Raw genomic sequence first — 55,845 nt, 5'->3', positions numbered from 1 at the left:
AGCAACCGAACGGCCAGTCACATTGAGGAGCCCGGCGGGCTCCTCTTGCCGTGACCGGCCGTTCCGATGCGGGTGGGGGCGCCTTGCCGCTGTTAGCCGGTTATCGGCCGCAACCACCGCACGGGGATGGTCATCTCTTCCTCTCGATCACCTCGATCGCCAAGCTGCTGGGGTGTCCCCGGGCACGCTCTACAACCACGTCCCCGACCTGCGAGAGCTGCGGGAGCTGCGCGCGGGCGGAGCCGTCACGACGTCCCCGGGCGTGACGTCGTGACGGTCCCTCCGAAGGGCAAGAGCGGTGGTTGTTGGAGCCGCCGTGTTCGCTGGCAGGCGTGATTGGGCGTAGGTTGGTTGGTGAGTTTCAATCTGGCCTGGCCTTTGTGGCCGGGTGGCAGCCTGGTCGCCCCAGACCCCGGCGGCATCCGCAATCGATGTCCGATGCATGTCGTCTGGAAGCGCGACCAAGGAGCATGGCCCATGGACCGGTCAGCACGCCCACCCTCGGCCACACCGCCACCGCAGGCGCCGCCCGGCCCGCTGCCCTTGCTGGGGTTACTGGAGACGGTGGCGCTGGCCGGCAGCCCGGCCGTCATCGGCGACGCCGACGCCCGTCCCTCCTGCGACCGCGGCCCTGTCCCGGTCTTGTCCCGGCAGCCACCCGGCGCGGGGCCGGTCGGCTGAACAGCCGACCGCGCGGCTGGACGGCCCGGAGTACCGCCTGGTCGGTGAACTCTCCTTGCTCCGGCACAAGAGAGGTTGGTCTGCAAATGCCGAACTCACCGCCGGTTCATTCACGGCACGGTCCCAACACCTTCCCCAGCCCCACCACCGCCGATCTTGCCGGTAGCCTCCCGGCGACTCCGGACCTGCTGGCCGACGCCCTGGTCCGCCACATGTTCGCGCTCAGCATGGATCTGCACCGGGTCCTGGGCCGCATCAGCCCACCAACCGGCAGGACCGGCCGGTCAGGCACCCACCTGGCCGCCCACCCGGACGGCTTCGCTGCCGGTAACGGGAGCCTTCACCTGCATCCCGACAGCGAAGGGCTGCGCCAGATCCTGCGGCAGTCCATCGCTGAACTGGATCAGATGGTCCGCCAGACCCGGACGCTGGTCTTCGCGCACCGTAACGACACCACGCCGCCGCCGGGCACTGATTGACCACCCCGCCACCCCCGCACCACACAGGCCCCTCCGGGCCACATTCCCCCAGACCACCGGGCCGGGCACCCGGCGGACGAGGGCGACGGGGGCGGCGAGCGGGTCACCGTGCCCCTTTTGCCCGGGGGCGGCCGCAGGGGTCTGCATGCCCGCGGCCCACTGGGGACCCGCTCGCCACCCCTCACGATCCTGCAACCCCGGCCATCCCCGCCACCGACCAACGCCCCCCATCACCAGGACCAAGGACCCCGGCCACCCCAAATACCCCGAGGCGGTGACCGCGACCGTCTGCGGACCTGGCAGGGCGGTCCAACTCCACGTGTCGGGTCGGGGACGGGGCAAGCCCCGGTACCGCGGTGACCTTCGCGGCTGGCGTCCGGACTGGGACTCCAGAGCCGGACACGACCACCCCGTAACTCTTTATGGTGTAAATTGTTGTGCCGAGCGCCAACTGCCGACATCTCTTCACCACCTGAAGTGAGCGAGGAAGCCGCATGTCCCTCCCGACCACGACCGCACCGGCGACAGCAGGCCCGGGCGGGCGCACGGCCGCCGACGCCCACGACGTCATCGAGGTCCGCGGTGCGCGGGAGAACAACCTCGCCGGCATCGACGTGGACATCCCCAAGCGGCGCCTGACGGTCTTCACCGGGGTGTCCGGCTCGGGCAAGTCGTCGCTGGTGTTCGGCACCATCGCGGCCGAGTCGCGGCGGCTGATCAACGAGACCTACACCGCGTTCGTGCAGGGGTTCATGCCGAGCGCCGGCCGTCCCGACGTCGACACGCTGCGCAATCTCAGCGCCGCGATCATCGTCGACCAGGAGCCGATGGGCGCCAACTCCCGCTCCACCGTCGGGACCGCCACCGACGCCCACGCCATGCTGCGGATCATCTTCAGCCGGCTCGGCGAGCCGTACGCCGGCACCTCCTCGGCGTTCAGCTTCAACCACGCCGAGGGCATGTGCCCCGAATGCGAGGGCCTCGGCCGCGCCTCCCGGATCGACCTCGGCGAACTCGTCGACCGGGACCTGTCGCTGGACGAGGGCGCCATCACCGTGCCCGGCTTCGGAGTCGGGTCCTGGTACTGGAAGGTCATCGCCGAGTCCGGCCTGGTCGACCCCGCCGTCAAGCTGCGCGACTACACCGCCGCGCAGTGGGACGACCTGCTCCACAAACCCGCCACGAAGATCAAGAGCAGCGGGATCAACACCACCTACGAGGGGCTGCTGGTCAAGGTGCGGCGCCTCTACCTGGGCAAGGACACCGAGTCCCTGCAGCCGCACATCCGCGCGTTCGTCGACCGCGCCGTCGCCTTCAGCGCCTGCCGCGCCTGCGGCGGCGCCCGCCTCAACCCCGCCGCCCTCGCCAGCCGGATCGACGGACGCAACATCGCCGACTGCGCCGCCATGCAGATCGGCGACCTGGCGGAGTTCGTCCGCGGCATCGGCGACCCGTCGGTCGCGCCGCCGGCGGCCACCCTGCAGGGCACCCTCGACTCCCTGGTCGAGATCGGCCTGGGCTACCTCAGCCTGGACCGCGAGTCCACCACCCTGTCGGGCGGCGAGGCCCAGCGCGTGAAGATGGTCCGCCACCTGGGTTCCAGCCTCACCGACGTCACCTACGTCTTCGACGAGCCCACCGCCGGGCTGCACCCCCACGACATCGCCCGCATGAACGACCTGCTGCTGCGCCTGCGCGACAAGGGCAACACCGTCCTGGTCGTCGAGCACAAGCCCGAGACCATCGCGATCGCCGACCACATCGTCGACCTCGGCCCGGGCGCCGGCGCCGCCGGCGGGCGGGTCTGCTTCACCGGCGGCCTCGCCGGGCTGCGCGCCTCCGGCACCCCCACCGGACGCCACCTCGGCCACCGCGCCCGGCTGCGCGACACGCTCCGCCGGCCGTCCGGGCACATGGCGATCAAGGGCGCGGACCTGCACAACCTCAAGAACGTCGACGTCGAGATCCCCCTCGGCGTCCTCACCGTCGTCACCGGCGTCGCCGGCTCGGGCAAGAGCTCCCTCATCCACGGGTCCCTGCCCGGACGCGACGGCGTCGTCGTGGTCGACCAGTCCCCCATCCGCGGGTCCCGCCGCAGCAACCCCGCCACCTACACCGGCCTGCTGGACGCGATCCGCACCGCGTTCGCCAAAGCCAACGGCGTCAGGCCGGCCCTGTTCAGCGCCAACTCCGAAGGCGCCTGCCCCGCCTGCAAGGGCATCGGCCTGATCTACACCGACCTGGCGATGATGGCCGGCGTCGCCTCGGTGTGCGAGGAATGCGAGGGACGCCGCTACACCGCCGAGGTCCTCGGCCACACCCTGCGCGGCAAGGACATCAGCCAGGTCCTGGCCATGCCCGTCGCCGAGGCCCGCGAGTTCTTCACCACCGGGCAGGCCCGCGCCGTCCTGGACCGCCTCGCCGACGTCGGCCTGGGCTACCTCGGCCTCGGCCAGCCGCTCACCACCCTGTCCGGCGGCGAGCGCCAGCGCCTCAAGCTCGCCATCCACATGGCCGGCAAGGCCGCCGTCTACGTCCTGGACGAGCCCACCACCGGCCTGCACCTCGCCGACGTCGACCGGCTCCTGGCGCTGCTGGACCGGCTCGTCGACGACGGCGGCACCGCCATCGTCATCGAGCACCACCAGGCCGTCATGGCGCACGCCGACTGGATCATCGACCTCGGCCCCGGCGCGGGCGCCGACGGCGGCGAGATCGTGTTCACCGGCACCCCCGCCGACCTGGTCGCCGGCGCCGCCACCCGCACCGCCCGCCACCTGCGCGACTACACCGCCGGCGCCTGAGCGCCACGGTGGCCGTCCTCCTATCCCGGCGCCAGGCCCGCAGGCGGGCTGACGCGCCGGGGCCGCCCTGCGATGATCCCGGCCTGCGATGATCCCGGCCCGCGCCGAAATCGTGTTGACCGCCCTCGGCAGGCAGTGCTGGAGTCGGCACGTGGACGGCATCCCCGCCAACCGGCGGTTCTGGAACCAGATCAGCAGCGCCTACCAGCACGAGCACGACCCGCAGATCGGCGCCGCGCCCCGGCTGTGGGGCATGTACGCCATCCCCGACGCGCACCTGCACGCCCTGGGCGACGTCACCGGCAAGCGCGTCCTCGAACTCGGCTGCGGCGCCGGCCAGTGGTCCAGGTCACTCGCCGCCGAGGGCGCCACCGTGGTCGGGCTCGACCTGTCCGAAGCCCAGCTCGCCGCTGCGGCCCGCGCGATGGGAGCAGCCCGCTACCCGCTGGTGCAAGGCGCCGCCGAACTGCTCCCGTTCGCCGCCGACAGCTTCGACCTGGTGTTCTGCGACCACGGCGGGCTCAGCTGGGCGCCCCCGCGCCTGGCCGTCCCGCAGGCCGCACGCGTCCTGCGCCGCGGCGGGCGCCTGGTGTTCAACGCCGCCAGCCCATGGTTCGAAGCCTGCTACGACGACACCGCAAGCCGCGTGACCACCACGCTGCACCACGACTACTTCGGGCTGGACACCATCACCGAAGGCCACGACGCGACCAGCTATCAGCTCACCTACGGCGACTGGATCAAGACCCTTCGCGGCGCGGGCCTCATCATCGACGACCTCGTCGAACCGCGGCCCGAACCCGGAACACCCAACGGCTACAACAAAACCGACCCGCCCGACTGGGCACACCACTGGCCGGCAGAAATGCTCTGGGTAACCCACAAACCGTGAACGCGGCCCCTCTCCGGTGAGCCCCAGACCCCCCGGGCCCGGTTCGCCGGATCCTTCCGCCCCGGGTAGCCCGGGGCTTTCAGCCGGCGGACGGCGTCCAGGTAGACGCGCGCGGCGCGGTCAGCCGCGCGGACCGGCGGCCAGGACCTCCAGGTAGTGCGGGTTGGTCATCACGCCCAGGATGTTGCCGAACGGGTCGACGACCGACGCGGTGACGAACCCCGTCCCCTCGCCCCGCTCGGTGATCTTCTCGTGCGCGGTGGCGCCCATCGACAGCAGCCGCTCCACGGCCGCCTCCAGATCGTCGACGTGCCAGTACATCACCGCGCCGCCCGGGCGGGCGTCCGCGCCGCCGGGACGGAACCGGTTGTCGATCAGGCCCAGCTCGTGCTGGTAGTCCCCGATCCGGAACTCGTAGTACCCGGCGCGGCCGTCCGGCCCCGGGACGCTGAAGTACGGCTGCGTGCCCAGCAGCTCGGCGTACCAGTCCTTGGCGGCCTCCACATCGTCGGCCCAGAAGGAGATGGTGGCGAATCCTCGCAGCATGTCGTGCCTCCGTTCACGGGGGCCGGCGATCGTCCCCGGCCCTGCATTCACCACGGTAGGACCCCAATAGGTCAGCGAACGTCCTACTGCGGCGGCAGGATGGAGAACATGCGCGACCCCTCCGCACGACTCCTCCGCCTGCTGTCCCTGCTGCAGACGCCCCGCGAGTGGTCGGGCGCCGAACTCGGCGGCCGCCTCGGCGTCACCGCACGCACCATCCGCCGCGACGTCGACCGGCTCCGCGAGCTGGGCTACCCCGTCCACGCCACGCACGGCAGCACCGGCGGGTACCGGCTCACCGCCGGCGCCGCCATGCCGCCGCTCCTGCTGGACGACGACGAGGCGATCGCCATCGCGATCGGGCTGCGCACCGCCGCCGCCGGCGCCGTCACCGGCATCGAGGACACCTCCCTGCGCGCCCTGGCCAAGCTGGAGCAGGTCCTTCCGCACCGGCTGCGCAACCGCGTGGCCGCGCTGACCGAGGCGGCGGTGTCCCTCCCGCCGCAGGAGGGCGCCCCGCCGCCCGCCGACCCCGGCGTCCTGGCCCTGCTCGCCGGCGCCTGCGTCACCCGCGAGAAGGTCCGCTTCGCCTACACCGCCGCCGGCGGCCGGGAGACGCGGCGCCTCGCGCAGCCGCACCGCCTGGTCACCGTGGGCCGCCGCTGGTACCTGGTCGCCTACGACGAGGACCGCGGGGACTGGCGCACCTTCCGCGCCGACCGGATCACCGGTCCGCACCGCACCGGCATGCGCGGCCCCGAACGCGAACTGCCCGGCGGCGCCGACGCCGCCGCCTGGGCCATGGACGCCCTCGCCGGCGGGTCCGGGACGATCCGGGCGCGGCTGCTGCTGCACGTCCCGATCGAGGAGGCCGCCGAGCACGTCACCGCCTGGCAGGGCGTCCTGGAGCCGGTCGACGACCACACCTGCCGCCTGCACACCCGGTCCGACTCGCTGCGGTTCCTGGCCTACCGCATCACCCTGCTGACCGTCGACTACACCCTGCTCGACCCGCCCGAACTCGCCTCCCACCTGGCAGCCATCGCCGGCCGCGCCACCCGCGCCGTCCGGGCCTTCACCCCATGACCGGCGCGCCGCACCCTCAGCCGAGGGACGTGTCGCCCAGCGACTCCAGGAGGGTGCGCAGCGCACCGGCGAGACGCTCGCGTTCGGCCGGGCCCAGCGCGGCCAGCAGCCGCTCCTCGTTGGCGGCGTGCAGGCCCACCATCTCGTCCACGACGGCCAGGCCCCGCGAGGTCAGCCGGATCCGGACCGACCGCCGGTCCCCCGCGTCGCGGACCCGCTCGACCAGGCCCTTGGTTTCCAGCCGGTCGATCCGGTTGGTGATCGCCCCGGAGGTGACCATCGCGGCCTTCAGCAGCGCGCCGGCCGTCAGCTCGTAGGGGGCGCCGTGGCGGCGCAGCGTCGCCAGGACGTCGAACTCCCAGGTCTCCAGGCCCCGCTCGGCGAAGAACTCCTTCAGCTCCCGGCCCAGCAGCTGCTGCGCCCGCGAGATCCGCCCGACGACGCCCATCGGCGAGGCGTCCATGTCGGGACGCTCACGCGCCCACTGCGCCAGGATCGCGTCCACCGCATCCGCCATCGCCCCTCCAGGATCATCTCAACGTTGAGATTATCAATCAGAGGAACGCTCCGGGCGCCGGATACCCCGGCCGGCCTGTCGGCCTCGTGACCCGGCGCGGCGGTGCGGTTAGGGTGGCCGGTCTCGGCGTTCCACCGCGACGCGTTCTGCCTCGTCGCCGCAGACCGCGACGCCCGCATCGCCGGGTTCGTGAACGGCCGCGTCACCGCCGAGGACGGGCTGCTGCCCTGTGTGGACGGCGAGATCGACTCCCTCTACGTCGTCCCCGAAGAGCGCGGCAAGGGAATCAGCCACGCCCTCGCCGAAGCGGCCGTCGGGTGGCTGCGTACCCGCGGCGCCCGCAGCATCCGGTACCTGTCGTGCGCCGACGCCCACGACGACCACCGGTTCTGGCAGACCCTGGGTTTCGAACCCGACATGGTGTGCCTGTCGCTCTACCAGAGGTGAGCCCGGGGCCGGCGGACCCTTCCGGGCGTCCGCCGGCCCCCCGCCGCACGCGGCGCAAGGCGGGCCCGTCCGGGCGGCGACCCGGCGCGGTCAGCCGGTGGCGGCGCCGAACCATCTGGACAGCCCGCCGAGGAGATCTTGCTGATCTTCACCGGCCCAGGCCACGTGGCCGTCCGGCCGCAGCAGCACGGCGGGTGCGTCCAGCCCCTCGCCGACGTCGGCGACGTGGTCGACCCGGTCGGCCCAGCCCGCCACCGAGAGCCCGCCGGTCTGGTCGAGGAGCAGCCCGCGGCCGGTGCGCATCAGCTCGTAGAGGCGGCCCTGCTTCAGCTCCACGTCCCGCATCCGCCGGCCGAGCAGTTCGTGGCCCTCACCGAAGTCGTAGCGGACGCCGATCGCAGTGATCTTCTCGATCAGGTGCCGGTTCACCTCCTCGAAGTCCATCAGTTCCGACACCAGCCGGCGCACCGCCCGCGGACCCGGCTCGGGCGTCATCAGCTGCATCTGCGCGCGGGTGTTGTCCAGGACGTCGGCGGCCACCGGGCGCCGTTCGGCGTGGTAGCTGTCCAGCAGCCCCTCCGGCGCCCAGCCGCCGACCTCGGCTGCCAGTTTCCAGCCGAGGTTGAACGCGTCCTGGATCCCGAGGTTGAGCCCCTGCCCGCCGGTCGGCGGGTGGATGTGCGCCGCGTCGCCCGCCAGCAGCGCCCGGCCGGCCCGGTACCGCTCGGCCAGCCGGGTGGCGTCGCCGAACCGCGACAGCCAGCGCGGTGAGTGCACGCCGAAGTCGGTGCCGGCGAACCGCCGCAGCTGCCGCTTGAACTCCTCCAGGGTCGGCGGGGCCGCACGGTCCTCGGCGACCCCCTCGGCGGGAACGACGACGCGGTACACCCCGTCCTGGAAGGGCCCGACGCCGAACCGCAGCTGGGTCTTGCGGACCTCGGCGACGACCGCGGCGACCGTCGCCGGGTCCTCGGGCACCTCCATCTCGCCCAGCAGCGTCTCGACCCTGGAGGGCTCGCCGGGGAAGCCGACGCCGAGCAGCTTGCGCACCGTGCTGCGGCCGCCGTCGCAGCCGACGAGGTAGCGCGAGCGCAGCCGCGCGCCGCCCGCCAGCTCAACGGTCACGCCGTCCTCGTCCTGGTTCAGCCCGACCACCTCGCAGCCGCGCCGGATCTCGGCGCCGAGCTCGGCGGCGCGCTCGGCCAGCAGGCGATCGGTGGTGGTCTGCGGGATGCCGAGGACGTAGGAATGCGCGGTGTCCAGCCGGTCGGGCGCGGGCTTGGCGATGGCGGCGAAGAAGCCGGCGACCGGGTGCCGCTCGCCGTGCGCGAGGAACCGCTCCAGCAGGCCGCGCTGGTCCATCACCTCGATGCTGCGCACGTGCAGGCCGAGCGAACGGACATACCTGGCCGGCTCCGCCTCCTTCTCCAGCACGAGCACCCGCACGCCGTGCAGCCGCAACTCGCAGGCCAGCATCATGCCGGTCGGTCCACCGCCGGCCACGATCACGTCGATCATGAGATCCCCCTTCGTCCTGATGGCGCTTCGCCCGGCCCCCACGCGGTCCGGCGGCGCGCCTCCCGCGCCTCCGCGGCGGCGCATGCGTCGCCGCGTCCCGCATTTCCGCAGGTTCTGGCCTCGGCGGACGATTCTGCGGCACGACCGGGGTCTTGCCGCAAGCCCCCCGGTGCGCTATACGTTGAGAGTGGCAAGGGGTGGGTTCTCCTCCTTGCCTCTCCTCTCCCCCGCCCCCACTCCCGTCCGCTGTGGACGTACCGTCACGCCAGTGGTGGATCCGCCGCAGGATCAGGTGCGGGTGAGAAGCGGCTCGGCGCCGTAGGCGTCCTGCGCCGCCCTGCTCGGGGCCGCGCGGTGTTCATCGGGACGGCGAGATCGGGTCCCTCTGCCTTGTCCCCGAAGAGCGCTGCGAGGGAATCAGCCCCTTCCGGGCGGCAGCGCCCGCCGAGTCCGAATGAGCAGCGGCCGGAGATATGGAACGCCGCTTGCCGTTGCTTTCATTTTACACAGGATTCGGGACCCTCATGAGGCTCGGATTCATGTTCCATAATCGCCTGTCGCAACCCGGAACCAATCGGAATGGAGCCGCGGGAATGGGCTACGTGTTGGGACTCGACGAGGTCGGCCGGACGCATGTCGCCGCCGTCGGCGGCAAAGGGGCTCACCTGGGGGAGCTCTCGCGGATCGAAGGCGTCCGGGTGCCGGACGGCTTCTGCGTGACGACGGACGCCTTCCGGCGGATCATGGCCGGAGCGCCGGCGATCGATGATCTGCTCGATCGGCTGGCGCGCCTCGAGCCCGACGACCGCGAAGCGATCGGCACGGTGAGCGCGGAGATCCGCCGGATGATCGAGGCGATCCCGCTCCCCCGCGACCTGGTGGCGGCGATCGGCGGCCCGCTCGCCCGGCTCGGCGAGCACGCCGCCTACGCGGTCCGATCCAGCGCGACGGCGGAGGACCTGCCGACCGCGTCCTTCGCGGGCCAGCAGGACTCGTACCTGAACATCGTCGGCGAGGCTGCGGTCCTCCAGCACGTCAGGCGGTGCTGGGCCTCGCTGTTCACCGAGCGGGCGGTGACCTACCGCCTGCGCAACGGCTTCGACCACAGAAGGGTCCACATGGCCGTGGTCGTGCAGCAGATGGTGTTCCCGCAGGCGGCCGGGATCCTGTTCACGGCGGACCCGGTGACCTCGAACCGGAGGACCGCCACCGTGGACGCCGCCTGGGGCCTCGGCGAAGCCCTGGCGTCCGGCCTGGTCAACGGGGACCTCTACACCGTGCGCGACGACGAGGTCGTCGCCAGGACGGTCGCCACCAAGCAGCGTGCCGTCCACGCGGCGGCCGAGGGCGGGACACGGGAGCGGACGGTCGAGCCGGAACGGCGGGAACAGCCGGTGCTGACGGACGCGCAGGCCGTGCGGCTGGTGCGCCTCGGCCGGAGGATCGAGGCGCACGCCGGTCACCCCCAGGACATCGAATGGTGCCTGGCCGGCGACGACTTCCACATCGTCCAGAGCCGGCCGATCACCACGCTGTTCCCCGTCCCGGAGACCGCCGACCGGGACGACCACGTCTACATCTCCGTCGGTCACCAGCAGATGATGACCGACGCGATGAAACCCCTCGGCCTTTCCCTGTGGCAGCTGACGACCCCCCGGCCGATGGCCGAGGCCGGCGGGAGGCTGTTCGTCGACGTCGCCCGGGCGCTGGCCTCGCCGGCCGGCCGCGCGGGCATCATGGAGGGCGCCGGCAGGTCCGATCCGCTGATCAAGGACGCGCTGCAGACCGTTCTCGAACGCGGCGACTTCGTCCGCACACTGCCCGACGACGCCGCCCGCGGCGGTACCCCGGCGGCGCCCTCGCCGGGCGGCGCGACGGCCGCGATCGAGATCGACCCGGCCGTCGTCACCGAGATCATCGAGCGCGGCGAGGCCTCCCTCGCCGCCTTGGAGCACGACATCCGCACCAAGTCCGGACCGGCGCTGTTCGACTTCATCCTGGCCGACATCGGCGAGCTGAGGAGGACCCTGTTCGACCCCCGGGGCCTTCAGGTGATCACCGCGGCGATGGAGGCGGCCTGGTGGCTCAACGACCACCTCCGGCAGTGGCTGGGCGTGAAGAACGCGGCCGACACGCTCACGCAGTCCGTTCCTCACAACGTCACCTCGGAGATGGGGCTGGCGCTGCTCGACGTCGCGGACGTGATGCGCCCGCACCGTGACGTGGTGGCGTTCCTGCAGCACGTCGAGGACGCGGGCGGCACGGACGACGGTTTCCTGGACGACGGTTTCCTGGACGACCTCGCGAAGGTCGCGGGCGGCCGAGAGGCACGAGACGCCCTGCGGGCCTTCCTCGGCAAGTACGGCATGCGCTGCGCCGGCGAGATCGACATCACCAGGCCGCGCTGGAGCGAGCGCCCCGCCATGCTCGTGCCCACGATCCTCAGCAACATCAAGAACTTCGAGGCGGGCGCCGGCGAGCGGCGCTTCGAGCAAGGACGGCGGCAGGCCCGGGCGAAGGAGAAGGAGCTGCTGACGCGCCTGCGGGCCCTGCCGGACGGGCGGCGCAAGGCCGATGAGACCAAGCGGATGATCGACGGCGTCCGCACCTTCTCCGGGTACCGGGAATACCCCAAGTACCGCATGGTCAGCCGCTACTTCGAGTACAAGCAGGCCCTGCTCGCAGAAGCCGAACGCCTCGTGCGGGCCCGCGTCCTGCGCGAGACCGAGGACATCTTCTACCTCAGGTTCGACGAGCTCCACGACGTCGCGCGCACGCACCGCGTGGACGACGGACTCATCCGCGAGAGAAAGGAGGCGTTCAGGTCCTATCAGGCGCTGACGCCGCCTCGGGTGCTCACCTCGGACGGGGAGGTCGTCCAGGGTGCCTACCGGCGCGACGGCATCCCGTCCGGGGCGCTGGCCGGCCTGCCGGTCTCCGCCGGGACCGTCGAGGGACGGGCCCGCGTCATCGCGGACATGGCGCGGGCCGATCTCGGCACCGACGACATCCTGGTCACCGCCTACACCGACCCCAGCTGGACCCCCCTGTTCGTCGGGATCAAGGGCCTGGTGACGGAGGTGGGCGGCCTGATGACCCACGGCGCGGTGATCGCACGGGAGTACGGCCTGCCGGCCGTCGTGGGAGTGGAGAACGCCACCCGGCTGATCCGGGACGGGCAGCGCATCCGCGTGCACGGGACGGAGGGGTACATCGAGATCCTGCCCTGACCGGCCCGAGAGGTGTCAGGGACTCCTCCCGGGCGCGGCACGGCCCCGCCCCGTCCGGGCACGGCGGGGCGGCACTACCCTCTGACCGCCTTCTCCAGCCGGGGCGAGTTCTCGTCGGCGGCGTCGGTGGCGTCGGCGTCGTCCAGGTGCCCGGGGCGCGGGGTGTTCATCAGAACGGCGATGATCAGCGCGCCGGCCAGCAGGATCCCCGCGGCCCAGGTGCCGGCCACGCCGAAGCCCTCCACCACCGCCTGCTTGGCGACGGCGGGGCTCCCGACCTGGGAGGCGTGCGAGGCCAGGTAGTCCGCGGTCGCGCCGGTGGCGATGGTGTTGAGCAGCGCCGTGCCGATCGAGCCGCCGATCTGCTGCGCGGTGTTGACGCTGGCCGAGGCCACGCCCGAGTCGTCCTGGCCGACGTCGTGGGTGGCGTAGTTGAGCGCGACCGGCATGATCATGCCAGCTCCGAAGCCGAGCAGGAGCTGCGCGACGAGCACGCCGGCGGCGTAGCCGGTGCCGGTCTCCAGGGTCCGCATCCACAGCATGCCGGACGCGCTGATCAGCATGCCGGGGACGGCCAGTGTCCGCGGCGCGACCTTGGGCAGCAGCCGGGTGGAGAGCCCGCCGGCCGAGACCAGGACCGCCGTGACCATCGGGAGGAAGGCCACGCCCGTCTTGATCGGCGAGTATCCCTTGACGACCTGCATGTAGTAGGTCAGGAAGAGGAACGCCCCGAACATTCCGATGACGGCCAGGCCGACGGTCAGGTAGGCGCCGCCGCGGGTGCGGTCGGCGATCACGCGCAGCGGCAGCAGCGGCTGCGCCACCCGGCTCTCCACGAGGATGAACGCGGCGAGCAGCACCGCGCCGGCGGCCAGCAGGCCCGCGACCTGCACCGAACCCCAGCCTTGGGACTCGGCCCGGCTGGTGGCGTACACGACCGCGACCAGCCCGCCGGTCACCAGCAGCACGCCGGGGACGTCGAACCGGGCCCTGCCCGCGTGCCGCGACTCGGTCAGCACCGCGTACCCGCCGATCGCCGCGATCAGGGCGATGGGGATGTTGACGTACAGGCACCAGCGCCAGTCCAGGTAGTCGGTCAGCGCCCCGCCCGCCAGCAGCCCGATCGCGCCGCCCGCGGCGGAGATGGCGCCCCAGATCCCGAACGCCTTGGCGCGCTCCTTGGGCCGGGTGAACGTCACCGTCAGCAGCGACAGCGCGGACGGCCCGAGCAACGCACCGAACGCGCCCTGCAGGGCACGGGCGGTCAGCAGCATCTCGAAGTCGGCCGCCGCGCCGCCGAGCGCCGACGCGCCGGTGAAGCCGGCCAGCGCGATCAGGAAGGTCCGCTTGCGGCCGGTGTAGTCGGCGATCCGGCCGCCGAGCAGCAGCAGGCTGCCGAACGCCAGCATGTACGCGGTGATGATCCACTGCCGGTCGCCGTCGGAGATCCCCAGGTCCCGCTGGAGCGACGGCAGTGCGATGTTCACGACCGTCGCATCCAGAACGATCATGAGCTGGGCCAGGCCGATGAAGAGCAGCGCAGCCCAGCGGCGCGAGGTTGCCCCCTCGGCCTGCGCCTTCGTGGTTGCCATGACGTCGTCCTCACTCGTGGAGTTGTGCCGCGCGGATCGTTCGCGCGGACCTGGCGAACACGAGATGCCGACGGCCCGCTCCCTGTGACGGCGCCGCCCTATGACGTGCGCCACCGCGCGCGGATGTCACACGGCGGCGCCGGACGGCGTCTTGTGCGCGCAGGGGATCGAGAGCGAACGGACGGGGGACGGCGATGAGTGAGCGGACAACGGACACGGGCGGGCCGCCGGCTCATGGCGACGGCGCGGACGCCGCCACCGAGGCGTTCGTCGCCCACCGCAACCTGCTGTTCACCGTCGCCTACGAGATGCTCGGGTCGGCCGCCGACGCCGAGGACGTCCTGCAGGAGACCTGGCTGCGGTGGGTGGGCGTCGACCTGGCCGCGGTGCGGGATCGGCGCGCGTACCTGGTCCGGATCACCACGCGGCAGGCGCTCACCCGGTTGCGCACGCTCGGCCGGCGCAAGGAGTCCTATGTCGGCACGTGGCTGCCCGAGCCGCTGCTGACCGCGCCCGACGTGGCCGAGGACGTCGAGCTGGCCGAGAGCGTCTCGATGGCGATGCTGCTGGTGATGGAGACGCTCGCACCGACCGAGCGGGCCGTGTTCGTGCTGCGCGAGGTGTTCGACCTCGGGTACGACGAGATCGCCGAGGCCGTCGACAAGAGTCCCGTCGCGGTCCGCCAGATCGCCCACCGGGCACGGGCGCACGTCGCCGCGCGCCGGCCGCGCGACGTCGTCTCCCCGGCCGAGACCCGAGCCGCGATCGCGGCCTTCCAGCGGGCGGTCGAAACGGGCGACCTGCAGGACCTGCTGGACATCCTCGCGCCGGACGTCGTCATGTTGAGCGACGGCGGCGGACTCAGGCGGGCCGTGCCGCGGCCCATCGTGGGGTCCGGCAAGGTGGCCCGCCTGCTGGCCGGCGGGTTGAACCGGTTCCGCGCCGTGACGTCGGCCGAGCCGGTCCAGGTCAACGGCCACCCGGGTCTCATCCTGCGGTTCAACGGCCGGATCGCCGGAGTCGTGGCGGTGCGGGTCGAGGACGGCCTCGTCACCGGTCTCTACGTCGTACGCAATCCCCAGAAGCTCTCGCGTGTGGAGCGGGAGACCGCGCTGAGCCGCTGAGACCGGACCTTGACGCCCCTTCGGCAGCGGGTACACCCGGCTGCACGGCCCGAGGGCGGACCGCGTCCTGGAAATCGGCGTGCCCGCGGATGTCGAGAACGCGGCGCCGGCTCCGTCCCAGGGACACAGGCGGCCTCGGGCTCGAAGAGGCCGCAGAACGGCAGCGAAGGGGAAGACCGTGCAACCGAACGAGATCACCGAAGTTCTGAACCGGCCGCTCAGCCAGGAGATGCTGGCCCGCGACCTGACCCGCCTGGCCTACGTCGCCAAGGACGGAACACCCCGCAATGTCCCGATCGGGTTCTCCTGGAACGGCTCGCAGATCGTCATGTGCACGGCGAAGAACGCGCCGAAACTCACGTCCCTGCGGGAGAACCCGGCGGTCGCCCTGACGATCGACACCGAGGTGCACCCGCCGACGATCCTGCTCATCCGCGGCCGGGCCGAACTGGACGTCGTCGAAGGCATCCCGGACGAGTATCTCGAGATGAACGGCTCCTATCAGATGACGCCCGAGCAGCGGGTCGAATGGGAGGCGGGGGTGCGTTCGCTCTACGACGGCATGGTCCGGATCGTGGTGACCCCGACGTGGGCGAAGCTGATCGACTTCGAGACGACCCTGCCGAGCGCGGTCGAAGAACTGATCCGGCAGCGGGACGAGCGTCAGGACGCTTGACCCGGGTGGGGAGCGGTCTGCTCGCTTTGCGCCCGGCTCTCGCGTCCCCGCCGGCGGGCGCGGCCTTCACGGGCTGGTTCATGCTCATGCACACGACGCTGAGAGGAACTTGCCGCCAAGACATACAAGGTTGCGCATGACGCAAGAAGACGAAGGGCTGGACAGCCTCGTACGCAAACGGATCCGCGCACTGCGGGTGGCGCAGGGCTGGTCGCTGGAGGAACTGGCGACCCGCGCCCACCTCAGCCAGTCGTCACTGAGCCGCAGCGTGGTGCACCCAGCGCATGACCGAGCCGCCGCCCGAGAACCCGGCGCGCATGCGTGCCCACCCGGGCCGCGAATGGCTCGTCGTCCTGTCGGGCACCGCGGTCCTGATGCTCGGCCACCGCCGCTTCCGCCTCGAGACCAATCAGGCCGCCGAGTTCCCCACGATGATGCCGCACGCGATCGGCGCCGAGGGCGGGCCCTGCGAGATCCTGGGCATCTTCGACCGCGACGCCCGGCGCGGCCACCAGCGCGATGGCTACGGCGACGACGCCCAGGGCGCTCCCGAGTGACGGCGCATGCCCCGCGACGGCCCGCGCAGCGGTGAGCTTTTGACGGAACGGACGGCCAGGCGAAGATCCTCGACACGGACGCCGAGGTCCTCGCCGAACACACCGCCTCCATCGGCCGCTACGCCCACGGCATCCTCCAGCGCATCCGCGGCGCCGTCGCCGAAACGCTCTCCCCCGAGGACCTCACCGCGCTCGACCGGCTCCCCGACCCCGGCGGCCCGCACGGCATCCTGCGCCGCGACGACCTGACGGTACGCACCGAGCGCACCGTCTGGGCCGCCCGCCGCACCTGACCCCGGACACGGAACGCCGGTTGAGAACGCGGTCCCCGCTCGTGTCGCGCGAGTCGAGCGCCGGAGATCCCCCACCCGCCTCCCGCCCGTGCCGCCTCCGGCGGGGCTGCCGGAGGCGGCACGGTCGCATCATGCGACGGCGGTCCCCTCAAGCTCGACCATCAGGGTGGGGATCGCCAGCCGCGTCACCCCGAGCATCGTGGTGGACGGCGCGACCCCGGCGGCGCCCAGCCGTGACGCCAGCACGCCGTAGTGCTCGAAGAGCCGGTCGACGTCGGTGGTGTAGACGTTGAGCCGGACCAGGTCGGCGAGGGACATGCCGGCCTCGCCGAGCACGGCCTCCAGGTTGTCGAGGCTCAGCGCCAGCTGCGCCGCCATGTCACCGGCATGCTGGGGCTTGCCGTCGCCGCTCATCGCGGTCTGCCCGGCGCAGTACAGGGTCCTGGTGTGCCCGGAGACGATCTCACCCTGGTTGTATCCCATCTCCGCAGACCAGGCCCACGGGTTGACCGCCGTCCGCTCCATATCCGCACCAGCTCCATTCGAATCGTCGACATCACGTACGTCCATCGGCTCGGTAGCCGCGGTCTTCTTCGACATGCCGATAAGCCTCCCGGCAAATCACGACATCCCGTGTCATGTATCCCGGTAGGGTTTTCGGATGCGCGCCGACCGGCTGGTCTCCCTGGTGCTGCTGCTGCGGCAGCACGGCCGGCTGCCCGCCGCCGCGCTGGCCCGCGAGCTCGAGGTGTCCACCCGCACCGTGCTGCGCGACATCGAGGCGCTGTCCGCGGCCGGCGTCCCGGTCTACGCCGAACGCGGCCGGCACGGCGGGTTCGCGCTGCTGCCCGGTTTCCGGACCGAGCTCACCGGACTGAACCACGACGAGGCGCTTGCCCTGCTGGTCGCCGGGGTCCGCTGGATCCACCGGATGCCGGAGACTCCGGCCGGCGCGGTGACGGTGGTGGATGGGACGGTGTTCGCCGCGGTGAACGGTCCGGGCGACGGGGGCCACGGCGAACCGTCGTTCGCCAAGGCCGTGACGGCGATCGGCATCACCGACCGGGTAGTGCGGTGGACGCGCCCGCTGCCCGATACGGGTGCGGGCACTCCCGTCATCGCGGACGGCTTCGTCTACATGGCCGTGCGGGACGGGCGGGTGCTCGCACTCGACGCCGGGTCCGGGGACGTCCGCTGGGAGGTCGACCTCGGCGAACGGATCCTCGACAAGGAGGAGATGGGTTACTTCGACGTGGAATGCGCCTTTGAAGAGGACGGACAGGTGATCATCCCGGCCAACGGCGTGCTCTACGTGCGAACTCGGGCGGGGATCATCGCCGTGCGCTGAGCCGCGCCGCTCCAGGGGGATCCGGCGTGGCTCGGCCAGCAGGTGCGGTGGCCAGGCGCAACCTGTGCGGGCAATGAACGTCGAAATCGTGTACTCGCCAGTGGAATGCATGCGGAGCAGTTCGGCCTGCTGGCGGACGGACAGCTTGGGTTGCCTGCCCTTCGGGTGCCACCGGAATACGGCAGAAACGGGCCGCGCTCTTGATCATCGGCCGTAGACTCCAGGGGTTCGCGCTGGTTGGTGACGGTTTCCGGGGGTTCGGGTGGCGTCGATCGACCGGACGGCGTACCCGAGGTTCACGCGGGCGGTGTCTGCGCGGGAGCTGGCGGAGGTGTTCACTCCGTCAGCCGGCGAGGTGGAGTGGGCGCGCGGTAAGACGCAGGATGACCAGCACCTGCTGGCGTTGCTGGTGTGGCTGAAGGCCTACCAGCGGCTGGGGTACTTCCCGAAGCTCGCCGACGTCCCGGCGGTGGTCGCCGAGCACATCCGCAGTGTGGTCGGGTTGCCCGAGGGCGTGATGCTGGCTGAGGCCGCGGAGCGGTCGGCGAAGCGGCATCGGAGTTTCGTGCGCACCCGGATGGGCGTCACCTACGACGCGGCCGGGGTTCGGGCGGTGGCGGCCGAGGCGATCGGCAAGGCAGCGCAGGCGAAGGACAATCCGGCTGACTTGATCAACGTGGCATTGGAGGAGCTGGTCCGGGCGCAGTGCGAGCTGCCCGGTTACACGACGCTGGACGAGCTGACCAAGAAGATCCGCACCGAGGTGAACCGCGGGTTCTTCACGCTGGTGGCGGGCCGGGTCGATGCTGCGGCCCGGGCGGGGCTGGCCCGGCTGCTGGCGGTGGATCCGGTCTCCCGGCGCAGCGAGTACGACGGGTTGAAGGACGTGGCGCAGGCCGCGTCACTGGGCAAGTTCAAGGCCCGTCTGGCGTTTCTGCGGGACCTGGACGCGATCGGCCCGACCGAGGCCTGGCTGGAAGGCGTCCCGCCGGGCAAGGTCGCGCACTTCGCCGGTGAGGCGCGGGTGACCGACGTCGCGGACCTGCGCAAGGTGCTGGATGAGGACAAGCGGCTCACGTTGATCGTCAGCCTGCTGCACACGGCGCGGACCGGGGTCCGTGACGACGTGGTGACGATGTTCTGCAAGCGGATCGCGGCGATCCACAAGAAGGGCCGTGACCAGCTGGAGGCGCTGCGGGAGATCCACCGGGCGGAGTCAGAGCGGCTCTTGGGCGTGTTCGGCGACGTCCTGGACGGCGTCCGCGAAGCCACCACCCCAGCCGGGCAACAGCCCGACCAGGACGCGGCTGGCGCTGCGGGCGGGGCACCGGGGGACGTGGCCGAACGGGCCGGCCGTCTGGTGCTTAAGGCCCTGGAGCAGGCGGGTGGGCTGGAGGCGCTGGCAGCCGCGCACGAGGCGGTCTCAGCCCATCACGGCAACAACTACCTACCGCTGCTGGAGGCGCACTACCGCTCGCACCGCTCCGCTTTGTTCACGCTGGTGGAGTCGATCGATCTGGAGTCGACCAACGCCGACCGCAGCGTGCTGGACGCGGTGGAGTACCTGCAGGCCCAGCGGAACGCCCGCGCCGCGTTCGTCCCCGAACAGGTCACGGTGGAACAACAAGCCCCCGACGGCACGACGGTGATGGCGACGTTGTCGGCGGACGTGGACGCGTTCGCCTCAGCGATGTGGCGGAAGATCCTCAAGGATCCGGCCCGGCCAGGGATGCTGGTGCGCCGCCACCTGGAGGTGTGCGTGTTCTCCTACCTCGCCGCGGAGCTGCGGTCGGGGGACATCGCGGTGGCGGGGTCTGACTCCTACGCCAACCTGCACGACCAGCTCATGAGCTGGCAGGAGTGCGCGCCGCTGGTGGAGGAGTTCTGCGCCGAGGCCGGGCTCCCGACGGACGCTGCGGAGCTGACCGGCCACTACCGGGGGCTTTTGACCGAGGTCGCCGCAGGCGTCGACGCCGGCTATCCGGGCAACACCGACCTCGTCCTGGAAGGCGGCCGTCCGATCCTGCGGCGACGGAGGGGCGCCGAGCGCAGCAAGGAGGCGCTTCTCCTGGAGGAGGCGGTGCACGATCGGTTGCCGCAGCGGGACCTGCTGGACATCCTCACCCGCACCGCCTACCAGCTGGGCTGGCACCACAGCTTCGGGCCCGCCTCCGGATCGGACCCGAAGATCAAGGAAGCGCTCGGCCGGTACGTGCTCACGGTGTTCACCTACGGCACCCTGCTCGGCCCGGCCCAGGTCGCCGCGCATATGCGCGGCAAGGTCAGTGCTGCCGAGCTTGCCCGGGCCGCGAACCAGCACGCCACCAGCGAGAAGATCGCCAAAGCCTCCACCACGGTGATCAACGCGTTCAACCAGCTCGATATCGCCTCGGTGTGGGGTGACGGCAAGACCGTCGCCGCGGACGGTTCCCAGGTCGAGACGTGGGAGAACAACCTCCTTGCGGAAAGCCACATCCGGTACGGCGGCTACGGCGGTCTGGCCTACCGGCACATCTCCAACACCTATGTCGCCTTGTTCTCCCACTTCATCCCGTGCGGGGTGTGGGAGGCGGTCTACATCATCGAGGGCTTGTTGAAGAACGCCTCAGAAATCCAGCCCGACACCATCCACGCCGACACCCAAGGCCAGTCGCTGCCGGTCTTCGGCCTCGCAGCGCTCCTGGGGTTCGACCTGCTGCCCCGCATCCGCAACTGGCACGACCTGATCTTCTACCGGCCCACCCCGGAGACCGCCTACCAGCACATCGACTCGCTGTTCGGCGACGAGGCGATCGACTGGCGGCTCATCGAAACTCACTGGACCGACCTGCTGCGCACGGCGATCTCCATCCGGCAGAACCGGATCTCCTCGGTCACCCTGCTGCGCCGTCTGGGCAACCACTCTCGTAAGAACCGCCTCTACCGGGCCTTCCGCGAACTCGGCCGCGCCGTCCGCACCATCACGCTGCTGCGGTATCTGTCCGACCCGGACCTGCGCGAGCAGATCACCCAGGTCACCAACCGCAACGAAGCCTTCCACGGCTTCGCCGACTGGCTCATGTTCGGCGGCAAACTCATCGGCCACAACGACCCCGACTACCAAGAGAAGATCATCAAGTTCAACGAGCTGCTCGCCAACTGCGTGATCTACTCCACCGCCTGCGACATCACCGACGCCGCCAACGCCATCGCAGCCGAAGGCCGCCCCGTCGACCCCGACAACCTGGCCACCATCTCCCCCTACATCACCCATGTCATCCGCCGGTTCGGCAACTGGATCCTCAACCTCACCCCACCGGCCGCCACCCCGACCACGCAACTCGACCTCGAATCCCGCGTCCTGTTCGCCCCATGATCTAAAGCCAGGACTACCGAGACCCTCAACTGGAGGAAATCGTGGAAACCGACTACGAACGCAGACTTCGCGAGACAGTGGAGAAGATCAAGGCGCGCAGTTCCATACGAACGGAAAAATACGACCGGGGACCGTTGGCTGTTTACATGGAACGCGCCGAAGACGCATTTGAGATAATACGGAAAGTGGAGGATATTCCGCTATCCGAAGAACTGACTCGGAACTTTCACCGTCATTCCAGCCTCTTGTTCGCCTGGCGGGCTCTGGACCCGTTCAAGGCGATCGCAGGTGAATTCCGTATCATGCACATCGGCGAGGCGGTGATACGTGGCGTACCGAGATCGGTGATCAATCCGGCGGCCCCCGAAGAAGTGCGGCAACTGGTCGAGGAGTTCAAGATATTCGAGACCCATCCGGTGGGGGGGACCGGCACCTACTCCGCGCTGAGGCTCACCCGGAACCAGGACTCGTCGGAGATCTGGTACTTCGACATCAGGCAGGGTCCCACTCGGCTCCGCATCGGCTACGGCGACTACCTCGACGTTATGTTGCGCACCAGGGGTCTCTACGACTGGCAGTACCTCTTCGCGGAGCCGGATCCGGACAACTACGGGATGTGCGCCTCACTGCCCTACCTGCGCGACGGGCTCGACTTTCTTGCCCATGAATTCCCCGATGACGACCTGTCGGATCTCCGGGCCAGATTGGAGGAGCGTATGCGAATCACGGGCGAAGAATCGTAGAGGTGTGAGCCGGGTGAGGACAAAGGCCGCGCCAGTATTTTGATCTTGAGCGGTGTCACCAGTTCTGCTCCCCATGATCGACGGGCTTCGCCGCATCGTCTTTATGGACGGAGGTTTCTGGACGGTTTCGAGCCTGGTCGTTAGAGTGTCTGTCGATTTCCGAAGTCCTCTGCACAGATTTCCGAAGTCCTCTGCTCAGAGGGATGAGCGGGCTGGCCTCGTCAGTCGGCTGGCGGGGTGTCGTCGGTGGTTTCGGGGACGTAGCCGCATACCTGTGGGGCGCATTCGGGCTTGTGGTCACGGCCCCATAGGTAGGTGTCGCGTTCGGTGGAACGGGCGCGGTGTAGGAGGCGTAGCTGTTCTCGTCGGGGCACGGTCGGCGGCAGCGCGGCGAAGGTTTCCGGGAGTACGGCGAGCATGCCGCTGACCTGCTCGCCGTCGTACATCCGCAGCAGCACGGTGCACTGCCACCAGCGGATCTTCCCGCCGCTGGCATTTGAGTTGCCGGGCCAGTAATAGCTCGCCGGGTCCGGTACTAGGTAGTGGACGCCGTCGGGATCCAGGTGTTCCCGGAGCCATGGTCCGCCTTTGCCGAGTCCGAGTCGCAGCCGCCCGGCCTCGGTGTACAGAGCGCAGATGGCGTCGGTGTCGAGGGCTTTGAGGATGCGTGCTTCGGCTGGCAGCGGTTGGCGCCCGATCGGGGCTCTGACCGGCCAATGCCCCAGGAGAACACCGGCCCACTGCCTCAGCGTCATCGGCGACGGGCCCTTGCGGTGAGCTGTGAGCGGTGGCGGTGGCGTCCACGTCAGCCCCGCCTGTTCCACGTGACGCAGCATCCATGCGCGCCCTTCCGGGCCGGCGGTGTTCCAGGTCCAACTCATCGGCCGTTGCGCCATCGCCTGCTGGAAGCTGCTGAGGGAGGCGCCTTTGCGGGACGGCCGCCAGCGACGTGGCCGGGCGATTCCCGGCATGTTGTGGCACAGGTCGGCAAGGAACCTCATGCGGTCCAGGTCCTCCTCGACGGAGCTATCCTCCGACCTCCGCCGGGCATTCCCCGCCAGGCAGCGGATCTCGATGAACGCCTTGGCGGCTAGCAGCGCGGCCACGTCCCGATCGAGCCTGGCATCGCGGCGACTCATGCCGCTCCGCCTACACGTTCTTGGCCGGCGCGTTCGAGGACGCGGTACACCGTCGCCCGCCCGACGGAGAACACCTCCATCAGCTCGGCGATGGTGTACTCACCGGTGGCGTGCATGCGCACCAGCTCGGCCTGCTGCCGGCTGGTCAACTTCGGTGCGCGGCCCTTCAGCTTGCCGCGGGAGCGGGCGATGGCCATGCCCTCGCGGGTGCGCATCTTCAGCAGGTCGGCTTCGAACTCGGCGAACACCGCCAGCATGTTGAAGAACATCTTGGACATGGGGTCGGCCGGGTCGTAGATGCTGCCGCCAAGCGACAGCCGGACGCCGCGGGCGACCAGGGCGTCGCCGATGTCGCGGGCGTCGGGCACCGAGCGGGCCAGCCGGTCCAGCTTAGGGACGACCAGGGTGTCGCCGACGCGGACGGCCGCGAGGGCCTGGTCGAGGCCGGGTCGTTCCCGGTTGGTGCCGGTCAGTCCCTTGTCGAGATAGATGCGGTCTTCAGGCACGCCGAGTCCGAGAAGGATCTCGGTCTGGGCAGTGAGGTCTTGCAGGACGGTTGAGCAACGGGCGTAGCCGATGAGTTCTCCCACCCGCGCAGCGTACCGTTTAGCCCCCCTTCACCGGACAGATTCGCGGACTACCTATGTGAGACAGCGTCGCCGCAGGTCGCGTTCGCGTCCGGGCGCTCACCGTTGTTGTCCGGTGAGCGTTCCCCTAACGGACACCCCAACCCAAGATCATTCTCACCGCCAACGGCTGTCCGCAGGTTCCTCAACCCCGGTCAGGCCGAGGGGATCGCCGCCGCCAAGCGGCGCGAGGCCGAGAGGAAGATTCTGCCCGGAAAGCAGCGCATCGGCCGCCCCCGGGTCATCGGCCCCGCTGAACTCGCCGCCCTGCGGCGCCTGGTCGACGAGGGCGTCTCCGTCGCCGAAGCAGCCCGCACCCTCAGCGCGCTGACCAGCAGATACTTGAGCCACGGCCCGTTTCCGCCGTATTCCGGTGGCACCCCTTGAAGATCGGGCGTTCCACCGCCTATGCCCGCGCTCTCCGGCCTGTCAGGACACGACCGTTGAGTGCCAGGCTCAAGCCCCGAGCCTTGCTTGTGATCATTTGCGGGATGGTAGTGATCAACACCGACACCGTCACGGGGTTGCGGGCAAATGCCCATATCTGGGGGATGGTTTAGACTGGACGGAGTTGTTCGGCGAGGTCGGTCTCGTCCCAGATCCGCAGGACGCCATCATCCCCGCCGGTAACGAGAGAGGGACGGCCGTCGACGGTCGCCGCCTGCATCGCCGTGACGCGATACCCGGACGTGGGAATGCGGCCGACCAGGGTTCCGTCCTTGGCGTCCCGCAGGCGCAGCGAGTTCTGGATCGGCATCACCAATAGCGGACGACCGTCGACATTCGTCACCGCCATCGAGTCGGGGAGCCCTTCCTTTAGGAGAACAGGGCCGTAGAGGGGTTTGCCGGCGCCGAATGGCCAGGCGTAGAGCCCGACCTTCTTCACCACCGAGAAGGCCATCGCGTCCTGATCCAGCACGCACGTGGTCGCGGCCCGGATCGGGCCCGGGAACGGTGCGTACTCGCCGATTTCGGTGAGCGTTGTGGCGTCCCAGGCCGTGATCCTCTCCCCGAACCCGAGGATCAGGGTACGGTCGCCGTCCCGAACCAAGGCGAGCCGCCGCAGATTCGGTACGTGGCCGAGTACCGTGACGGCGCCGTCAGGCGCCCAGAGCCTGATCTCGTCCGAGTACAGCTGGTAGGTCACGAACGCCTCGTCGAGCGCGATGACAGCGGCCGTGTACGCGCCGCTGAGAGGCGTGCGGGCCACGATTTCGCCGCTGTCGAAATCCCACAGCGCCGGTTCCTGCTCATGGCCGCCCGCCGCCAGGAGCAGCCTTCCGCCGCGGGAGAGGGCCGCGAACGTGGTGAGGACGTTGTCCGCGTCGGGGAACGCGGCCATCCTCGGGTCTTCCGCGTGCACGTACGTCAGATCCGATGACGTCCAGCGCCCGGTCGACGGCGTCCACGCGCTGATGCCGTAGCCCCGGTCGTCGATGCAAAAGACCATCGAGGCGCCCGCGTGCTGGACGACCTGGACCTGGCCGATCAAAGCTCCGCCGGATTCGTCGTCCGTTGTGATCATCTGCGAGATGATAGTGATCCGTCCCCGGGGTGTTCAGGCGTTCGAGGAGTTCGGTGGCGGCGGTCCAGACCTCGCGGCGCTCCTCGCACATGTCCGGGGAGGGGCCAGCCGGAATACGCCTGAAAGGTATCGTCGGGTCACGTTGTAGGTCGACGAGGGCGTCTCCGTCGCCGAAGCAGCCCGCACCCTCAAGATCGGCAGATCCACGGCATACGCCGCACTCTCAGCGCGCTGACCAGCAGATACTTGAGCCACGGCCCGTTTCCGCCGTATTCCGGTGGCACCCCCCCTTGAGCTTGCCGCGGGAGCGAGCGATGGCCATGCCCTCCCTCGTCCTCATTAGAACTCCGGCCGCCGAGGCGGGCTGCTGATAATCGAGGCTGTCGCCATGCGGTAGACGTGCCACGCCGCGGTCAGGCGGCCTCAGGTGGGGGGCCTGTCAGACCTCGCCCCTACACTCCGGGCGCATGACTGCACTTGCTCTCTCCAGCCAACTCCCGGCCGGGCGCCTCTGGGACCTCGACCTTGTCACCGTCGACGGTCGTCTCCTCGTCATCTGCGCCGTCGAGCCGGAAGCGTGGGTCTGGGAGCCGTCCGAGGACCGATGGACGCGGTACCGGCTGGACATGCCGTACCGCCCCGACGACTTCCGCGCGATGGTCGGGCACCTCCCGTCCGACAATGACAAGGCCGCCGAGCTGTTCACCAGAGTCTGCGCCGCCGTCGTGGACGGTCGAATCGTGGTCGGTGGGGCCGAGTACCGAGAGTCCTTCGCGCAGTGGGATCTGGCCAGCGGAGCTGTCCGCGTGCACGCGCGTCTCAACCACGGCGGTACGGGGAAGGTAGCGACGGTGCGGCTGAACGGGCGACCGTTCTTCATCAGCTGCAGCGACCGTACATACATGTGGGATGCGGCACATACAGACACCAACGGTGCCACGGACGTCGAACCAGCCGTGCTCTACGGAGACCGGGACACCGTCACCGGGATCGCAGCTGGCACGCTGAACGGCCGCACGGTCGCGATCTTCGGCTGCGACGACGACAGTGTGGTGGTGTGGGACGTCGACACCCAGAGCGCCGTCAGAAAGTTTCCCTGTCCCGTGCCCGTGGCGGACGTCGGTCTGGCGACGGTGGACGGCCGCCTTCGGGTGGTGGCGGCCAGCGGGGACCGGGTGATCCTGGGGGACCCCGACACCGGGGCATGGGAGTGGGAAGGGCCGATCGACGAGGATTCGATCGAGTTTGACACAGAGTTCGCCGAAGAGGAGGAGGACTCTGTTTCCTGCATGGATGTCGGCGTCGTGGGCGGCCGTCCGGTCGCGGTGACCGGTTCGAAGGACGGGCGGGTGTGCGTGTGGTCGCTGGCGGAGCGCCGCCTCGTCCATGGGCCGTTCGACGAACACCACGGCAGGGAGGTTGTCGGCGTCCGCGTCGCTGATTGGGACGGTCGCACGGTCGCCATCACGGCGGGGCGGGACGGCCGGGTACTCGTGTGGGACCTCGAACGAAGCTGACGTCGTGCCTGGTGGCTCCCGGGGTGCTGCCTCCCGAACTGCTATCGACACGTTGCTGTGCGACGTGAACAAAGCCACCCGTTCGACTGTACGGGCGCGCGGCCTCTTTACGGAACACCACACCCATGGTCACTTGCGGCTCATCCGCTCACCATGATTTCCGGCTCAGCGCAGGAGCCGGACGCTTCGCGCGGTCTGGACCAGTACGGAGCCGTCACCGGGGACGAGACGCGCGGGCTCCTCTTCGTAGGGAGCCGTATCCGCGAGATCGTCGTCGGTGACGCCGAGCGGCTCGCCGCAGGTGTAGGTCCACCGGGCCTCGCCGGTCGTGGACTCCAGCGCGACGATCGTGCCGTCACGGGTGACGACGTGGACGACGCCGCCTGCCAGGGCCGGTGAGCCGACTGGGAAGCCGTCCAGGGGACTGCTCCAGGCCGGCTCGGCCGTCCGGGTGTTCACCGCGGTCAGCCGGGACTCGCCGGGCTCAAGGGGCGATCCGTCGGCGGCGTCCAGCTCCGCGGTCGCCGTGACGCACAGCAGCAGCCTGTCCGTGTACGCCGGAGCCTTGAACGGCTGGAAGTGGTACCGCCTGGGGAAGGGAGTCCAGGTCCACTCCTCGGTCCCGGTCTTGAGGTCGCATCCGACGAACTCCATGGCGTCCCACGGCCAGACATGCGGCCACGCACCATCCTCGTGGCCACGCAGCCGGGTGAACCACACCCGGCCCTCAGCGATCACCGGATGGGTCAGGCCGGGTACCTCCCAGTCGCCCGTGTTGTCGCCCATGTTTCGGGCGGGAGCGACGCATTCGGCGTTCTGCCGGTCGCCGATCGACCAGAGCCGCTCGCCGGTCCCATAGCGGAAGGCGTGCACCCCGCCGTGGACGTGATGGCCCTCGAAACCGTCCGTCACGACCATGATGCCGTCATGCGTGGCCGGTGGCGCGAGCAGGCTCGCCCCCGGAGCCTCCCACAGGCCGGTGCGGGTGGCCAGATCCACCGCATACGCGCCGTCCACGAGCAGGACGCCGTCGAACGCCGTGATGTGCTGGCCACCCCAGTCCCAGACACCGTTCACCTCGCCGGTCCGGCGGTCGAGCTCGACGATCTCTTCTTCGTGGAGGTGCAGAACTCCGGTCGCCGTGATGACCGCCGAGCCGGAGGGCGACGCGGGGCCCCACTCGTTCTGGTGGGACCACCTGGGCTCCCCGGTTCCAGCTTCAAGCCCGTGCACGCCGCCGTCCACGTCGAGGACCACGACGAGGTCGCCGTCCCAGGCGGGCGACCCGGTCAGTTCCGCCTCGCCCCGGAAGACCCAGGCCGTCTCGGGAGCACCGGAGATCGCCGCGCCGAGGTGTTCGCCGGTACGGCGCGCGTTTCCAAACGGAAGGATCATCCCACGGACTTTAGCCGCGAAGCGCCCCCGACCCATCCACTGTGTTGGGCCGGCGTCCGAGGCCGTAAGTCAGCGCGTTTGAACTCCCTCCTCATCCTCCACCACCCCACCGCCCAGGGTGTAGCCGGTCACGCTGACCCCCGGCGCGCCCACGCGCTCCTCCGCGCGTACCTCCACCTCGTTCCCCTCCGCCACGGCCGCCACGGGCTGCCTGGCGGTCAGATTCCACGCGGTGGCCGCCTGTTCAAAGCCGTCGTCATCGGGCAGGAGCACGCGCCCCTTGAGGACACCGCGCAGATCGTTGATCGTCATTGTCGTCTCCCTTTCGAGTTCTCAGAGAATGCGAAGGAACACCGTGAACCCCTTCGGGCGTGCAGACGTCAGGCGGGCTGCGCGGCGGACGCTGGGGCGGTGGCCTCCTGGGCCTTGCGGGCCTTGCTGGTCTCGCGGAGGATCAGCAGGCCGCTGACCGCGATCAGCGCCGAGGTCAGGCCGTGGATGCCGAACGCGGCGGCCATGGAGCCGTGGTGGGCCAGTACGGTGATCATGTCGCCGAACGGGGCGACGGCCACCATCAGCAGGACCCAGCCCAGGGCGCGGCGTTGGCCTGTCACCAGCAGGACGCCCATGGCCAGGCCCATCGCGAGTTCGCGGTTGCCCTTCACGTTGAGGAAGCCGCCGCCGTCGCCAGAGGGCCAGGTCGGCAGGCCGAAGCCCGGGGCGGACGTCTCGGGGGTCAGGATGAAGGACATCCCCAGGTAGAGGCTGAACAGGACGCTGGCGGTGGCCAGGACGGTGTTGATGTTCTTCAGCGACATGGTTCTTCCCTTTGACGTTCAGACGGGTCGGGGTTGGGTTCAGCCGCGGACGCGGCGGATGTGGCGGGCGTAGCGGGGGCGGCCGATGACGTGCCAGATGACGCGGACCGGGCCGGGGAGGCCGCTGAGGACGATGGCGCGCTCGGCCGGGTTCGCGTCTTCCAGGACGGCGCCGAAGAGCGTGAGCAGGGTGAGCTTGGGGGCGTTGTTCACCAGGTGGTCGCCCAGGGAGGCCCACTCCTGTTCGGTGATGTGCTTGGCCGCGAGCGGGAGGAGGGTGGCCTCCTCGTCGTCGAGGTGTTCCAGCAGGACCGCGCGGTGCTCGGTGAGGGCGGCCACGAGGGTGTCGCGTTCGCCGGCGCCGGCGGTGGCCTCCCAGGCGGGGAACGCGGCGTCCAGCCGGGTCAGGGTGGCCGCGATGCGTTCGTGCTGGGCCTGCATGCGCAGGACGATGTCGGCCTCCAGGTCCACCCGGGAAAGCAGCGGCGGCCACAGCAGCTCGTCCTCGCCCTCGTGATGGTTGTGCAGGCCCAGCCGGTAGACGCGGAAATGGTCGGCGATCACCTTGGCGCGAGCGGTGTCGCCCGGGGTGACGGCCGCGACGAGCTCCACCAGCAGCCGTGACTCACGGCGGAGCACGCGGTGGACGATCTCCATCTCCCGGGTGTCGACGCTCATCTGTTCCCGCCCTTCATCGGTTGCGACATGTTCAGGCTGCTCCCGGGTGTTTGGAGGGGACTTGGAGCCGACTTGGAACCGTCCACGTACGATGTGCGGATCATGGTCTTCATCCGGGTGCTGGGCGCGTTCGCGACCGAGGTGAACGGTGAGTCCGTGCACCTGGGCGGGCCGCGGCAGCGGGCCGTGCTGGCGTTGCTGGTGGCGGCGCGTGGGCAGGTCGTGCCGGTCGAGCGGATGATCGAGGACCTGTGGCGCGGGGAGCCGCCCGCGCGGGCGCTGACGTCCCTGCAGGCGTACGTGTCCAACCTGCGCCGGCTGGTGGAGCCCGGGCGTCCGCCGCGCACGCCGGCCCGGCTGCTGGTGAGCGCGTCGCCCGGTTATGCGCTGCGGCTGCCGCCGGAGTCGGTGGACGCGTGGCGGTTCGAGGACCTGCTCGACCAGGCCCGTACGGACACCGACCCGCGCGCCGCCCAGGCTCGGCTCGCCGAGGCGCTCGGACTGTGGCAGGGCCCGGCGTTCGCCGAGGTCGCCGACGAGCCGTGGGCCGCCGCCGAGACGGCCCGGCTGAACGAGCTGCGCCTGGTCGCCACCGAACTGCACGTCGCGGCGGGTCTGCGAATCGGCGACTCCGCCGCGGTGGTGCCCGATGCCGAGCGGCTCACCCGCGACGAGCCGCTGCGCGAGGAGGGCTGGCGGCTGCACGCCCTGGCACTGTGGAGCAGCGGCCGCCAGGCCGACGCCCTGGCGACGCTCCGCCGCGCCCGCGGCATCCTCGCCGAGGAGCTCGGGCTCGACCCTGGCCCGGACCTGACGGCGTTGGAGGAGGCGATCCTCACCCAGCGCACGGACGTCATGCGCGAGACCGTGCCACCGCCACCGCCGACCGCACCGCTGCCGCGGCCGGCTCCGATCATCGAGGCGCCGTTCGTCGGACGCGAGGCACAGCTGTCGGCACTGGTCACGGCCGCCGCCCAGGCCACTACCGACGGCGCCCGCATCGCCCTTGTCACCGGCGAGGCCGGGCTCGGCAAGTCGACGCTGCTGGAACACCTCGGCAGGCGGCTCGAACGTGACGGATGGCTGGTCGCCGCCGGGCACTGCCCCGAGGTCGACAGCGCGCCGCCCGCGTGGGCCTGGACCGAGGCGCTCAGAGCCGTCGCCGCGACCATGTCCCCGGGCGAGTTCGCAGACGACCTCGCGCCGCTGCTCACCGACACCGGACCGGTGAACGACGACGCCACCGCGGGACGGTTCCGGCTTCGCCAAGCCGTGTGGAAGTGGCTCGCGGCGGTCGCCGCGGAACGCCCGGTCGCCCTCGTGCTGGACGACCTGCACTGGGCGGACGCCGCCACGCTGGAACTGCTCGGCGGCGGCCTCGGCACGCGGGCCCCGATCCTGGTCGTCGCCGCGTACCGCGCGGACGAGAGCGGGCACCTCACCCAAACGCTGGCCTCCCTCGCGCGCGCCACGCCCCTCCGCCTGGCGCTGCCGGGGCTGAACGACGAGGCCGTCGCGGAGCTCGTACGGACCGAATGCGAGGCCGACGAGGAGACCATCGCCGGGATCGCCGAGCGCACCGGCGGCAACCCGTTCTACGTGCGCGAAAGCGCCCGGCTGCTGAACGGCGAAGGCGCGCTGGTCGCCCTCTCCGAGGTCCCCGAGGGCGTACGGGACGTCCTCCGCCGCCGGCTCGCACGGCTGCCCGAAGGCGGCGTGTCCATCCTCCGGCTCGCCGCGGTCGCAGGCCGGGAAAGCTCAGTTGACGTCCTGGTCAAGGCCGCCGACACCGACGAGGACGGTGTGCTGGACGCGCTGGACGCTGGCGTCATCGCCGGGCTCCTCGACGAGCCCGGCCCGGGCCACATCCGCTTCGTCCACGCCCTCGTCAGGGACACGCTCGTCGCCGACGTCAGCAGGTTGCGTGCCACCCGGATGCACGCCCGGATCGCCGCCGCTCTTGAAGGCACCGACGACATCGCGGCGCTGGCCCACCACTACGCGCGCGCCGGCTCACCGAAGGCCGTCGGCTACTGCGTCCGGGCCACCGAGCTTGCTGAGGCCCGCTACGCCCACGACGTGGCGGCCGACCTCCTCACCGACGCCGTCACCAACTCGACCGGACCGGACGAACGCGTCGAACTGCTCGGCAGGCTGCTGCGCGCACAGATCCGGGCTGGAGCCGTCGGAGCCGCCCGCGAGACCCGCCGTGAAGCCGTGGAGTACGCGGAGTCACTGGGCCGCGACGACCTGATGATCGCAGCTTTCACCGCGTGGACAGAGCCGACCGTCTGGCAGGTCCGTACGTATGGCACGGTGGACCGGCCCATCGTCGACCGCCTGAGCCGCCTGCTGGAGCGCGACCTGCCCCCTTCGGTGCGGTCCCGGCTCCTGACGGTGTACGCGAACGAACTGGTCGGCGAGGACGACCCGACCGTCTTGGAGGCAGCGCGGGAGGCACTCGACCTCGCCACCGGACCCCGGCTGCGGGCCGCGGCACTCGAGATCCTGGTCGGGGTCCACGGCGACGCCGAGCTCTGCCGGGAGCTCGTGGAGATCGGCACCGAGCACGATCTGCCGGTCTACCGCATCACCGGGCTGCTCAACCATGCCTGTGCCGCCGCCGAAGCCAACGACCCGGTGACCATGCACCAGGTGATCACCGAGGCCCTGGAACTCGCGCGCGCCTACCGGGTGCCCGAGGCGATCGCCGTCGCCGAGATCACGCTGGCGACCCTGGCGCTCATCGAAGGCCGGCTCGCCGACGCCGAACTCCTCTACCTCAAGGTCGACGAGGGCATGCGGCGCATCGGGTCGGTGCACGCCACGGGCTTTCTGCAACTCGCCCTGGCCACGATCTGGCTGAACGACGGCACGCTCGGCGCGCACCTGGACGACGTGCGCGCACTCCACGCCGCGCTCGGCCCCATGACCTCCGACCTGCTCGCGCTCGCCCTCCACGCCAACGGCCTGGACGCCGAAGCCCGCGCGGTCCGCGCGTCACCCAGCCCGATCCGCCCCGACTTCTTCTTCACCTTCTTCGCAACGTTGCGGGCGATGGCCATCGTCGCCTTGAACGATTGCGCCGCCGCCGAGGAGATCTACGCGACGCTGCTTCCGCACCGCGACGGCCCCCCGGCGGGCGCGACGAGCCTGTCGGTGGCGCTGCGCCCGGTCGCTCACACCCTCGGCGAGCTGGCCGTCTTCCTCGGCCGCGACCACCAGGCCGCCGCCCACTTCGCTCAGGCCGCCGCCATCGCCGACCGGTGGAACGCCCCCCACTGGGCCGCCGAGGTCCGGTCGCGAACGACCACCTAGCCTCTGCCTACGGCGCCGCACATCTGCAGCGTCCGGCGTCCAGATCAGGGTGTGGTGAGGACTTTGGAGTCGGCTGGAGTGAACCATGTGGCCTCCATCGCCCGCTGCGCCGTGTAGGCGCTGGACGCTGGGCGAAGGGAGCCTTGAAATGGGAGGACCTGGGGCGGACGGGTGTGCCAGTCTGGCGAGCCGATCATGGAGGAGGCCCTATGCCGGACGGAGATGACGCGTCGTTTCTCGGGGCGTTCAGTCAGCGGCTGCACAGCGGTGACCTGGGTGTCGTGTGCGATGCGCTGAGCGATTATACAGCAGGCGCAGGCGGACACCAGGTGGGGAGTGGATAACCCGTACTGGCCACTGAACAACGAGGTGCTTTTCATCGCCCGCGACCTCCTGGACCGGTCGTCCAGGCTCGATGACGAGAACCGGCATCGGGCGCTCTCCTGGTCGCTCACCATGGTGTGGCACCTCGGCGAAGACGCGGACGCCGACCGGATCGCCGAGATTCTGGAAACCACCTCGGACCCCAGGCTGCGGGAGGAAGCGGTGATGGCCGCGTCCACCGCTCTCGGGGACGCGGAGGAGCCGAACCCTCGGCTCCTGGCGGCCGTTCGCGCGATCGCCCTCGACGAGAGCCTGGACGCGCGGGATCGCTGCTCCGTCATCCATGCCCTGAGCGACCTCGACATGCCCGAGGTGGAGGCCCTCTTCATTCGCCTCACCGAGTCCGGTGACCTCAAGGTCCAGGTCAGCGCCGCCGGACAGCTGACATCGTCGCCCAAGAAGGTTCGTGTGCACCGCGAGCTGCTCCAGCAGCTCTTCGACTCCTGGCCAGAGGACGCCGGCCCCTTTTCCAGGAACGTTCGTGATGCGCTCGTGGGCTTCCACAGCACGTACTGGAAGGACGCCCACCTGGACGACCCGGCCCTCCGGAACGCTCACGACGAGCTGCGGTTCCCGCTGACCGACCAGACGTGCCTGGAGGCGTTCACCACGCTGCTGCGCAGCGACGACCCGGTCGCCGTGGGCATCGCGCTCGACCACTACGAACACTGGGAAGGGCTGCGGCACGTCCTGGATGACTCCGCCCTGGCGGACGCCTATCTGCCCGAGGTTCTGGAGCGCGCCCGCGAGGTGCTCCGTCGTCCGATCTCGCCCGCCGAGGTGAGCGCGCTGAACATGATCGGGGCGCAGCACGCGAAACCGGGTGACGCCGACCTGCTGGTGGACATCCTCGGCCGGACGGATTCCGACACGGTCCGGCATGAGGCCATCTGGATGGCGTACGGGCTCTTCGGCGAGGCCGAGACCGCAGACACCCGGCTCGTCGAGGCGGTGAGCGGTGTGATCTTCGACCCGTCCTCCGCCTCCCACGGCACCAAGGAGACGGCGATCCGGATCCTGGCCGACGGGCTCGGCGCGGGCGCCGACGACGTCCTTCTGCGTGCGATTCGCGAGGGAGAGCCGGACGTGCAGGTGCACGCGGTCTCCTACCTGGTGAAGACCGGCGGCCTGGACCGCCACCGTGCGGTCATGGAAGACCTGGCCGAAAGCTGGGAGGAGCATCCTCCGGTGCGCTTCCGGGGCCAGAGCCCCATCGACCTGGTCTTCGGAAAGCCGCACAGCGTTCACTGGGAGGGGCACCGGCTGCAGGACCCGGACCTGCACCGCGCGCACAGAAGGCTACGCCTCCCCACGGCGGACGAGGCATACCACGACGCCATGCGCACGATGCTCGTAAGCGGCGACGTGGCCGCCGTCGGCATCGCCCTGGACCATTGGTGGGACCCGGAAGGCGCCCTCGCACGAGGTGGCGAAGAGGCACGGCAACCGGCGAGGGCGCTCGTCCTCACGCTGATCCAGGAGATCCTGCGGGACCCGCCGTCCCCGCCCGAGCTCAGCCGCGACTACGGCCCCCGCGCCGCCCACCTCACCGCCCTGTCGGCGCTGAGGATCGCCGCGAAGGACGACCTGTCCGTGCTCGCCGACTCGCTCGAGAGCGCCGGCTCGCTTCGCGACCAGATCCTCGACACCATCAGAGACGTGCTCTGGTCCGTCGACCACTCCCACCCCCGGCTCGTCCAGGCTCTCGGGGACATCGTGTGCGACGAAGCCGTCCCAACGAGCGAGCGCAGCCAGGCCTTGCATCTGCTGGGGGAGTTCCGGAGCGACAACTCCATCGACGTCCTCTTGAGCGCGACCCGCTGCCCCGAGTTGGAGATCCAGGCGGCCGCCGCCCTGGTCCTCATACGGGATGAGACATTCGAAGAGCACCGTCGGATGCTCCAGGCCCTCGCCGCGAGCTGGCCCACGGAAGACGTCCCGACCGAAGTCATCGAAGTGCGCGAGTCTCTCGAAGACTTGGATGAAGAGTAGGGCCCCCTGGCGCACGGTCACACGACGTGCCCGCCGTCCACCTCCGCATTCAAGTCACCCGGGATGACCATGGCCGGCTTGTAAGAATTCTCCACGGGGGCCGGCGCGCCGAGGTAGGAGAACACGCACACCTCCAGATGGCGGCGCACCAGCATCACCGGCCGGGCCGGGTCCTTGAGGATCTTCCGCCACATCCCCGAGGCGAACGCGTCCACGTCCGCAGGTCTCCGCCGTGGCGGACGGCAGTCGTTCACGGACGAGTTCGGCAAAGCGAGAAGCCGAGATCATCGGCGGATGGTGTCACATCCCACAGACGCTTGCGAAATCACGGCCGAGGCCGGTACCGGGGCCGGCCGCGGCCAGATACCTGGCGGTGGTCAACTGCAGAGCGAACCTCAGCCGGTCGCCGTCTGCGTCGCAGCCGGGAACCGCGTCCGGTCTGTGCCTCAGCCGCTCTCGCCGATGTCCTCGGGGGCGGGGAAGGGGAGGCGGTCGACGGCGCCGCGGCGGCGGCGTTCGGGGCGGCGGTCGTAGCGGGCGGTGGTGGCCGGGGAAGCGTGCCCGACCAGCTGCTGGACGGTGGAGAGGTCGACGCCCTGGTCGAGGAGGTCGCCGATGAACGTCCGCCGGAAGTCGTGCGGGGTCATCGGCGGCAGGGCGGCCTGCCTGCGGCGTTTGACGACCGCGTTGCGCACCGCCGCGTCGGTCATCGGGCGGTGCTGGACCGCGCCCGACCTGTGCACCGGCTTGAACAGCGGCCCGGACGGGCGGTCGTCGGCCGCCAGCCACGCGCCCAGCAGCGCGGCGGCGCCCTCGTGGACGTATTCCAGCCGCTGCTTGTCGCCCTTGCCGGAGATCCGCAGCGACCGCTCGCCCGGGTCGTAGTCCTCGCGGCGCAGGGCGGCGACCTCGGCGCGGCGCGCGCCGGTCGTGTAGAGGACGGCCAGGAGCGCGGCGTCGCGTGTGCCCGCCGGTGACCGGTCGGCGGCGCAGGCCCGCAGCAGCGCGGTGAACTCGGCGGCGTGGACGCTGCGCCCGGCGGGCAGCCGCGTCCCGCGGAAGTTCGCGACCGCCCTGGCCCGCTGGTAGTCGTCGGTGGACATCTCGCCCAGCCGCCATGCCGTGCGCAGCACCCCCCGCAGCGCCGACAGATGCAGGTTGCGGTAGGAGGGCGACCACGGCACCTGTTCCCCGGCCGGGCCCTGCGTGGTCTGCCGGCCGATCAGCGCCCGCAGGCCGGCCGTGTGCTCGGCCCGCATCCGCTCCCACGCGAACCTCTCCCCCGGCGCCGGGCCCGGCTCGTGTCCCGACGCCGTGTGCAGCATCGCGGCGAGGCGGTGCAGGCACGCGCCCATCGCCCGCCGCGACCTGGGGCTCTCCAGCGAGGCGACGTAGACCTGGAAGGTGTTGCGCGTGGACGGCGCGGGGCGCACCTCGGGGGCACCGGCGACCGGCTGGAGATCGTCCATGGCGGCAGCCTAGCGGCTGGCTTCTGAGAACGTGCATTGTCGTCAGTTAGACGTCCTGGTTTTCCAGGTGTTCTTATTTTCTGGAAATAGGAATACAGAAAAAGCTAGGATACGTGTGTGACCATGAGTGAACAGCCCGTGCAGGCGGCCGAGCGCGCCTGCCGGTATTGCGGCCGGCCCGTCCCGCAGCGCGAGGGGCGCGGGCGCCCGCGCGAGTACTGCCTGGACGGCGGCTGCCAGTCCCGCGCCAAGCGGGAACGGGAGCTGCGGCGCGCCACCCCCGGTCTGGAGGGCGCTCTGGCGCGGGCCGAGGACCTGTACGAACGCATGGAGCAGGGCCTCGCCGCGGCGCTGGCGCCGCTGGCCGAGGCCCTGGACGCGGAACTGTCCCCGCGCGGGGTGGAGGCGCGCATCAGCGCCGTCCGCGCCGAGGCGCAGCGGACCGTGGCCGCCGCGCTGGCCGACCGGGAGGACGCCGCCGGGCGGGCCTCCCGCGCCGAGGAGGCCGCGGAGAAGGCGCGGGAGGCCGCCCGAGCCGCCCGCGAGGACGGCCGGCGGGCCGGACGGGAACGCGACGACGCCGTCCAGGCGGCGGAGCAGGCCCGGTCCGAGGCCGACGCGGCCGTGCAGGCCGCCCATGACGAAGCCGAGCGGACGGTCCAGGCCGTGCGCGCGGAAGCGGATCAGCGCGTCCGGCAGGCCCGCCTGGACGCCGACCGCGCCACCGCCGAGGCGCACGCGCAGGCCGAGCAGGCCCGGCTGGACGCCCAGGACGCGCGGTCACTGGCCGCCGAGGCCGGCCGCACCGCCGAGGCCGCCCGGCGCGACGCGGAGCAGGCCCGGGCGGAGGCGGTCGGCGCCCGCGAGGCGCAGTCCCGTGCCGAGGGGGTGCGGGCGGCCGAGGAGGCACGCGCCCAGGCGGCCGGGCAGGCCCGCGAGCGCGCCGACCAGCGCGCCGACGCGGCGCAGCGCGAACGCGCGGAGGCGGTCGCCGCGCTGGAGGCCGCCCGCGCCGAAATCGGACGCCGCCGCCAGAGCGCGGACGAGGCGCACGTCCGGGCCGAGGGCGCCCGCGCGGAGGCGTCGGACGCGCGTGCGCTGGCCGAGCGGCTGCGTGAGGAACTCGGCGAGGCCCGCCTCGACCTGCGCGCCGAACAGGCGCGTTCCGCCGAGCTGGCCCGCGAGCGCGACGCCGCCCGCACCGAGGCGGGCGCCCAGCGCGAACGCGCCATCGTCGCCGAACTCGCCGCCCGCGACTCCTGACCGCCCCCTCGGCGGTCCGCGCACGGTGCGGCGGGGGTGGACGCGCCGCGCGCGGCCCGCGACCGGCCGCCGTGCGGGACGGTCACCGCCCGCGTGCCGTGAGACCGAGGCCGGGGATGAGGACGGCGGCGACGAGCAGGTGCATCGCGGCCAGGATCGCCGCGCTCGCGGTGTCGGCGGCACTGCCGAGCGGCCCGGTCATCGACAGGGCGAGCACAGCGACGGCGGCGATCGTCCAGACCCGTCCTGGCCGGCCGACGGTCCGTTCCAGCAGCGCGAGCAGGGCCCAGGCGGCCAGCCCCGCGAGCAGGCCCGCGACGGCGACCGGGACCGCGCCGACGGGTTGGGCGTCGCCGCCGGTCGCGGCGGACGGCGCGTGCCCGGCCACCGGGCCGGCCAGGGTCCACAGGAGGAGCGCGGCGGCCGTGGCGCCCGCGACGGTCAGTGTTCTGCGGGCGGGGCCGCCGTTCGGCTTGTGATTCTCCTTCGATGCCGGCGGGTTCACGGCCGGTGCCTTCATGGCTGCTCTGTTCATGGCCTCAGCGTCGCCGCGGCGCCGCGGCGACCGCATCGGGCGCGGGGCCAGGATGGGTCCGACCGCCGTGGGGGCGGGCACCGACTTTGGTCGGTGTCGGCGCCGTGACGTGCGGAGCTAGCCTTTGGCCGATGGACGAGCCGGCGCACGAGGAGACCCGCGGGCGGGCCGGGACCGGCCCGTGGTGGCGGGGCCGCGGGGCCGCTGCGGCGATGGTGTTCGCCGTGGCCGGGGTCCTGACCGGGGTGACGGTCTGGGCCCGCCACGACGCCGGCGCGGCCGGCGGGACGCCGGCCCTGGACCTCGCGGTCGGCGCGGCGGCCTTGCTGCTGTCGCCCGCGCTGCTGTGGCGTCCGGTCCCGGTGGCGCTGGTGCTCACCGCGCTGGCGGCGGTGTCACCGGCCGCGACGCCGGCGGCGACGATCGCCGCGCTGCAGGTGGCGCAGCGGCGGCCGTTCCCCGTCGCGGCGGGGGTCGGCGCGGCGGGGATCGGCGCGCACGTCGTCCAGGGGCTGTGGCAGCCGCCCGGCGGGATCTCGTTCGGGTGGTGGCTGCTGCTGATCGCGGCCGGCTACGGCGCGCTGGTCGGCTGGGGCGCGCTGGCCCGGGCGCGCCGCGCGCTGCTGGTGTCGCTGAGCGAACGCGCCCGCCGCGCGGAGGCCGAGCAGGGCCGCAGGGTCGCCGAGGCACGCATGGCCGAGCGGACGCGGATCGCCCGGGAGATGCACGACGTGCTGGCGCACCGGCTGTCGCTGCTGGCCACCTACGCGGGGGCGCTGGAGTACCGGCCCGACGCGCCGCCCGAGAAGCTGTCGCAGGCCGCGGGGGTGGTCCGCGCCGGGGTGCACCAGGCCCTCGACGAGCTGCGGGAGGTGATCCTGCTGCTGCGCGGCGAGGACGCGGCCGAGGAGGGCCGTCCGCAGCCCGTCCTGGCCGACGTGTCGCACCTGGTGCGGGAGTCCCGCGACGCCGGCGGGACGGTGGAGCTGCGCGATGAGGTGGCCGACCCGGGCGCCCTGCCCGCGGCGGCCGGGCGGACCGCGTACCGGGTGGTCCAGGAGGGCCTGACCAATGCCCGCAAGCACGCCGCGGGCCGGCCCGTCACGGTGGCGCTGGAGGGCCGGCCCGGCACCCGGCTGGTGATCGACATCCGCAATCCGCTGCCCGCCGCCGGCGCCGGGCCCGCCGCGCCCGGCAGCGGGACGGGGCTGGTCGGGCTGACCGAGCGGGTGCGGCTGGCCGGCGGGCGGCTCGACCACGAGACCACCGCGGGCGAGTTCCGGCTGCGCGCCTGGCTACCATGGCCGGCGTGACCCGTCCCCTGCGCGTGCTGATCGTCGACGACGACGCGCTCGTCCGCGCGGGGCTGTCGATGATGCTGGACGGGACGGGCGGCATCGCGGTGGCCGGGGAGGCCGCCGACGGCGACGAGGTGCCCGCGGCCGCCGACCTGCACGCCCCCGACGTCGTGCTCATGGATCTGCGGATGCCGCGGGTGGACGGCATCACCGCGACCCGCAGGCTGCGGGCCCGGGCGAACCCGCCCGAGGTGATCGTGCTGACGACGTTCGACTCCGACGAGAACATCCTGCGCGCGCTGCGCGCCGGCGCCAGCGGGTTCCTGCTCAAGGACACCCCGCCGGACCAGATCGTCCAGGCGGTCCGGCAGGTCGCGGCCGGGGACCCGATCCTGTCGCCGCGGATCACCCGCCGGCTCATGGACCGCGCCGCCGTGGAGGCCGGCGCCTACCAGCGGGCCCGCGCGGCGCTGGAGGGCCTCAGCCCGCGCGAGGGCGAGGTGGTCCTGGCGATCGCCCGGGGATGCTCCAACGCCGAGATCGCCGCGGAGTTGTTCATGAGCGTGGCCACGGTCAAGGCGCACGTGTCCAGCGTCCTGACCAAGCTGGACATGGGCAACCGCACGCAGATAGCCCTGCTGGCCCACGACGCCGGTCTCGTCTGAGGGCCGGGCCGCGGAGGGCGGCTCTCCGAATCCGGCCTCGGCTCGGACGCGCTCGATGGCCGGGTGCGATCCTGTGAAGGTGTCGGACGGGGGGCGGCGGCTCCGACGTCTCCGGTGGCGCCGCAGGTCAAGGGGTGACGAACGTTCCGGCGCGGGCGGCCGCGGCGGCGGCCGCGGCGGCGCGGTCGGCGGCGGCCTCGTCGACCGCCTCGCCGGTGACGAACAGCCGGTAGTACAGCGGCGCGACCGCGACCCGGACGACGTCGGCGGCGTCGGTCCCGGCGGGCGCCTCGCCGCGTCCGACCGCGCGCTCGACGACGGCCGCGGACTGCTCGTGCCGCCGCGCGAAGAAGGCGTGCAGGGCGCGGGCGGCGCCGGGGCTGTGCGCGGCGGCCAGCACGAACGCGCGGGCGACGGGTCCCTGCCCGGGGTCGGTGAAGCCGGTCAGGACGAGCCGGGCGATCGCGCGCAGGTCACCGGCGAGGGTGCCGGTGTCGGGGACCGGCCACGGTTCCCCGGCGGCGAGGTCCAGTGCGTCGGCGATGAGTCCGTCGGCGTTTCCCCAGCGCCGGTAGACGGTGGTCTTGTGGACGCCGGAGCGGGCGGCGACGCCGTCGACGGTGAGCCCCGGGTAGCCGTGTTCGGCCAGCTCGGCGAGGGTGGCCTCCCGGACGGCGTCGCGCACCCGCGCGGTGCGGCCTCCGGGGCGGACGGTCCCGGGCCCGGGGGCGGGGGCGGTCAAGCGCCGTCCCGGGGAGATCGGCGGTACGGGCGGCGGTTTTCCACGCGAACATCGTAACGCAACAACCGTTGCGTTAACCTCGCCTCCGCGAGGAAACAGCAGTTGAGGACGAGGGGGGACACGTCATGACGCAGGGTTCGTACGCCACGATCAGGGAGTTCACGGTCTGCGGACCGGACTCGGGCCCGTACGGCATCACCGCCGGGCCCGACGGCGCCCTGTGGTTCACGCTGGTCCACGAGGGCCGCGTGGGCCGGATGGAACCGGACGGGCGGCTCACCCTGCACCCCCCCGATCCCCTCCCCGGCGGGCCGATGATCATCACGGCGGGCCCGGACGGCGCGCTGTGGTTCACCGCCTTCCGCGGCGACGCGATCGGCCGGATCACCACCGGCGGCGACGTCGCGCGGTTCGCCGTCCCGGAGGGCTGCGGCCCGTGCGGGATCGCGGCCGGGCCCGACGGCGCCCTGTGGTTCACCCAGATGCACACCGGCCGCATCGGCCGGATCACCACCGGCGGGCGCGTCACCGAGCACCCGCTGCCCGTCCCGGACGCCATGCCCTCGATGATCACGGCGGGCCCGGACGAGGCGATGTGGTTCACCCTCAACCAGGGCAACGCGGTCGGCAGGATCGCGCCGGACGGGGACCTGGCCGTCCACCCGCTGCCCACCGAAGGGTCCGCGCCGGTCGGCATCACCGCCGGGCCCGACGGCGCGCTGTGGTTCACCGAGATCGGCACCGGGCACATCGGCCGGATCACCACCGACGGGAAGGTCACCGAGTACCCGCTGCCCGACCCCGCCGCCCGCCCGCACGCCATCGTCGCCGGCCCCGGCGGGGACCTGTGGTTCACCGAGTGGGGCACCGCGCACATCGGCCGCATCACGCCCCGGGGCCGCATCGACGAGCACCCGCTGCCGACCCCCGGATGCGAGCCGCACGGCATCGCGCTCGGCCCGGACGGCGCGCTGTGGGTGGCGCTGGAGACCGGGGCGCTCGCCCGCGTCACCGCCGCCTGACCCACCGGCTCGACCTCCGTTTCCCCTCCGGTTCACACGCGCCCGGGACGGAAAACCGGTTGGCATGATCGGCGCCGTTCACTACAACGGTCGGCATGCTCCGCAAATATCCCCGGACCCGGCACATCGAGGGGTCCCGGCTCCAGCCGGGCGACCACGACCTCGCCTCGGTGCCGTTCACCGCGATCGCCGGGCGGTATCTGGTGGTGGAGGAGAAACTCGACGGCGCCAACGCCGGCATCAGCTTCACCTCCGGTGGGGAGCTGCGGCTGCAGAGCCGCGGCCACTACCTGACGGGCGGGCCCCGGGAACGCCAGTTCGGGCCGCTGAAGGCGTGGGCGGCGTCCGTCCAGCACGTCCTGAGGGAACGGCTTGAGGACCGGTACGTCCTGTACGGGGAGTGGCTGTACGCCAAGCACACCGTCTTCTACGATTCGCTGCCGCACTATTTCTGCGAGTTCGACGTCCTCGACCGGTCCGACGGGACGTTCCTGTCGACCGGGCGGCGCCGTGAGCTGCTCGCGGGCACGCCGGTGGTGCCGGTGCCCGTGCTGCACGAGGGTCCGCTGCGGGACGTGGCGGCGCTGACCGCGTTCGCGGGGCCGTCCACGTGCCGAACCCCGCGGTGGCGGGACGCGCTGCGCGCCGCGGCGCGGGCGGGCGGCGCCGATCCCGGCCGCGTCGCCGAGGAGACCGACACCTCCGACGACATGGAGGGCCTCTACATCAAGGTGGAGGAGGGCGGGAAGACCGTCGACCGCTACAAGTGGGTGCGGCCGAGTTTCCTGACCGCGATCCTGGACTCGGGCACCCACTGGCAGGAGCGCCCGATCGTCGCCAACGGCCTGGCCGACCCGGAGGTGCTGTATGCGGGTGTTCGATGACCTGTGCCCGGCGCCGCCGCACTGGACCGTCCCGTGGGAGCGGATCCGGGACGCGTTCGGCTGGGTCCGCGACATGGCCGGCGTCCCGCAGGACGCGGTGTTCCACGGCGAGGGCGACGTCGAGATCCACACCCGGATGGCGTGCGAGGCGCTGGCGTCGCTGCCGCAGTGGCGGGCGCGCCCGCACGCCGAGCGGGTGCGGCTGTTCACGGCCGTGCTGATGCACGACATCGCCAAGCCGCACTGCACGAGCATCGACGGCGACGGCCGCATCACCGCGCGCGGCCATTCGCGGCGCGGTGACCTGATGGTGCGGCGGATCCTGTGGGAGATGGGCGCGCCGCCCGCCTGGCGCGAGCACGTCGCCGCGCTGATCCGCCACCACCAGGTGCCGTTCTGGGCGCTGGAACGCCCCGACCTGCAGCAGATCGTGTTCCGTGTCAGCCTGCTGGCCCGCAACGACGACCTGGTGCTGCTGGCGTCGGCCGACATCCTCGGCCGGATCTGCCCCGACACCGAGGAGCTGCTGGACAACGTCGCCCTGTACGGGGAGTACTGCGCCGAGCAGGAGTGCCTGGACGTCCCGCGCGTGTTCCCGTCCGACCACGCCCGGTTCTGGTACTTCCGCAAGCCCGGCCGCGACCCCGGCTACGCCGCCTACGACGACACGCGCCTGACCGCGACCGTCCTGTCCGGCCTGCCGGGCGCCGGCAAGGACCACTGGATCGCCGCCAACCGGCCGGGCGTGCCCGTCGTCAGCCTCGACCGGCTGCGCGGAGAGATGGGCGTGTCCCCCGCCGGCGACCAGCGCGCCGTGGCCGCCGCCGCGCACGAGGCGGCCCGCGGGCATCTGCGCGCCGGGCGGTCGTTCGTGTGGAACGCCACCAACGTGTCGCGGACGCAGCGTGATCTGTGCACCGGCCTCATCGCCCGCTACCGGGGCCGGGTCGAGGTCGTGGCGCTGGAGGCGCCGCCCGGCGTGCTCCGCGACCGCAACCGCGGCCGGCGCTCCCCCGTCCCGGACGCGGTCATCGACCGTCTCGTCCGCCGCTGGGAGATCCCCGATCCGACCGAGGCCCACCGGGTCGACTGGCTGACGACCGGCTGACCTGCGGCCGCGCGTCCCCGCCGGCGGCCCGGCCGCGCGCGGCCGGGGCCGCCGCCACGTTTAGTCCGCGACCTGGGGGAACGGCTGTACCCGGGCTTCGTAACGAGGACGTGGAGGAGGCCGGAGCCATGAGCATCGCGCGGCCGGCACAGGACGGCAGAACCGAGGCCGGGACCCGGACCGAAACGGGGACCGGGGGGGTGCACCGGCACGATTACGGGCGCGCCCCCGAATTCCACGGCGCGGACCACGAAGCGGGGACGGGCGAGCTGGTCAGGCAGGCGACGCGGCAGGCGTCGGAGTTGATGCGCGCCGAGCTGCGTCTCGCGGTGGCCGAGCTGAAGGACAAGGGCCGCCACGCCGGGACCGGCGCCGGAATGTTCGGCGGCGCCGCCCTGGTGGCGCTGTACGCGGTGGCCGTGCTGCTCGCGGCGGCGGTCGCCGCGATCGCGCTGGTCCTGCCGGTGTGGGCGGCCGCCCTCATCATCGGCGGGTTCCTCATGCTGGTCGCGGGCGTCCTGGCCCTGCTCGGCCGGTCGCAGGCCAAGCGCGCCACACCGGCCAAACCCGAGAAGGCCATGGACGGGGCGAAGCAGACCGTGGCGGAGCTGAAGGAGAGGGCGACGCACCGATGACCACGCAGGGCAAGCAGGGCGCCGGGGCGGGGACCGAGGAGCTTCGGCAGGAGGTCGACCGGGCGCGCCACGATCTGGGCGAGACGGTGGAGCAGCTCGCCGCCAAGGCCGATGTGAAGGCCATGGCCAGGCAGAAGGCCGCCGACGCCAAGAGCAGGATGCGGGAGTCGGCCGCGTCGGCGCGGGAGGTCACCGCGCGGGTCAAGGGCGCCGGCGCGGCGGACCAGGCCAAGCGGGGCGGCGCCGTCGTCGCGTCGGCGGGCGCGGTCGCGCTCGCGGCGGTGTGGATGCGCCGGCGCCGCTCACCCAAGGCACGGCTGCGCCCGGGGCGCGGGCGGGGCCGCAACGCCCCGGTGCGTGTGGTGTTCCGCACCGGCCAGAGGCAGGCCGTCCGCGTGCGCCGCCGTCGCCGCACGCTGCTGTGAGGAGAGTTCGGTCATGACCGAACCGGGTGGACCCACCGCGCTGCGCGCCACGTCGTGGAAACAGGCGCTCAAGCGCACGATCGGGGAGTTCAAGAGGGACAACCTGACCTCCTGGGCCGCCGCGCTCACCTACTACGCCATTCTGTCGATCTTCCCGGCGATCCTGGTGGTGGTGTCCCTGGTCGGCCTGGCCGGCCAGTCGGCCACCGACGACCTGATCTCCAGCGTCAGCGACCTGGCCCCCGGGGCGGTCGGCGACCTGCTCATCAGCTCGATCAACCAGCTGCAGGGCAGCGGCGGAGGCGCCGGCGTCATCGCCCTGCTGAGCCTGGCCGGCGCCGTGTGGTCGGCGTCGGGGTATGTCGGGGGGTTCATGAAGGCCTCCAACATCGTCTACGACATTCCCGAGGGGCGGCCGATCTGGAAGACGGTCCCCATCCGGATCGCCGTGACGCTGCTGGCGCTGGCGGTGCTGGCGGCGTCGGTGATCGCGGTGGTGGTGTCGGGGCCGCTGGCCCGCGAGATCGGCGACGTCCTCGGCCTGGGCTCCCAGGCCGTCACCATCTGGAGCATCGCCAAGTGGCCGGTGATGCTGCTGGTGATCAGCTTCCTGTTCTCGCTGCTGTACTGGGCCTCGCCCAACGCCAAGCGGGGCTTCCAGTGGGTCACGCCGGGCGGGCTGGTCGCGGTCCTGCTGTGGCTGGCGGCCTCGGGCCTGTTCGCGCTGTACGTGGCGAACTTCGCCTCCTACAACAAGACCTACGGCAGCATCGCCGGGATCATCATCTTCCTGGTGTGGCTGTGGATCACGAACCTGGCGATCCTGCTGGGCGCCGAACTGAACGCCGAGCTGGAACGCGGCCGCGCCATCGCCGGCGGACACGACGCCGAGGCGGAGCCGTACGTGGAGTTCCGCGACACCCGCGCGTTCGACGACGAAGAACGCCGCGAGACCGGTGCCGGCGAGTCGGCGGACGGCGAGGACGGCCACCCGGACGGCGGCGCCCGACGCGCCGAGGCCGAGGCGGCACCGGCCCCCCGCCGGGGACGGCCGGGCGGCGGCCGCCCCTAGAAAGCCGCCCCCGGAGGCCGCTCCCGGCCCCGCTCGCGCGGCGGGGCCAGGCGCTTTCCCGGGCAATCACGGGTCGCATAAGGCCGAACACGGCGAATAGGATCATCGCATGCTCCGTCCGGCCTATCCGATCGAGACCGAGCGGCTGACCCTGCGGCCGTTCTGTCCGAACGACCTCGAGGACCTGTACGCCTACCAGTCCCTGCCCGAGGTAGCTCGCTTCCTGTACTGGGAACCCCGGAACCTGGAGGAGTCCCGCGCGTTCCTGAAGCAGAAGATGTCCGCGTCCACCGTGGAGAAGGAGGGCGACTGGCTCGTCCTGGCGGTGGTGTGGCGCCAGACCGGCGACCTGATGGGCGAGGTGAACCTGCAGTGGCGCAGCCGGGAGCACCGGCAGGGCGAGATCGGGTACATCTTCCATCCCGCCTACCACGGCAAGGGGTTCGCGACCGAGGCCGCCGAGGTCGTGCTGCGGCTGGGTTTCGAGGGGCTCGACCTGCACCGCGTGGTGGGGCGGCTGGACGGCCGCAACACCGCGTCCGCGCGGGTGCTGGAGCGGCTCGGGATGCGCCGCGAGGCGCGCCTGGTGCAGAACGAGATGGTCAAGGGCGAATGGTCCGACGAGGTCGTCTACGCGATGCTGCGGCACGAGTGGGACGCCCGCTCCGGGCGCTGAACCCGCCCCCGATCTGCTGACCGGTCAGCGGCCCGCCTGCTCGTCCAGGGTGCGGGCGAGGTCGCGGACGTGGCCGCGCAGCTCGGCGGGGCGGCGGATGACGAACGGGAGGCCGAGCCCGGCCAGCATCCGCGGCATCCCGTCCAGCCGCTCCGCCCGGGTGATCATGACCACTCCCCCGGCGGTCTCGGTGAGCGTGGCGGTGGTGGTGCGCCTGAAGCAGCTCCAGCATCGCCAGGACGCGGGTCGTCGGATGCGACGGTGCGGGGTATGACACGGGTCACTCACCAAATCCGGGCGGTTTCTGTCCGGTATTGACCGTAGCGTGAGGTCACATCCACGGAGAAGGGACGGCTGACATGGCTACGTTCGTCCTGGTCCCCGGCTACTGGCTCGGCGCCTGGGCGTGGGACGAGGTGGCGGCCGAGCTGCGTGCCGCGGGCCACGACGTCCACGCGGTGACACCGGCCGGGCAGGCCGAGCGCGCCGGCGAGGCCGCGCCCGGCGTCGACGTCGACACCCACATCGCCGACATCGTGTCGGTCATCGAGGGCGGCGCCCTGGAGCGGGTCGTGCTCGTCGCGCACAGCGGCGCGAACATGGCCGCCACGGGGGCGTCGGACCGGATCCCCGGGCGGATCGCGCGGATCGTGTACGTCGACACCGGGCCGATGCCGCCGGGCATGGCCGGAATCGACTTCCACGACCCGCAGGCCCGTGCGGAGCTGGAGAAGCAGGTCGCCGAGCAGGGCGAGGGGTGGAAGATCCCGGTGCCGCCGTTCGACCCGGAGTCCGACCCGGACAATCTCGCCGGCCTGTCCGCCGAGCAGCTCGCCGTGATGCGCGAGCGCGGCACACCGCAGCCGTTCGGCACGGCGACGCAGGCGCTGACGCGTCCCGATCCCCTGCCCGCGACGCCGCGCACGCTGATCGCGAACACGATCCCGCTCGCGGCGGTGAAGGCGATGGGCGAGCAGGGCCACCCGGTCTTCTCGATGATGACCGGGCCCGGCTGGACCTACCGGGAGCTGCCGACCGGCCACTGGCCGATGTTCTCCCGGCCGCGCGACCTCGCCGCGCTCCTCGGCGAGGTGTCGGCCCTGGAGCCCGCCGGGCGGTCGTGACCGTGCGCGGTGGCGGTGTGGCCGGGCGGGTCCGGATGACTCACTTCTTCACAGCCCGCGGCGCATTTCTTGTCAAAGGCCCCTGTAGATCGATCCGGTGGAGGCGAGGAAACTCGGCGTGGTCGCGCGGCCACGGGGGTCGGGCCGTTTCCGCGAGGAGCGCAGATGACAACGTCCGTTCGCCGTCGGCCACTCCAGGGACAGTGGAAGCGCTCGCTCGCCGCCGGCTCGGTCGCCGTCGTCCTCGTCGCCGGGCTCGGTGCGGTGGGTGCGGGCGCCGCGCAGGCCGCGCCCGCTCGGACTCTCGCGGCGCCGGTCGCGGCCGACAGCGGGGCGCGCATCACCGCGGAGAAGAAGGTCGGCGAGCACGCGGTCGACATCACGATCGACTCGCCGTCGCTGGGCACGTCGGTGAACGCCCGCATCCTGCTGCCGAGGGACTGGCAGCGCGGCGCGCAGGCGACGTGGCCGGTCCTGTACGCCTTCCACGGCGGCCAGGACGACTACACGTCCTGGGCCAGGAACACCGACATCGAGGCGTGGGCGCTCAAGTACAACGTCATCGTCGTCATGCCCGAGGGCGCCAACGGCTCCTACACCGACTGGTACAACTACGGCAAGGGCGGGACGCCCAAGTGGGAGACCTTCCACACCGCCGAGGTGCGCCAGCTGCTGGAGCGCAACTACGGCGCGGGCGCGCTGCGCGCGGCCATCGGCAACTCCTCGGGCGGCGCGGGCGCGATGAGCTACGCGGCCCGGCACCCGGGGCTGTTCAAGTACGCGGCGTCGCTGAGCGGCATCCTGTCGATGCGGTCGATCGGCATGCCGGCGATGCTGATGTTCACCAACGCCGGCAACGGCCAGGACCCGTTCGCGATCTGGGGGATCCCGTGGGCCGACGACGCCAACTGGGCGGCGCACGACCCGTACTCGCTGGCGCCGAAGCTGCGCGGCACCGGCCTGTTCTTCTCCGCCGGCACGACGGGGCGTCCCGGTCCCGGTGACCCGGGCGTCGCGCCGTGGGACATCGGCCTGCTCAGCGAGATCGCGATCGGCGCGAACACCAAGGAGTTCAAGAAGCGCCTGGACGAGCTGGGCATCCCCCACACGGCGCACATCTACGGTGACGGCCGGCACAACTGGCCCGCGTGGATCCGCGAGGCGGGCTTCATCTGGCCGTCGCTGATGGAGTCGATCGGCGCCCGGAAGTTCTGACACCGCCCGGCCCGTGTGACCGGCCCGTGTGACCGGCCCGTGTGACCGGCCCGTGTGACCGGCGCGTGCCACGGGCCCGTGTGATGATCCCGGCCCGGCCCGGTTCCGTGGCGGCTGCGGCTGCCGTCCCGGAACCGGGCCGCCCTGTCAGCGGCGGTAGCCGAGGCCGTGGCCGAAGGGGTACAGGGCGGTGCCGGGCTCGTCCCGGACGGGGATGGCGACCGGCAGCCGCCCGCGCGGGTTCAGCTCGCCGAACAGGGTCTTGGCGGCCGACCGCAGCGCCTCGGCGGTGTAGGAGTAGGTGGCCAGGTAGGTGGTGGCCTCGGGGAACCAGGCGATGTCGTAGGGGTCGCGGACGGCGATGACGACGACGGGCGTGCCGGTGGCGGCGAGGGCCTTGACGAGGTTCATCTGCCCGGGGCCGTTGTGGCCGGGCTCGTCTTCGACGTCCCAGGCGCGGTTGGTGACGGCGACGACGAGGTCCTGGCCGCGCGCGGCTTCGGCGGCCTCGTCGATCTGCGCCCGGGTGGGCCTGATGCCGGTCTGCCGGATGGTGGCGGTGGCGCCGCGCCGGGCGATCTCGGTGCCGAGGGCGGCGGTGGTGGACACGCCCCATCCGGTGACCAGGACGTCGCGGGCGCCGGGCCGCAGCGGCAGGACGCCGGCGTCGTTCTCGACCAGGGTGGTGGTGCGGTCGGCGGCGCGCTGCGCGGCGGCCAGGTGCGCGGGCGTCCCGACCACCTCGCCGACCCGGGACTCGGCGGTGTAGGGGTCGCGGAACAGGCCGCGCTCGTGCTTGAGCTCGAGGATCCGGTAGACCGACGCGTCGATGCGCTCCTCGGTCAGCTCACCGGACTCGACGGCGGCGACGACGGCGGCGAGCTGCCGGGGGAACACGCCGGCGCCGTCGTCGTCCACGGGCGGTTTGAGCAGCACGTCGGCGCCGGCCTTGAGGGCGAGGACGGGGATGCGCTCGTCGCCGTACTTGTCGCGGACGCCCTGCATGTCGAGGGCGTCGGTGACGACGACGCCGCGGTAGCCGAGCCGGTCGCGCAGGATGCCGGTGAGGATGGGCCGCGACAGGGTCGCGGGGTCGCCGGACGGGTCCAGCGACGGCACGACGATGTGCGCGGTCATGATCGAGTCGACGCCGGCGGCGATGGCGGCGCGGAAGGGCGGCAGGTCGAGCCGTTCCCATTCCCGGCGGGTGTGGTCGATCTCGGGGACGCCGCTGTGGCTGTCGGTGGTGGTGTCGCCGTGGCCGGGGAAGTGCTTGGCGGTCGCGGTGACGCCGCCGGACCGGTATCCGCGGATCTGCGCGGTGACCATGTCCGACACCAGGCCGGGGTCGGAGCCGAAGGACCGGACGCCGATGACGGGGTTGGCGGGGTTGACGTTGACGTCGGCGTCGGGGGCGTAGTCCTGGTTGATGCCGATGGCGCGCAGTTCCCGTCCGGTGATGCGGGCCAGGGCGCGGGCGTCGCCGGTGCGGCGGCCGGCGGCCAGGGCCATGGCGCCGGGCGACTGCGTCGCGGGCGGCTGGATGCGGGCGACGATGCCGCCCTCCTGGTCGGTGGCGATCGTCGCGGGGATCCGGTGGGGCCCGGCCATCGCGGCGCGCTGGATGCCGTTGGAGAACGCGGCGACCTGGTGGGGGTCGTCGATGTTGTTGCCGTAGTAGATGAATCCGCCGGGCCGGTACCGGGCCATGACCTGCGCGGCGTTGCCGGCCCCGTACAGCCTGCGGTTGGCGGCGACGTCGGCGGGGTCGGTGGTGTCGGCGCTCTTGCCGTGGATCTGCAGGACGAACAGCTGGGCGGCCTTCTCCTCCAGTGTCATCGACCGCAGGATGCGCATGAGCTCCGGGTTCTTTCCGTGGCCGCCGCCGTTTCCGCCGCCGGGCGGCGCGGCGTGCGCGGCGGGCGTCATCATGGCGGTGAGGCCGGTGACGGCGAGAGCACCGGCGGTGAGGCCGGCGAGCCACCGGCGGCGGCGCGTGCGGGGACGGTACATGACGGCTCCCTCCGGCCCCCGAACTTCGGATGATCAAGGTCTTTCTCGCACGCTAGCCCCGGGCGGCGGCGCCGTCCACGGCAAGGGTCGACGACGCCGCGGCCGGGGGCGCGTCAGTTGCGGCGCAGCCACCGCCACCAGTGACCGCCGGGCGGGTCCGGTTCGGTCAGCGGATGGTCCTCGACGCGGTAGCGGCGGACGTAGGCGCTCGCGAACGCCTGCACGCTGGCGCCGAGCGGCACCGCCAGCAGCACCCCGGCGGGCCCGGCGACGGCGGCGCCGGCCAGGATGAGCCCGAACGCGACGGCGGGGTGCACGTCGACGGTGCGGGCGGTGATGCGGGGGTGCAGCAGGTAGTTCTCCAGCTGCTGGTAGGCGAGGACGAACAGCAGTATCCACAGCGCGGTCGACGGCGCCACGGTCAGCGCGATCAGGACGGGCACCGCGCCGGCCAGGTAGGTGCCGACGGCGGGGATGAACTGCGACACCACCCCCACCCACAGAGCCAGGACCGCGGCGTAGGGGATCCCGAGCCCGGCCATGGCGATGTAGTGCGCGATCCCGGAGACCAGGGCCAGCAGTCCGCGCGAGTAGAGGTAGCCGCCGGTCTTGTCGACGGCGATCTCCCAGGCCCGCAGCGCCTGCCGCTGGTGGAGGGGCGGCAGCAGGGAGCACACCGTCCGGCGGAACCGCGGGCCCTCGGCCGACAGGTAGAAGGTGAACAGCACCACGCCGAGGGCCTTGAACACGACGCCGAACGCGGTGGCGCCGATCCCCCACACGTTGGTCGCCAGGGACGACAGGTGCCGCGACAGGGCGCCGGTGACGGTGGGGAGCCGCTGGAACAGGGTGTCCTGCGACAGGCCGGTCCCGAAGGTGGCGTTGACCCATCCGATGACCTGGTCGACGTATCCGGGGAACCCTTCGACGAGGCCCGCGGCCTGGGTGGCCAGCAGCGATCCGATGCCGCTGAGGAACCCGCCGGTCAGGACGGCGACGACCAGGAACATCGCGGCGGTGGCGGGGCCGCGCCGCCACCCGTGCCGGGCCAGGAAGTTGACGGCCGGTTCGATCGCGAACGCCAGGAACAGCGAGATCAGCAGGAGCAGCAGCAGGTCCCGCAGCCGCTGCAGCAGCCACATCGCCGCCATGAACGCCAGGACGACGGCGCCGGCGAGCACGAACGCCTTCGGCAGCCAGGGCGGCATCGCGTGCGCGTCGCCGGCTGCGGGCCGCCCGGCGGGCGGTTCGGCGGGGGCGTCGGGCGGGACGTCGGCGGGCGCGTAGGCGGGCCTGTCGCCGGGCGTCTGCGACATGCCCGCACGCTAACCGTGTCCCGCCGCCCGTTTCGGGCGTCCCGCCCCGCCGCGGGGCCGATCTTTGCCGAGATTTCAGCCGGGCGCGTTACCGGCGGTGTTCAGGGGGTTCGACAGGTCGGAGATCGCCCTGTCGAGCCGGGCCCGGCGCCCGGCCGGGGTCCTGGCCTTCAGCAGCGGAAGGATCACCAGGTAGCGGGCGGTCTTGTCGAGGGCCTCGAACCGGGCGGCGGCGCCGGGGTGGGCGGCCAGTGCCTCGGCCAGGTCGGGCGGGACGGTGGCGTTGCGCTGGGCGGTGTAGGCGGCGTCCCAGCGGCCGTCGGCCCGGGCGGCGGCGACCTCGGCGAGGCCGGGCGGGCGCATCCGCCCGGCGGCGGTGAGCGCCTCCACCTTCTCGACGTTCACCCGCGACCAGGGGCTGCCCTTGCGGCGGCGCGAGTACCGCTGCAGGTAGAAGGTCTCGTCGCAGGACTTGCGCCGGCTGTCGATCCAGCCGTAGCACAGGGCGACGTCCAGCGCCTCGGCGATGGTGACCGAGGTGGCGTCCGCCCCCTTCTTGGCGATCTTCAGCCAGGCGCCGCCTTCGCCGTCGTGGTTGGCGGCCAGCCACGCCTCCCACTGGGCGGCGTCCGCGAAATGCATCATCGTCCCAGGATGGCACCCGGCACCGACAACCGGCGCCGCCCCCTTGCCGGGACCCGATGGTGGACTCCTCGTGCGCGCGTGCCGCCTCATCGGCTTCCCACCCCATAGGCTACGGCCGGACGGGAGGCGCGTCAGGGCGTGTGATGAGCGGATCGGCGCGGCCTCCGGGCGGATCGCGGTGAAGGAGTGGGATGGTCAGCGACAACGCCGACAGGCTGGCGGTGCTCATCGACGCCGACAACGCCCAGCCCACGATCATCGAGGGGCTGCTGGCGGAGGTCGCCAAGTACGGCACCGCCCATGTCAAGCGCGCCTACGGCGACTGGACCGGGACGAGCCTGCGCGGCTGGAAGGAGCGGCTGCTGGAGCAGTCGATCCAGCCGATCCAGCAGTTCGCCTATACGACGGGCAAGAACGCCACGGACGCGGCGATGGTCATCGACGCGATGGACCTGCTGTATTCGGACCGGTTCGACGGGTTCTGCCTGGTCTCCAGCGACAGCGACTTCACCCGCCTGGCCGCGCGGATCCGCGAGTCGGGCCTGACCGTGTACGGGTTCGGGGAGCGCAAGACGCCCAAGCCTTTCGTGGCGGCGTGCGACAAGTTCATCTACATCGAGAACCTCGCCTACGACCAGGTCTCGGCCGCGCCCGCCGCCGCGGCGCTGCAGCCGGCGCCCTCTTCGTCGGCCGCGACGCTCAAGCAGGACACGGCGCTAGTGAACCTTCTGCGCAACGCCGTGGAGGGCGCCTCCGACGAGGACGGGTGGGCGGCGCTGGCGGGGGTCGGCCACATCATCACCAACCAGCGCCCCGAGTTCGACTCCCGCAACTACGGCTTCGCCAAGCTCAGCGAGCTGATCGCGGCGACGACGCTGTTCGAGCTGGACCGCCGCAGCCCGGGCGACGGGAAGCCGGGCATCATCTACGTCCGCGACAAGCGCCGCCGGGACAAGAGGCCGGCTTCCTGACGGGCGCTGAGTTCCTGACGGGCGCTGACCCGGCGGCGCCCCCGCCGACCATAACTTCTACTTCTGGCATTCAGAAGGACCATGTCTTTGACTTCTGGATGGGCGGTGCCGACGATGGAGGTGACGGCGTCCGGCACAAGGGGGAGTTCATGACGGAGTACGAGAAGGCCATGCGGCCGGAGGACATCACGCGGCTGTTCGTCGAGCGGTCCAACGCCGGTGACGCGGAGGGCGTCGCGGCCCTCTACGAGAAGGACGCGGTGATGGCCTACCCGCCTGGTTCGCAGACGGTGGGCCGGGACGCGATCCGCGAGCTGTGGGAGAAGGTGCTGGCCGGCCGCCCGCGTTTCGAGCCGGAGGAGCCGCTGCCGACCCTGGTCAACGGTGACGTCGCGCTCACTTCGACGCCGCCGAGGGACGGGGCCGGTGCCCGCGCGCAGGTCGCGCGGCGCCAGCGCGACGGGAGCTGGCTGCGGGTCCTGGACCAGCCCGAGTTCGTCGCAGCGCGGTAGGGCGGTCGAGGCCGCATGCGGGCGGGCCCGCATGCGGCCTCTTGGACGAGGCGTGTCTCGCGCGGAGGGGAACGCGCGCGCCGCGGCCGCATCCCGCTAGTCCCCGGCCATCACGGTGAAGGTGAAGCCGGCGCTCGTGGGGCGGTGCAGCGGGATGCCGCACTTGATCCGGCGCCGTACCTGGTTGCGGGTGAGGCCGAGCCCTTGCGCGATGAGCCGTTCCGGGCGCACCGGCACCGGGTCGTCGAAGGCGACCTCGACCCGGAACGGCCACGCGTCGTCGGGCCGGGCCGGCGGGGCGTCCAGCCGCCAGGCGCCCGTCCAGTCCAGGGCGATGCGGTTGCGGCGGGCGAACAGCGGGTCCAGCAGCGTGACCGCCACCAGTTCCGGGTCGTTGACGCGGTAGCCGTGGAGCTCGGCCGGATCGATGGATCTGACCGGCGCTCGCTCGTGCACGGTGAGCTTGCTCGTCCGATCGCAGGACACGCAGGCGACCAGCAGCCAGACGTCCAGCCGCCTGCCGTTGGCGTTGACGCGGAACCGTCCCCGGCCGGTGGTGGCCGACTCGGCGCGGCAGTGCGCGCACCGCAGCGACAGCAGGGGCAGCCTGGTCCGGCGGACGACCCAGGGCAGCACGGTATGAGGTTGTGAAGACATGAGCTCTCTAGACCTGACACGAGGCCGATTACGCGCGGCCTCGAACGCTGTACGACCGGGCGCGCCAGGGCAGCCCGGCAGAGCCGGCGGGGGCGCCGGCTACAGGTGAGCGGAAGAAGGTGTCAGGTCTGAAGGGCAGGCGGGGTCACGCGGTCTCGTCCTTTGTCTTCACTGCGATCGGCCGCAGGCAACGTACGGGAACGCGGAGGGAGCCTTCAAACGGGTTCACGTCCACGGGAGTGGTGTATGGGGCGGGTGTGACCTGTGACCGGTTCGTGTCGTGATGGGCGAGTCCCCGTGACATGAGGACGGCCACCT

Annotated in this window: 50 protein-coding genes and 2 pseudogenes; 31 read left to right on the top strand and 21 right to left on the bottom strand. The window is 71.8% G+C overall.

Annotated elements, in window-relative coordinates; translation table 11 throughout:
• Positions 1-477 precede the first annotated feature (477 nt).
• The 4 genes from ACGFK0_RS13605 to ACGFK0_RS13590 all read left to right on the top strand — a co-directional run bounded on the left by ACGFK0_RS13605 (position 478) and on the right by ACGFK0_RS13590 (position 4,856).
• Positions 478-681 (top strand): hypothetical protein, encoded by a 204-nt coding sequence (locus tag ACGFK0_RS13605; RefSeq protein WP_392904199.1) that lies wholly within the window; start codon positions 478-480, stop codon positions 679-681.
• 86 nt (positions 682-767) lie between these two features.
• Entirely contained in the window at positions 768-1,160 is a 393-nt protein-coding gene (locus ACGFK0_RS13600; protein ID WP_392904197.1) for a hypothetical protein, read from the top strand.
• A gap of 494 nt (positions 1,161-1,654) precedes the next feature.
• On the top strand, positions 1,655-3,964 hold the full coding sequence (locus ACGFK0_RS13595; protein ID WP_392904195.1) for an ATP-binding cassette domain-containing protein: 2,310 nt from the start codon (positions 1,655-1,657) through the stop codon (positions 3,962-3,964).
• Positions 3,965-4,115: 151 nt separating this feature from the next.
• Positions 4,116-4,856: a class I SAM-dependent methyltransferase gene (locus ACGFK0_RS13590; RefSeq protein ID WP_392904193.1), complete on the top strand. Its 741-nt coding sequence runs from the start codon at positions 4,116-4,118 to the stop codon at positions 4,854-4,856.
• Positions 4,857-4,976: 120 nt separating this feature from the next.
• On the opposite strand, the gene ACGFK0_RS13585 is transcribed toward ACGFK0_RS13590, so the two are convergent.
• The gene (locus ACGFK0_RS13585; protein WP_392904191.1) at positions 4,977-5,402 is read right to left on the bottom strand and encodes a VOC family protein; all 426 of its coding nucleotides are present in this window, start codon (positions 5,400-5,402) and stop codon (positions 4,977-4,979) included.
• Positions 5,403-5,510: 108 nt separating this feature from the next.
• On the opposite strand from ACGFK0_RS13585, the gene ACGFK0_RS13580 reads away from it, so the two are divergent.
• On the top strand, positions 5,511-6,488 hold the full coding sequence (locus ACGFK0_RS13580; RefSeq protein WP_392904188.1) for a helix-turn-helix transcriptional regulator: 978 nt from the start codon (positions 5,511-5,513) through the stop codon (positions 6,486-6,488).
• Between the two features lie 16 nt (positions 6,489-6,504).
• On the opposite strand, the gene ACGFK0_RS13575 is transcribed toward ACGFK0_RS13580, so the two are convergent.
• Positions 6,505-7,005 (bottom strand): MarR family winged helix-turn-helix transcriptional regulator, encoded by a 501-nt coding sequence (locus ACGFK0_RS13575; RefSeq protein ID WP_392904185.1) that lies wholly within the window; start codon positions 7,003-7,005, stop codon positions 6,505-6,507.
• Between the two features lie 102 nt (positions 7,006-7,107).
• Between ACGFK0_RS13575 and ACGFK0_RS13570 the strand changes: the two genes are divergently transcribed.
• Positions 7,108-7,452: a GNAT family N-acetyltransferase gene (locus ACGFK0_RS13570; protein ID WP_392904182.1), complete on the top strand. Its 345-nt coding sequence runs from the start codon at positions 7,108-7,110 to the stop codon at positions 7,450-7,452.
• A gap of 90 nt (positions 7,453-7,542) precedes the next feature.
• On the opposite strand, the gene rox is transcribed toward ACGFK0_RS13570, so the two are convergent.
• On the bottom strand, positions 7,543-8,970 hold the full coding sequence (gene rox, locus ACGFK0_RS13565) for a rifampin monooxygenase (RefSeq protein ID WP_392904180.1): 1,428 nt from the start codon (positions 8,968-8,970) through the stop codon (positions 7,543-7,545).
• Positions 8,971-9,563: 593 nt separating this feature from the next.
• Here rox and rph point away from each other — a divergent pair.
• Positions 9,564-12,200 carry a rifamycin-inactivating phosphotransferase gene (rph, locus tag ACGFK0_RS13560; RefSeq protein ID WP_392904178.1) on the top strand — a complete coding sequence of 879 codons (2,637 nt, stop codon included), beginning with the start codon at positions 9,564-9,566 and terminating at the stop codon, positions 12,198-12,200.
• Between the two features lie 74 nt (positions 12,201-12,274).
• Here rph and ACGFK0_RS13555 read toward each other — a convergent pair whose 3' ends face one another.
• Entirely contained in the window at positions 12,275-13,792 is a 1,518-nt protein-coding gene (locus ACGFK0_RS13555; protein WP_392904176.1) for an MFS transporter, read from the bottom strand.
• Between the two features lie 194 nt (positions 13,793-13,986).
• Here ACGFK0_RS13555 and ACGFK0_RS13550 point away from each other — a divergent pair, with 194 nt between their 5' ends.
• The 3 genes and pseudogenes from ACGFK0_RS13550 (at position 13,987) to ACGFK0_RS13540 (ending at position 16,149) form a co-directional block, all read left to right on the top strand.
• Positions 13,987-14,916, top strand: coding sequence for an RNA polymerase sigma-70 factor (locus ACGFK0_RS13550; RefSeq protein WP_392904173.1), 930 nt, complete (start codon positions 13,987-13,989; stop codon positions 14,914-14,916).
• A 178-nt stretch (positions 14,917-15,094) separates the two neighbouring features.
• On the top strand, positions 15,095-15,592 hold the full coding sequence (locus ACGFK0_RS13545) for a pyridoxamine 5'-phosphate oxidase family protein (protein WP_392904171.1): 498 nt from the start codon (positions 15,095-15,097) through the stop codon (positions 15,590-15,592).
• 136 nt (positions 15,593-15,728) lie between these two features.
• Positions 15,729-16,149, top strand: a pseudogene (locus ACGFK0_RS13540) (helix-turn-helix domain-containing protein).
• 422 nt (positions 16,150-16,571) lie between these two features.
• On the opposite strand, the gene ACGFK0_RS13535 reads toward ACGFK0_RS13540, so the two are convergent.
• The gene (locus ACGFK0_RS13535; RefSeq protein WP_392904168.1) at positions 16,572-16,967 is read right to left on the bottom strand and encodes a RidA family protein; all 396 of its coding nucleotides are present in this window, start codon (positions 16,965-16,967) and stop codon (positions 16,572-16,574) included.
• A 136-nt stretch (positions 16,968-17,103) separates the two neighbouring features.
• Here ACGFK0_RS13535 and ACGFK0_RS13530 point away from each other — a divergent pair.
• From ACGFK0_RS13530 to ACGFK0_RS13515, 4 genes and pseudogenes are all read left to right on the top strand, one after another.
• A pseudogene (locus ACGFK0_RS13530) lies at positions 17,104-17,361 on the top strand (helix-turn-helix transcriptional regulator); the annotation flags it as partial.
• 12 nt (positions 17,362-17,373) lie between these two features.
• Positions 17,374-17,790 (top strand): PQQ-binding-like beta-propeller repeat protein, encoded by a 417-nt coding sequence (locus tag ACGFK0_RS13525; RefSeq protein WP_392905106.1) that lies wholly within the window; start codon positions 17,374-17,376, stop codon positions 17,788-17,790.
• 262 nt (positions 17,791-18,052) lie between these two features.
• The gene (locus tag ACGFK0_RS13520; RefSeq protein ID WP_392904166.1) at positions 18,053-21,145 is read left to right on the top strand and encodes a Tn3 family transposase; all 3,093 of its coding nucleotides are present in this window, start codon (positions 18,053-18,055) and stop codon (positions 21,143-21,145) included.
• Between the two features lie 41 nt (positions 21,146-21,186).
• Positions 21,187-21,888, top strand: a complete 702-nt coding sequence (locus ACGFK0_RS13515; protein ID WP_392904164.1) for a hypothetical protein — start codon at positions 21,187-21,189, stop codon at positions 21,886-21,888.
• A 221-nt stretch (positions 21,889-22,109) separates the two neighbouring features.
• On the opposite strand, the gene ACGFK0_RS13510 is transcribed toward ACGFK0_RS13515, so the two are convergent.
• The 3 genes from ACGFK0_RS13510 to ACGFK0_RS13500 form a co-directional block, all read right to left on the bottom strand.
• Positions 22,110-23,027, bottom strand: coding sequence for a hypothetical protein (locus ACGFK0_RS13510; protein ID WP_392904162.1), 918 nt, complete (start codon positions 23,025-23,027; stop codon positions 22,110-22,112).
• A complete protein-coding gene (locus tag ACGFK0_RS13505; protein ID WP_392904159.1) occupies positions 23,024-23,617 on the bottom strand; it encodes a recombinase family protein in 594 nt (197 codons plus the stop codon). The genes ACGFK0_RS13510 and ACGFK0_RS13505 overlap by 4 nt, the downstream gene beginning before the upstream one ends.
• A 592-nt stretch (positions 23,618-24,209) precedes the next feature.
• On the bottom strand, positions 24,210-25,178 hold the full coding sequence (locus ACGFK0_RS13500; RefSeq protein ID WP_392904157.1) for a WD40 repeat domain-containing protein: 969 nt from the start codon (positions 25,176-25,178) through the stop codon (positions 24,210-24,212).
• A gap of 467 nt (positions 25,179-25,645) precedes the next feature.
• Here ACGFK0_RS13500 and ACGFK0_RS13495 point away from each other — a divergent pair, with 467 nt between their 5' ends.
• On the top strand, positions 25,646-26,695 hold the full coding sequence (locus tag ACGFK0_RS13495; protein WP_392904155.1) for a hypothetical protein: 1,050 nt from the start codon (positions 25,646-25,648) through the stop codon (positions 26,693-26,695).
• 165 nt (positions 26,696-26,860) lie between these two features.
• Here ACGFK0_RS13495 and ACGFK0_RS13490 read toward each other — a convergent pair whose 3' ends face one another.
• From ACGFK0_RS13490 to ACGFK0_RS13475, 4 genes are all read right to left on the bottom strand, one after another.
• Entirely contained in the window at positions 26,861-28,090 is a 1,230-nt protein-coding gene (locus ACGFK0_RS13490; RefSeq protein ID WP_392904153.1) for a PQQ-binding-like beta-propeller repeat protein, read from the bottom strand.
• 69 nt (positions 28,091-28,159) lie between these two features.
• A complete protein-coding gene (locus ACGFK0_RS13485; protein ID WP_392904150.1) occupies positions 28,160-28,402 on the bottom strand; it encodes a hypothetical protein in 243 nt (80 codons plus the stop codon).
• Between the two features lie 68 nt (positions 28,403-28,470).
• A complete protein-coding gene (locus tag ACGFK0_RS13480) occupies positions 28,471-28,908 on the bottom strand; it encodes a DUF4267 domain-containing protein (RefSeq protein WP_392904148.1) in 438 nt (145 codons plus the stop codon).
• A gap of 39 nt (positions 28,909-28,947) precedes the next feature.
• Positions 28,948-29,586 carry a hemerythrin domain-containing protein gene (locus ACGFK0_RS13475; protein WP_392904145.1) on the bottom strand — a complete coding sequence of 213 codons (639 nt, stop codon included), beginning with the start codon at positions 29,584-29,586 and terminating at the stop codon, positions 28,948-28,950.
• A 72-nt stretch (positions 29,587-29,658) separates the two neighbouring features.
• Between ACGFK0_RS13475 and ACGFK0_RS13470 the strand changes: the two genes are divergently transcribed.
• Complete coding sequence (locus ACGFK0_RS13470) at positions 29,659-32,904, top strand: BTAD domain-containing putative transcriptional regulator (RefSeq protein ID WP_392904142.1); 3,246 nt, start codon at positions 29,659-29,661, stop codon at positions 32,902-32,904.
• A gap of 336 nt (positions 32,905-33,240) precedes the next feature.
• Positions 33,241-35,280: a hypothetical protein gene (locus tag ACGFK0_RS13465; protein WP_392904140.1), complete on the top strand. Its 2,040-nt coding sequence runs from the start codon at positions 33,241-33,243 to the stop codon at positions 35,278-35,280.
• A gap of 17 nt (positions 35,281-35,297) precedes the next feature.
• On the opposite strand, the gene ACGFK0_RS13460 is transcribed toward ACGFK0_RS13465, so the two are convergent.
• Positions 35,298-35,495, bottom strand: a complete 198-nt coding sequence (locus ACGFK0_RS13460; protein WP_392904138.1) for a hypothetical protein — start codon at positions 35,493-35,495, stop codon at positions 35,298-35,300.
• 231 nt (positions 35,496-35,726) lie between these two features.
• Entirely contained in the window at positions 35,727-36,749 is a 1,023-nt protein-coding gene (locus ACGFK0_RS13455; RefSeq protein ID WP_392904136.1) for a tyrosine-type recombinase/integrase, read from the bottom strand.
• A 123-nt stretch (positions 36,750-36,872) separates the two neighbouring features.
• Between ACGFK0_RS13455 and ACGFK0_RS13450 the strand changes: the two genes are divergently transcribed.
• Positions 36,873-38,012, top strand: a complete 1,140-nt coding sequence (locus ACGFK0_RS13450; protein WP_392905104.1) for a hypothetical protein — start codon at positions 36,873-36,875, stop codon at positions 38,010-38,012.
• 82 nt (positions 38,013-38,094) lie between these two features.
• Here the strand turns inward: ACGFK0_RS13450 and ACGFK0_RS13445 are convergent, their stop codons facing one another.
• Positions 38,095-38,547: a DUF6069 family protein gene (locus tag ACGFK0_RS13445; protein ID WP_392904133.1), complete on the bottom strand. Its 453-nt coding sequence runs from the start codon at positions 38,545-38,547 to the stop codon at positions 38,095-38,097.
• Between the two features lie 131 nt (positions 38,548-38,678).
• Here ACGFK0_RS13445 and ACGFK0_RS13440 point away from each other — a divergent pair, with 131 nt between their 5' ends.
• On the top strand, positions 38,679-39,860 hold the full coding sequence (locus tag ACGFK0_RS13440) for a sensor histidine kinase (protein ID WP_392904130.1): 1,182 nt from the start codon (positions 38,679-38,681) through the stop codon (positions 39,858-39,860).
• On the top strand, positions 39,848-40,510 hold the full coding sequence (locus tag ACGFK0_RS13435; RefSeq protein ID WP_392904127.1) for a response regulator: 663 nt from the start codon (positions 39,848-39,850) through the stop codon (positions 40,508-40,510). The genes ACGFK0_RS13440 and ACGFK0_RS13435 overlap by 13 nt, the downstream gene beginning before the upstream one ends.
• Before the next feature lie 127 nt (positions 40,511-40,637).
• Here ACGFK0_RS13435 and ACGFK0_RS13430 read toward each other — a convergent pair whose 3' ends face one another.
• A complete protein-coding gene (locus ACGFK0_RS13430; protein WP_392904124.1) occupies positions 40,638-41,252 on the bottom strand; it encodes a TetR/AcrR family transcriptional regulator in 615 nt (204 codons plus the stop codon).
• Between the two features lie 125 nt (positions 41,253-41,377).
• Here ACGFK0_RS13430 and ACGFK0_RS13425 point away from each other — a divergent pair, with 125 nt between their 5' ends.
• From ACGFK0_RS13425 to ACGFK0_RS13395, 7 genes are all read left to right on the top strand, one after another.
• Positions 41,378-42,274 carry a virginiamycin B lyase gene (locus tag ACGFK0_RS13425; protein ID WP_392904122.1) on the top strand — a complete coding sequence of 299 codons (897 nt, stop codon included), beginning with the start codon at positions 41,378-41,380 and terminating at the stop codon, positions 42,272-42,274.
• Between the two features lie 95 nt (positions 42,275-42,369).
• On the top strand, positions 42,370-43,158 hold the full coding sequence (locus ACGFK0_RS13420; RefSeq protein WP_392904120.1) for an RNA ligase family protein: 789 nt from the start codon (positions 42,370-42,372) through the stop codon (positions 43,156-43,158).
• Positions 43,142-44,266 carry an AAA family ATPase gene (locus tag ACGFK0_RS13415; protein ID WP_392904117.1) on the top strand — a complete coding sequence of 375 codons (1,125 nt, stop codon included), beginning with the start codon at positions 43,142-43,144 and terminating at the stop codon, positions 44,264-44,266. The genes ACGFK0_RS13420 and ACGFK0_RS13415 overlap by 17 nt, the downstream gene beginning before the upstream one ends.
• Before the next feature lie 128 nt (positions 44,267-44,394).
• Positions 44,395-44,901 (top strand): phage holin family protein, encoded by a 507-nt coding sequence (locus ACGFK0_RS13410; protein WP_392904114.1) that lies wholly within the window; start codon positions 44,395-44,397, stop codon positions 44,899-44,901.
• On the top strand, positions 44,898-45,326 hold the full coding sequence (locus ACGFK0_RS13405) for a DUF3618 domain-containing protein (protein ID WP_392904112.1): 429 nt from the start codon (positions 44,898-44,900) through the stop codon (positions 45,324-45,326). Before ACGFK0_RS13410 ends, ACGFK0_RS13405 begins: the two co-directional genes overlap by 4 nt.
• A gap of 13 nt (positions 45,327-45,339) precedes the next feature.
• Entirely contained in the window at positions 45,340-46,398 is a 1,059-nt protein-coding gene (locus ACGFK0_RS13400) for a YihY/virulence factor BrkB family protein (RefSeq protein ID WP_392904110.1), read from the top strand.
• A gap of 109 nt (positions 46,399-46,507) precedes the next feature.
• Positions 46,508-47,074 carry a GNAT family N-acetyltransferase gene (locus tag ACGFK0_RS13395; protein WP_392904107.1) on the top strand — a complete coding sequence of 189 codons (567 nt, stop codon included), beginning with the start codon at positions 46,508-46,510 and terminating at the stop codon, positions 47,072-47,074.
• Positions 47,075-47,098: 24 nt separating this feature from the next.
• Here the strand turns inward: ACGFK0_RS13395 and ACGFK0_RS13390 are convergent, their stop codons facing one another.
• Complete coding sequence (locus ACGFK0_RS13390; RefSeq protein WP_392904104.1) at positions 47,099-47,242, bottom strand: hypothetical protein; 144 nt, start codon at positions 47,240-47,242, stop codon at positions 47,099-47,101.
• 191 nt (positions 47,243-47,433) lie between these two features.
• On the opposite strand from ACGFK0_RS13390, the gene ACGFK0_RS13385 reads away from it, so the two are divergent.
• Both ACGFK0_RS13385 and ACGFK0_RS13380 read left to right on the top strand, forming a co-directional pair.
• Entirely contained in the window at positions 47,434-48,198 is a 765-nt protein-coding gene (locus ACGFK0_RS13385) for an alpha/beta fold hydrolase (protein ID WP_392904101.1), read from the top strand.
• 165 nt (positions 48,199-48,363) lie between these two features.
• Positions 48,364-49,413, top strand: a complete 1,050-nt coding sequence (locus ACGFK0_RS13380; RefSeq protein ID WP_392904099.1) for an alpha/beta hydrolase — start codon at positions 48,364-48,366, stop codon at positions 49,411-49,413.
• Positions 49,414-49,560: 147 nt separating this feature from the next.
• Here the strand turns inward: ACGFK0_RS13380 and ACGFK0_RS13375 are convergent, their stop codons facing one another.
• The 3 genes from ACGFK0_RS13375 to ACGFK0_RS13365 form a co-directional block, all read right to left on the bottom strand.
• Positions 49,561-51,426: a glycoside hydrolase family 3 protein gene (locus ACGFK0_RS13375; protein ID WP_392904096.1), complete on the bottom strand. Its 1,866-nt coding sequence runs from the start codon at positions 51,424-51,426 to the stop codon at positions 49,561-49,563.
• A gap of 113 nt (positions 51,427-51,539) precedes the next feature.
• Complete coding sequence (locus ACGFK0_RS13370; protein WP_392904094.1) at positions 51,540-52,742, bottom strand: AI-2E family transporter; 1,203 nt, start codon at positions 52,740-52,742, stop codon at positions 51,540-51,542.
• 75 nt (positions 52,743-52,817) lie between these two features.
• Positions 52,818-53,387 (bottom strand): YdeI family protein, encoded by a 570-nt coding sequence (locus ACGFK0_RS13365; protein WP_392904092.1) that lies wholly within the window; start codon positions 53,385-53,387, stop codon positions 52,818-52,820.
• 191 nt (positions 53,388-53,578) lie between these two features.
• Between ACGFK0_RS13365 and ACGFK0_RS13360 the strand changes: the two genes are divergently transcribed.
• Complete coding sequence (locus ACGFK0_RS13360; protein WP_392904089.1) at positions 53,579-54,358, top strand: NYN domain-containing protein; 780 nt, start codon at positions 53,579-53,581, stop codon at positions 54,356-54,358.
• A gap of 149 nt (positions 54,359-54,507) precedes the next feature.
• Positions 54,508-54,870, top strand: coding sequence for a YybH family protein (locus ACGFK0_RS13355; RefSeq protein ID WP_392904087.1), 363 nt, complete (start codon positions 54,508-54,510; stop codon positions 54,868-54,870).
• 96 nt (positions 54,871-54,966) lie between these two features.
• On the opposite strand, the gene ACGFK0_RS13350 is transcribed toward ACGFK0_RS13355, so the two are convergent.
• Positions 54,967-55,506: a DUF1062 domain-containing protein gene (locus ACGFK0_RS13350; protein WP_392904085.1), complete on the bottom strand. Its 540-nt coding sequence runs from the start codon at positions 55,504-55,506 to the stop codon at positions 54,967-54,969.
• Positions 55,507-55,845: the final 339 nt, after the last annotated feature.

The organism is Spirillospora sp. NPDC048823, assembly GCF_043198445.1.
Taxonomy (GTDB): Bacteria; Actinomycetota; Actinomycetes; order Streptosporangiales; family Streptosporangiaceae; genus Spirillospora.
Note: the sequence above shows the minus strand (reverse complement) of the source record. Positions and strands in the feature narration are given on the sequence as shown.

Excerpts from the sequence above, each read along its gene's own strand:
- ACGFK0_RS13410 (WP_392904114.1), top strand. The coding sequence starts at position 44,395 with ATGAGCATCGCGCGGCCGGCACAGGACGGCAGAACCGAGGCCGGGACC.
- ACGFK0_RS13600 (WP_392904197.1), top strand. The coding sequence starts at position 768 with ATGCCGAACTCACCGCCGGTTCATTCACGGCACGGTCCCAACACCTTC.
- ACGFK0_RS13490 (WP_392904153.1), bottom strand. The coding sequence starts at position 28,090 with ATGATCCTTCCGTTTGGAAACGCGCGCCGTACCGGCGAACACCTCGGC.
- ACGFK0_RS13440 (WP_392904130.1), top strand. The coding sequence starts at position 38,679 with ATGGACGAGCCGGCGCACGAGGAGACCCGCGGGCGGGCCGGGACCGGC.
- ACGFK0_RS13380 (WP_392904099.1), top strand. The coding sequence starts at position 48,364 with ATGACAACGTCCGTTCGCCGTCGGCCACTCCAGGGACAGTGGAAGCGC.
- ACGFK0_RS13390 (WP_392904104.1), bottom strand. The coding sequence starts at position 47,242 with ATGATCACCCGGGCGGAGCGGCTGGACGGGATGCCGCGGATGCTGGCC.
- ACGFK0_RS13450 (WP_392905104.1), top strand. The coding sequence starts at position 36,873 with ATGAGTGAACAGCCCGTGCAGGCGGCCGAGCGCGCCTGCCGGTATTGC.
- ACGFK0_RS13500 (WP_392904157.1), bottom strand. The coding sequence starts at position 25,178 with ATGATCACAACGGACGACGAATCCGGCGGAGCTTTGATCGGCCAGGTC.
- ACGFK0_RS13375 (WP_392904096.1), bottom strand. The coding sequence starts at position 51,426 with ATGTACCGTCCCCGCACGCGCCGCCGCCGGTGGCTCGCCGGCCTCACC.
- ACGFK0_RS13585 (WP_392904191.1), bottom strand. The coding sequence starts at position 5,402 with ATGCTGCGAGGATTCGCCACCATCTCCTTCTGGGCCGACGATGTGGAG.
- ACGFK0_RS13475 (WP_392904145.1), bottom strand. The coding sequence starts at position 29,586 with ATGAGCGTCGACACCCGGGAGATGGAGATCGTCCACCGCGTGCTCCGC.
- ACGFK0_RS13385 (WP_392904101.1), top strand. The coding sequence starts at position 47,434 with ATGGCTACGTTCGTCCTGGTCCCCGGCTACTGGCTCGGCGCCTGGGCG.
- ACGFK0_RS13580 (WP_392904188.1), top strand. The coding sequence starts at position 5,511 with ATGCGCGACCCCTCCGCACGACTCCTCCGCCTGCTGTCCCTGCTGCAG.
- ACGFK0_RS13555 (WP_392904176.1), bottom strand. The coding sequence starts at position 13,792 with ATGGCAACCACGAAGGCGCAGGCCGAGGGGGCAACCTCGCGCCGCTGG.
- ACGFK0_RS13455 (WP_392904136.1), bottom strand. The coding sequence starts at position 36,749 with ATGGACGATCTCCAGCCGGTCGCCGGTGCCCCCGAGGTGCGCCCCGCG.
- ACGFK0_RS13435 (WP_392904127.1), top strand. The coding sequence starts at position 39,848 with ATGGCCGGCGTGACCCGTCCCCTGCGCGTGCTGATCGTCGACGACGAC.
- ACGFK0_RS13365 (WP_392904092.1), bottom strand. The coding sequence starts at position 53,387 with ATGATGCATTTCGCGGACGCCGCCCAGTGGGAGGCGTGGCTGGCCGCC.
- ACGFK0_RS13370 (WP_392904094.1), bottom strand. The coding sequence starts at position 52,742 with ATGTCGCAGACGCCCGGCGACAGGCCCGCCTACGCGCCCGCCGACGTC.
- rph (WP_392904178.1), top strand. The coding sequence starts at position 9,564 with ATGGGCTACGTGTTGGGACTCGACGAGGTCGGCCGGACGCATGTCGCC.
- ACGFK0_RS13605 (WP_392904199.1), top strand. The coding sequence starts at position 478 with ATGGACCGGTCAGCACGCCCACCCTCGGCCACACCGCCACCGCAGGCG.
- ACGFK0_RS13405 (WP_392904112.1), top strand. The coding sequence starts at position 44,898 with ATGACCACGCAGGGCAAGCAGGGCGCCGGGGCGGGGACCGAGGAGCTT.
- ACGFK0_RS13485 (WP_392904150.1), bottom strand. The coding sequence starts at position 28,402 with ATGACGATCAACGATCTGCGCGGTGTCCTCAAGGGGCGCGTGCTCCTG.
- ACGFK0_RS13480 (WP_392904148.1), bottom strand. The coding sequence starts at position 28,908 with ATGTCGCTGAAGAACATCAACACCGTCCTGGCCACCGCCAGCGTCCTG.
- ACGFK0_RS13495 (WP_392904155.1), top strand. The coding sequence starts at position 25,646 with ATGACTGCACTTGCTCTCTCCAGCCAACTCCCGGCCGGGCGCCTCTGG.
- ACGFK0_RS13510 (WP_392904162.1), bottom strand. The coding sequence starts at position 23,027 with ATGAGTCGCCGCGATGCCAGGCTCGATCGGGACGTGGCCGCGCTGCTA.
- ACGFK0_RS13595 (WP_392904195.1), top strand. The coding sequence starts at position 1,655 with ATGTCCCTCCCGACCACGACCGCACCGGCGACAGCAGGCCCGGGCGGG.
- ACGFK0_RS13445 (WP_392904133.1), bottom strand. The coding sequence starts at position 38,547 with ATGAACAGAGCAGCCATGAAGGCACCGGCCGTGAACCCGCCGGCATCG.
- ACGFK0_RS13525 (WP_392905106.1), top strand. The coding sequence starts at position 17,374 with ATGCCGGAGACTCCGGCCGGCGCGGTGACGGTGGTGGATGGGACGGTG.
- ACGFK0_RS13425 (WP_392904122.1), top strand. The coding sequence starts at position 41,378 with ATGACGCAGGGTTCGTACGCCACGATCAGGGAGTTCACGGTCTGCGGA.
- ACGFK0_RS13575 (WP_392904185.1), bottom strand. The coding sequence starts at position 7,005 with ATGGCGGATGCGGTGGACGCGATCCTGGCGCAGTGGGCGCGTGAGCGT.
- ACGFK0_RS13395 (WP_392904107.1), top strand. The coding sequence starts at position 46,508 with ATGCTCCGTCCGGCCTATCCGATCGAGACCGAGCGGCTGACCCTGCGG.
- ACGFK0_RS13550 (WP_392904173.1), top strand. The coding sequence starts at position 13,987 with ATGAGTGAGCGGACAACGGACACGGGCGGGCCGCCGGCTCATGGCGAC.
- ACGFK0_RS13400 (WP_392904110.1), top strand. The coding sequence starts at position 45,340 with ATGACCGAACCGGGTGGACCCACCGCGCTGCGCGCCACGTCGTGGAAA.
- rox (WP_392904180.1), bottom strand. The coding sequence starts at position 8,970 with ATGATCGACGTGATCGTGGCCGGCGGTGGACCGACCGGCATGATGCTG.
- ACGFK0_RS13355 (WP_392904087.1), top strand. The coding sequence starts at position 54,508 with ATGACGGAGTACGAGAAGGCCATGCGGCCGGAGGACATCACGCGGCTG.
- ACGFK0_RS13420 (WP_392904120.1), top strand. The coding sequence starts at position 42,370 with ATGCTCCGCAAATATCCCCGGACCCGGCACATCGAGGGGTCCCGGCTC.
- ACGFK0_RS13535 (WP_392904168.1), bottom strand. The coding sequence starts at position 16,967 with ATGGAGCGGACGGCGGTCAACCCGTGGGCCTGGTCTGCGGAGATGGGA.
- ACGFK0_RS13415 (WP_392904117.1), top strand. The coding sequence starts at position 43,142 with ATGCGGGTGTTCGATGACCTGTGCCCGGCGCCGCCGCACTGGACCGTC.
- ACGFK0_RS13360 (WP_392904089.1), top strand. The coding sequence starts at position 53,579 with ATGGTCAGCGACAACGCCGACAGGCTGGCGGTGCTCATCGACGCCGAC.